The organism is Pseudomonas sp. LAM2023, from assembly GCF_016620375.1.
Classification (GTDB): Bacteria; Pseudomonadota; Gammaproteobacteria; order Pseudomonadales; family Pseudomonadaceae; genus Aquipseudomonas; species Aquipseudomonas anuradhapurensis.
The window spans coordinates 853,794-907,942 of record NZ_JAENHV010000009.1; the positions used below are offsets into that span (position 1 = coordinate 853,794).

General features: G+C 64.5%; 60 protein-coding genes and 1 riboswitch (2 of these 61 cut by a window edge). Of the genes, 39 read left to right on the forward strand and 21 right to left on the reverse strand.

Annotated features, from left to right (window positions below):
* The 8 genes in view from JKP78_RS03995 to JKP78_RS04030 are tightly spaced (at most 16 nt apart) and all read left to right on the forward strand, a layout consistent with a single transcriptional unit that may run on beyond the window.
* A protein-coding gene (locus tag JKP78_RS03995; protein WP_186684630.1) for a PepSY-associated TM helix domain-containing protein crosses the window boundary here: on the forward strand, positions 1-1,089 show its 3' portion. Its footprint begins 105 nt before the window's first position; only the last 1,089 of its 1,194 coding nucleotides appear in the window; its start codon lies off the left edge, out of view; the stop codon is at positions 1,087-1,089.
* Positions 1,086-1,625 (forward strand): thiamine pyrophosphate-binding protein, encoded by a 540-nt coding sequence (locus JKP78_RS04000; protein ID WP_186684628.1) that lies wholly within the window; start codon positions 1,086-1,088, stop codon positions 1,623-1,625. The genes JKP78_RS03995 and JKP78_RS04000 overlap by 4 nt, the downstream gene beginning before the upstream one ends.
* The gene (locus JKP78_RS04005; protein ID WP_170029355.1) at positions 1,622-1,942 is read left to right on the forward strand and encodes a hypothetical protein; all 321 of its coding nucleotides are present in this window, start codon (positions 1,622-1,624) and stop codon (positions 1,940-1,942) included. Before JKP78_RS04000 ends, JKP78_RS04005 begins: the two co-directional genes overlap by 4 nt.
* Complete coding sequence (locus tag JKP78_RS04010; RefSeq protein WP_200626100.1) at positions 1,939-2,508, forward strand: DUF6162 family protein; 570 nt, start codon at positions 1,939-1,941, stop codon at positions 2,506-2,508. Before JKP78_RS04005 ends, JKP78_RS04010 begins: the two co-directional genes overlap by 4 nt.
* 16 nt (positions 2,509-2,524) lie before the next feature.
* The gene (locus tag JKP78_RS04015) at positions 2,525-3,427 is read left to right on the forward strand and encodes a metal ABC transporter substrate-binding protein (protein ID WP_200626101.1); all 903 of its coding nucleotides are present in this window, start codon (positions 2,525-2,527) and stop codon (positions 3,425-3,427) included.
* Positions 3,424-4,170 (forward strand): metal ABC transporter ATP-binding protein, encoded by a 747-nt coding sequence (locus JKP78_RS04020; protein WP_200626102.1) that lies wholly within the window; start codon positions 3,424-3,426, stop codon positions 4,168-4,170. Before JKP78_RS04015 ends, JKP78_RS04020 begins: the two co-directional genes overlap by 4 nt.
* Positions 4,170-5,069 carry a metal ABC transporter permease gene (locus tag JKP78_RS04025; RefSeq protein WP_170029351.1) on the forward strand — a complete coding sequence of 300 codons (900 nt, stop codon included), beginning with the start codon at positions 4,170-4,172 and terminating at the stop codon, positions 5,067-5,069. The genes JKP78_RS04020 and JKP78_RS04025 overlap by 1 nt, the downstream gene beginning before the upstream one ends.
* A complete protein-coding gene (locus tag JKP78_RS04030) occupies positions 5,066-5,929 on the forward strand; it encodes a metal ABC transporter solute-binding protein, Zn/Mn family (protein WP_186684620.1) in 864 nt (287 codons plus the stop codon). Before JKP78_RS04025 ends, JKP78_RS04030 begins: the two co-directional genes overlap by 4 nt.
* 63 nt (positions 5,930-5,992) lie before the next feature.
* Here JKP78_RS04030 and JKP78_RS04035 read toward each other — a convergent pair whose 3' ends face one another.
* The 6 genes from JKP78_RS04035 to JKP78_RS04060 all read right to left on the reverse strand — a co-directional run bounded on the left by JKP78_RS04035 (position 5,993) and on the right by JKP78_RS04060 (position 10,193).
* Positions 5,993-7,045, reverse strand: coding sequence for a DUF1615 domain-containing protein (locus tag JKP78_RS04035; protein WP_200626103.1), 1,053 nt, complete (start codon positions 7,043-7,045; stop codon positions 5,993-5,995).
* 26 nt (positions 7,046-7,071) lie between these two features.
* Positions 7,072-7,623 (reverse strand): hydrolase, encoded by a 552-nt coding sequence (locus tag JKP78_RS04040; RefSeq protein ID WP_186684616.1) that lies wholly within the window; start codon positions 7,621-7,623, stop codon positions 7,072-7,074.
* Positions 7,624-7,680: 57 nt separating this feature from the next.
* Positions 7,681-8,400: a thioesterase II family protein gene (locus tag JKP78_RS04045; RefSeq protein WP_170029347.1), complete on the reverse strand. Its 720-nt coding sequence runs from the start codon at positions 8,398-8,400 to the stop codon at positions 7,681-7,683.
* Positions 8,397-8,618, reverse strand: coding sequence for an MbtH family protein (locus JKP78_RS04050; protein ID WP_003256222.1), 222 nt, complete (start codon positions 8,616-8,618; stop codon positions 8,397-8,399). The genes JKP78_RS04045 and JKP78_RS04050 overlap by 4 nt, the downstream gene beginning before the upstream one ends.
* A 251-nt stretch (positions 8,619-8,869) precedes the next feature.
* The gene (locus tag JKP78_RS04055; RefSeq protein ID WP_170029346.1) at positions 8,870-9,271 is read right to left on the reverse strand and encodes a hypothetical protein; all 402 of its coding nucleotides are present in this window, start codon (positions 9,269-9,271) and stop codon (positions 8,870-8,872) included.
* Positions 9,272-9,308: 37 nt separating this feature from the next.
* Positions 9,309-10,193: a LysR family transcriptional regulator gene (locus JKP78_RS04060; protein WP_186684614.1), complete on the reverse strand. Its 885-nt coding sequence runs from the start codon at positions 10,191-10,193 to the stop codon at positions 9,309-9,311.
* Positions 10,194-10,338: 145 nt separating this feature from the next.
* On the opposite strand from JKP78_RS04060, the gene JKP78_RS04065 reads away from it, so the two are divergent.
* Positions 10,339-11,358 carry an alpha/beta hydrolase gene (locus tag JKP78_RS04065; protein WP_200626104.1) on the forward strand — a complete coding sequence of 340 codons (1,020 nt, stop codon included), beginning with the start codon at positions 10,339-10,341 and terminating at the stop codon, positions 11,356-11,358.
* Positions 11,359-11,825: 467 nt separating this feature from the next.
* Here JKP78_RS04065 and JKP78_RS04070 read toward each other — a convergent pair whose 3' ends face one another.
* A complete protein-coding gene (locus JKP78_RS04070; RefSeq protein ID WP_325166769.1) occupies positions 11,826-12,287 on the reverse strand; it encodes a polymorphic toxin type 44 domain-containing protein in 462 nt (153 codons plus the stop codon).
* 415 nt (positions 12,288-12,702) lie between these two features.
* On the opposite strand from JKP78_RS04070, the gene JKP78_RS04075 reads away from it, so the two are divergent.
* Positions 12,703-13,419: a pirin family protein gene (locus tag JKP78_RS04075; protein ID WP_200626105.1), complete on the forward strand. Its 717-nt coding sequence runs from the start codon at positions 12,703-12,705 to the stop codon at positions 13,417-13,419.
* 53 nt (positions 13,420-13,472) lie between these two features.
* Here JKP78_RS04075 and JKP78_RS04080 read toward each other — a convergent pair whose 3' ends face one another.
* On the reverse strand, positions 13,473-13,766 hold the full coding sequence (locus JKP78_RS04080; protein WP_200626106.1) for a DUF1330 domain-containing protein: 294 nt from the start codon (positions 13,764-13,766) through the stop codon (positions 13,473-13,475).
* Positions 13,767-13,844: 78 nt separating this feature from the next.
* Here JKP78_RS04080 and ribBA point away from each other — a divergent pair, with 78 nt between their 5' ends.
* From ribBA to JKP78_RS04115, 7 genes are all read left to right on the forward strand, one after another.
* Complete coding sequence (gene ribBA, locus JKP78_RS04085; protein ID WP_186684608.1) at positions 13,845-14,966, forward strand: bifunctional 3,4-dihydroxy-2-butanone-4-phosphate synthase/GTP cyclohydrolase II; 1,122 nt, start codon at positions 13,845-13,847, stop codon at positions 14,964-14,966.
* A gap of 335 nt (positions 14,967-15,301) precedes the next feature.
* A complete protein-coding gene (locus JKP78_RS04090) occupies positions 15,302-16,327 on the forward strand; it encodes a polyamine ABC transporter substrate-binding protein (protein ID WP_186684607.1) in 1,026 nt (341 codons plus the stop codon).
* On the forward strand, positions 16,324-17,241 hold the full coding sequence (locus tag JKP78_RS04095) for an ABC transporter permease (protein WP_186684606.1): 918 nt from the start codon (positions 16,324-16,326) through the stop codon (positions 17,239-17,241). Before JKP78_RS04090 ends, JKP78_RS04095 begins: the two co-directional genes overlap by 4 nt.
* 6 nt (positions 17,242-17,247) lie before the next feature.
* Positions 17,248-18,057: an ABC transporter permease gene (locus JKP78_RS04100; RefSeq protein WP_186684605.1), complete on the forward strand. Its 810-nt coding sequence runs from the start codon at positions 17,248-17,250 to the stop codon at positions 18,055-18,057.
* A gap of 19 nt (positions 18,058-18,076) precedes the next feature.
* Positions 18,077-19,225 carry an ABC transporter ATP-binding protein gene (locus tag JKP78_RS04105; RefSeq protein ID WP_200626107.1) on the forward strand — a complete coding sequence of 383 codons (1,149 nt, stop codon included), beginning with the start codon at positions 18,077-18,079 and terminating at the stop codon, positions 19,223-19,225.
* A gap of 109 nt (positions 19,226-19,334) precedes the next feature.
* Positions 19,335-20,636 (forward strand): substrate-binding domain-containing protein, encoded by a 1,302-nt coding sequence (locus JKP78_RS04110; RefSeq protein ID WP_200626108.1) that lies wholly within the window; start codon positions 19,335-19,337, stop codon positions 20,634-20,636.
* Positions 20,637-20,823: 187 nt separating this feature from the next.
* Entirely contained in the window at positions 20,824-21,888 is a 1,065-nt protein-coding gene (locus tag JKP78_RS04115) for a TerC family protein (protein WP_200626109.1), read from the forward strand.
* A 46-nt stretch (positions 21,889-21,934) separates the two neighbouring features.
* Here the strand turns inward: JKP78_RS04115 and JKP78_RS04120 are convergent, their stop codons facing one another.
* Positions 21,935-22,303, reverse strand: coding sequence for a histone-like nucleoid-structuring protein, MvaT/MvaU family (locus tag JKP78_RS04120; RefSeq protein WP_170029334.1), 369 nt, complete (start codon positions 22,301-22,303; stop codon positions 21,935-21,937).
* A 169-nt stretch (positions 22,304-22,472) separates the two neighbouring features.
* Here JKP78_RS04120 and JKP78_RS04125 point away from each other — a divergent pair, with 169 nt between their 5' ends.
* Positions 22,473-23,267: an OBAP family protein gene (locus tag JKP78_RS04125; protein WP_442793961.1), complete on the forward strand. Its 795-nt coding sequence runs from the start codon at positions 22,473-22,475 to the stop codon at positions 23,265-23,267.
* Here the strand turns inward: JKP78_RS04125 and JKP78_RS04130 are convergent.
* Entirely contained in the window at positions 23,264-24,487 is a 1,224-nt protein-coding gene (locus JKP78_RS04130; protein WP_186684598.1) for an acyl-CoA dehydrogenase, read from the reverse strand. The genes JKP78_RS04125 and JKP78_RS04130 overlap by 4 nt on opposite strands.
* Positions 24,488-24,627: 140 nt before the next feature.
* On the opposite strand from JKP78_RS04130, the gene JKP78_RS04135 reads away from it, so the two are divergent.
* Together JKP78_RS04135 and JKP78_RS04140 are read left to right on the forward strand one after the other, a co-directional pair.
* On the forward strand, positions 24,628-25,554 hold the full coding sequence (locus JKP78_RS04135) for a LysR family transcriptional regulator (protein ID WP_200626110.1): 927 nt from the start codon (positions 24,628-24,630) through the stop codon (positions 25,552-25,554).
* Between the two features lie 194 nt (positions 25,555-25,748).
* On the forward strand, positions 25,749-26,903 hold the full coding sequence (locus JKP78_RS04140) for a cysteine desulfurase family protein (RefSeq protein WP_186684595.1): 1,155 nt from the start codon (positions 25,749-25,751) through the stop codon (positions 26,901-26,903).
* 7 nt (positions 26,904-26,910) lie between these two features.
* Here JKP78_RS04140 and JKP78_RS04145 read toward each other — a convergent pair whose 3' ends face one another.
* The 3 genes from JKP78_RS04145 to nfsB all read right to left on the reverse strand — a co-directional run bounded on the left by JKP78_RS04145 (position 26,911) and on the right by nfsB (position 28,577).
* On the reverse strand, positions 26,911-27,348 hold the full coding sequence (locus tag JKP78_RS04145; protein WP_186684593.1) for an RES family NAD+ phosphorylase: 438 nt from the start codon (positions 27,346-27,348) through the stop codon (positions 26,911-26,913).
* Positions 27,345-27,794 carry an antitoxin Xre/MbcA/ParS toxin-binding domain-containing protein gene (locus tag JKP78_RS04150; protein ID WP_186684591.1) on the reverse strand — a complete coding sequence of 150 codons (450 nt, stop codon included), beginning with the start codon at positions 27,792-27,794 and terminating at the stop codon, positions 27,345-27,347. Before JKP78_RS04150 ends, JKP78_RS04145 begins: the two co-directional genes overlap by 4 nt.
* Before the next feature lie 129 nt (positions 27,795-27,923).
* Positions 27,924-28,577: an oxygen-insensitive NAD(P)H nitroreductase gene (gene nfsB, locus JKP78_RS04155; RefSeq protein WP_200626111.1), complete on the reverse strand. Its 654-nt coding sequence runs from the start codon at positions 28,575-28,577 to the stop codon at positions 27,924-27,926.
* A 104-nt stretch (positions 28,578-28,681) separates the two neighbouring features.
* Here nfsB and JKP78_RS04160 point away from each other — a divergent pair, with 104 nt between their 5' ends.
* From JKP78_RS04160 to JKP78_RS04170, 3 genes are read left to right on the forward strand one after another with little or no spacing between them, the layout of a single operon-like run.
* Positions 28,682-29,605, forward strand: coding sequence for a LysR family transcriptional regulator (locus JKP78_RS04160; RefSeq protein ID WP_200626112.1), 924 nt, complete (start codon positions 28,682-28,684; stop codon positions 29,603-29,605).
* Between the two features lie 49 nt (positions 29,606-29,654).
* Positions 29,655-30,485, forward strand: a complete 831-nt coding sequence (locus tag JKP78_RS04165; RefSeq protein WP_186684584.1) for an AraC family transcriptional regulator — start codon at positions 29,655-29,657, stop codon at positions 30,483-30,485.
* Between the two features lie 50 nt (positions 30,486-30,535).
* Positions 30,536-31,120, forward strand: coding sequence for a LysE family translocator (locus JKP78_RS04170; protein ID WP_186684582.1), 585 nt, complete (start codon positions 30,536-30,538; stop codon positions 31,118-31,120).
* Positions 31,121-31,171: 51 nt separating this feature from the next.
* Here JKP78_RS04170 and JKP78_RS04175 read toward each other — a convergent pair whose 3' ends face one another.
* Positions 31,172-32,371, reverse strand: coding sequence for a sugar transporter (locus tag JKP78_RS04175; protein WP_200626113.1), 1,200 nt, complete (start codon positions 32,369-32,371; stop codon positions 31,172-31,174).
* Positions 32,372-32,577: 206 nt separating this feature from the next.
* Here JKP78_RS04175 and JKP78_RS04180 point away from each other — a divergent pair, with 206 nt between their 5' ends.
* Entirely contained in the window at positions 32,578-33,894 is a 1,317-nt protein-coding gene (locus tag JKP78_RS04180) for a hypothetical protein (protein WP_200626114.1), read from the forward strand.
* 60 nt (positions 33,895-33,954) lie between these two features.
* On the opposite strand, the gene calA is transcribed toward JKP78_RS04180, so the two are convergent.
* Entirely contained in the window at positions 33,955-35,007 is a 1,053-nt protein-coding gene (gene calA, locus JKP78_RS04185) for a vanillin reductase (protein WP_186684576.1), read from the reverse strand.
* 180 nt (positions 35,008-35,187) lie between these two features.
* Between calA and JKP78_RS04190 the strand changes: the two genes are divergently transcribed.
* Entirely contained in the window at positions 35,188-36,093 is a 906-nt protein-coding gene (locus JKP78_RS04190) for an AraC family transcriptional regulator (protein WP_186684574.1), read from the forward strand.
* Between the two features lie 35 nt (positions 36,094-36,128).
* Here JKP78_RS04190 and JKP78_RS04195 read toward each other — a convergent pair whose 3' ends face one another.
* A complete protein-coding gene (locus JKP78_RS04195) occupies positions 36,129-36,725 on the reverse strand; it encodes a TetR/AcrR family transcriptional regulator (RefSeq protein WP_170029320.1) in 597 nt (198 codons plus the stop codon).
* 92 nt (positions 36,726-36,817) lie between these two features.
* Between JKP78_RS04195 and JKP78_RS04200 the strand changes: the two genes are divergently transcribed.
* The gene (locus tag JKP78_RS04200; protein ID WP_186684572.1) at positions 36,818-37,414 is read left to right on the forward strand and encodes an NAD(P)H-dependent oxidoreductase; all 597 of its coding nucleotides are present in this window, start codon (positions 36,818-36,820) and stop codon (positions 37,412-37,414) included.
* 1 nt (position 37,415) lies between these two features.
* Here the strand turns inward: JKP78_RS04200 and thpR are convergent, their stop codons facing one another.
* Positions 37,416-37,961 (reverse strand): RNA 2',3'-cyclic phosphodiesterase, encoded by a 546-nt coding sequence (thpR, locus tag JKP78_RS04205; RefSeq protein WP_200626115.1) that lies wholly within the window; start codon positions 37,959-37,961, stop codon positions 37,416-37,418.
* 158 nt (positions 37,962-38,119) lie between these two features.
* Between thpR and lpxO the strand changes: the two genes are divergently transcribed.
* From lpxO to JKP78_RS04245, 8 genes are all read left to right on the forward strand, one after another.
* On the forward strand, positions 38,120-39,019 hold the full coding sequence (lpxO, locus tag JKP78_RS04210) for a lipid A hydroxylase LpxO (RefSeq protein ID WP_170029316.1): 900 nt from the start codon (positions 38,120-38,122) through the stop codon (positions 39,017-39,019).
* 133 nt (positions 39,020-39,152) lie between these two features.
* On the forward strand, positions 39,153-39,497 hold the full coding sequence (locus JKP78_RS04215) for a carboxymuconolactone decarboxylase family protein (protein WP_170029315.1): 345 nt from the start codon (positions 39,153-39,155) through the stop codon (positions 39,495-39,497).
* 78 nt (positions 39,498-39,575) lie between these two features.
* Entirely contained in the window at positions 39,576-40,145 is a 570-nt protein-coding gene (locus JKP78_RS04220) for a GNAT family N-acetyltransferase (protein ID WP_170029314.1), read from the forward strand.
* 197 nt (positions 40,146-40,342) lie between these two features.
* Positions 40,343-41,509: a DUF1624 domain-containing protein gene (locus JKP78_RS04225; RefSeq protein ID WP_200626116.1), complete on the forward strand. Its 1,167-nt coding sequence runs from the start codon at positions 40,343-40,345 to the stop codon at positions 41,507-41,509.
* Between the two features lie 28 nt (positions 41,510-41,537).
* Positions 41,538-41,733, forward strand: a riboswitch (cobalamin riboswitch).
* Between the two features lie 108 nt (positions 41,734-41,841).
* Positions 41,842-42,852, forward strand: a complete 1,011-nt coding sequence (locus tag JKP78_RS04230) for an ABC transporter substrate-binding protein (protein ID WP_200626117.1) — start codon at positions 41,842-41,844, stop codon at positions 42,850-42,852.
* A gap of 2 nt (positions 42,853-42,854) precedes the next feature.
* Entirely contained in the window at positions 42,855-43,868 is a 1,014-nt protein-coding gene (locus tag JKP78_RS04235; protein WP_200626118.1) for a FecCD family ABC transporter permease, read from the forward strand.
* Complete coding sequence (locus JKP78_RS04240) at positions 43,865-44,653, forward strand: ABC transporter ATP-binding protein (protein ID WP_200626119.1); 789 nt, start codon at positions 43,865-43,867, stop codon at positions 44,651-44,653. Before JKP78_RS04235 ends, JKP78_RS04240 begins: the two co-directional genes overlap by 4 nt.
* A 16-nt stretch (positions 44,654-44,669) precedes the next feature.
* A complete protein-coding gene (locus tag JKP78_RS04245) occupies positions 44,670-46,010 on the forward strand; it encodes an OprD family porin (protein WP_186684560.1) in 1,341 nt (446 codons plus the stop codon).
* Between the two features lie 47 nt (positions 46,011-46,057).
* Here JKP78_RS04245 and JKP78_RS04250 read toward each other — a convergent pair whose 3' ends face one another.
* Complete coding sequence (locus JKP78_RS04250) at positions 46,058-46,381, reverse strand: hypothetical protein (RefSeq protein WP_170029308.1); 324 nt, start codon at positions 46,379-46,381, stop codon at positions 46,058-46,060.
* 219 nt (positions 46,382-46,600) lie between these two features.
* Here JKP78_RS04250 and JKP78_RS04255 point away from each other — a divergent pair, with 219 nt between their 5' ends.
* From JKP78_RS04255 to JKP78_RS04275, 5 genes are all read left to right on the forward strand, one after another.
* Complete coding sequence (locus JKP78_RS04255) at positions 46,601-47,080, forward strand: hypothetical protein (RefSeq protein WP_170029307.1); 480 nt, start codon at positions 46,601-46,603, stop codon at positions 47,078-47,080.
* A gap of 79 nt (positions 47,081-47,159) precedes the next feature.
* Positions 47,160-48,731 carry a sensor domain-containing diguanylate cyclase gene (locus tag JKP78_RS04260; RefSeq protein WP_170029306.1) on the forward strand — a complete coding sequence of 524 codons (1,572 nt, stop codon included), beginning with the start codon at positions 47,160-47,162 and terminating at the stop codon, positions 48,729-48,731.
* A 91-nt stretch (positions 48,732-48,822) separates the two neighbouring features.
* Positions 48,823-49,233: a DUF2946 family protein gene (locus JKP78_RS04265; RefSeq protein ID WP_200626120.1), complete on the forward strand. Its 411-nt coding sequence runs from the start codon at positions 48,823-48,825 to the stop codon at positions 49,231-49,233.
* A gap of 68 nt (positions 49,234-49,301) precedes the next feature.
* Positions 49,302-51,452 (forward strand): TonB-dependent receptor, encoded by a 2,151-nt coding sequence (locus tag JKP78_RS04270; RefSeq protein ID WP_200626121.1) that lies wholly within the window; start codon positions 49,302-49,304, stop codon positions 51,450-51,452.
* A 150-nt stretch (positions 51,453-51,602) separates the two neighbouring features.
* Entirely contained in the window at positions 51,603-52,184 is a 582-nt protein-coding gene (locus JKP78_RS04275; RefSeq protein ID WP_234454464.1) for a hypothetical protein, read from the forward strand.
* A 184-nt stretch (positions 52,185-52,368) separates the two neighbouring features.
* Here the strand turns inward: JKP78_RS04275 and JKP78_RS04280 are convergent, their stop codons facing one another.
* The 3 genes in view from JKP78_RS04280 to JKP78_RS04290 are tightly spaced (each overlapping or abutting the next) and all read right to left on the reverse strand, a layout consistent with a single transcriptional unit that may run on beyond the window.
* The gene (locus tag JKP78_RS04280; RefSeq protein ID WP_170029302.1) at positions 52,369-53,103 is read right to left on the reverse strand and encodes an amino acid ABC transporter ATP-binding protein; all 735 of its coding nucleotides are present in this window, start codon (positions 53,101-53,103) and stop codon (positions 52,369-52,371) included.
* Positions 53,090-53,740 carry an amino acid ABC transporter permease gene (locus tag JKP78_RS04285; RefSeq protein ID WP_186685054.1) on the reverse strand — a complete coding sequence of 217 codons (651 nt, stop codon included), beginning with the start codon at positions 53,738-53,740 and terminating at the stop codon, positions 53,090-53,092. Before JKP78_RS04285 ends, JKP78_RS04280 begins: the two co-directional genes overlap by 14 nt.
* Positions 53,737-54,149, reverse strand: the 3' portion of a protein-coding gene (locus tag JKP78_RS04290; protein ID WP_186684550.1) for an amino acid ABC transporter permease. It continues 253 nt past the right edge of the window; the window shows 413 of its 666 coding nt (coding positions 254-666); its start codon lies off the right edge, out of view — the gene reads right to left on this strand; the stop codon is at positions 53,737-53,739. Before JKP78_RS04290 ends, JKP78_RS04285 begins: the two co-directional genes overlap by 4 nt.

Consider the following 54,149-nt stretch of genomic DNA (forward strand, 5'->3'; position numbering starts at 1 on the left):
ATGCTCGCCGTGGTCAGCCAGGAAATCGTCTGGCTGGCCAACCCGGACGTACGCGCCAACAAGCCCGATGGCGACGTCGAGCGCCTGAGCTTCCAGCAGTTGCTGGATGCGTTGCACAGGGCCGAGCCGGACATGGTGGTGGAGCGCCTGAGCCAACCCGACGGCTCGCACTTTGCCGTCAAGGCCGATGTCACCCTGGCGGACGGCAGCCGCCCGACGTTGTACGTAAACCCCTACACCGGCGCAATCCAGGGCAAGACGCCCGACTTCGACTTCGAGGCCTTCACCCGTGCCCTGCACGGCTGGTGGCTGGTGCCATTCACCAATGGCTTCAGCTGGGGCTGGTACCTGGTGTCGCTGCTCGGCCTGCCCATGCTGGCGTCGCTGGTCACCGGCCTGGTGGTGTACAAGAAATTCTGGAAAGGCTTCTTCAAGCCGCTGCGCATCGGCCATGGCTCGCGGATTTTCTGGGGCGACCTGCACCGCCTGGCCGGGGTCTGGTCGATCTGGTTCATTGCGGTCATCTCCATCACCGGTACCTGGTTTCTGATCCAGGCGATCCTGTTCGACAACCACATCACCATTTCCAGCCGCCCGGTGGTGCCGGTGATCGCCCGCGAGGACGTGCCGCAAAGCAAGGATGGCAGCCCGGCACCGCGCATCGACCTGGATGAAGCCGCGCGTATTGCCGGCCTGACGATCCCGGGGCTGGAGATCAGTTTCATCACCCTGCCAGCCACCGCCTACAGCCACGTCACCCTGGGCGGGCCGGGCTGGTACCCGCTGATGTTCCAGAGTGCTTCGGTGAACCCTTATACGCGCAAGGTCGACAGCCAGTTCCTGCTCAGCGACCGCTCGGCGCTGGAGTTCGTCACCGAATCCATGCGCCCGCTGCATACCGGCGATTTCGGCGGCCTGCCGATCAAGCTGGTGTGGTTCTTCTTCGGTTTGATCCTCACCCTGATGGTGTTCAGCGGCTTGCTGATCTGGACCAGGCGCACCGCCCAGGCCACCGCCGCCGCACTCAAGCGCAGCGAACGCGCGCCACGCCCGGCCCGCCCTGGCAGCACCGTGGAGGTACGCCCATGAGCAAGGCACACGCGCTGCCCGGCAGCCCGCTGAAGCAGCTGTGGCTGAAGTGGCGCTTTCACCTGAATGTCCTGCTGATTCTCATCCCGCTGGGCTTCATGCCGAAGTACTTCGCCGACGCCAAGCTGTTCCGTGGCGAAGCCGGCCTTGGCGCCAATGTGATCAGCGACATCCAGGTCGGCCCCTACCGCCTCGACCTGGCCGAACTGCGTGACGAGGCCCCCCGCGCCGACGGCCCGGCCGGGTACTTCAAGGTATTCAACGCCTCGTTGTGCAAGGCCTGTATCAAGGAGGTCAAGGCCGCCTACCTGCGCATCGGCAAACCGCGCAGCCTGCGCACCGCCGGCACCATTTTCTTTGGTGCGCCGTACCACATGGGCACGTCGCTGCCCATCCCGCCCCGCACCCGCGCAGACGCGCAGATCTGGATCACCCTGGAAGGCTGGGACGGCAGCCTGCACCAGGCGTCAGTCCCGCTGGCCCAAGCATCGCCCGCCACCGTGGCCTGGCTCGAGAACCAAGGAGGCAAGAAATGAGACACCTGTTGCGCATCCTCGCCCTGCCTGTGCTGGTGCTGGGCGCTGGCCCCGCCCTGGCACACAACCCGATGTGCGAATGCGAAGGACTGGCCGATGGCCAGGTCAAGTGCACCGGGGGCTTCTCTGACGGCAGCGCTGCCCCCGGGGTGACGCTGGATGTAATCGGCTACGACGAACAGGTACTGGTCGGCGGCAAGCTCGGTGAGGACTCGACGCTGACCTTCAAGCGCCCGGACGGCGAGTTCTATGTGCTGTTCGATGCTGGCCCCGGGCATGTGGTGGAAGTCGACCACGCCGACATCGTCCAGCCATGAGCCGCTGCCAAGTGATCCGCCCGGCCGGTGCCGGGCACGAAACCCTCTACGTGCTGCTGGTCAGCCTGCTGATCGTGGCGCTCGCCGCCAGCGTGGTGCTGGTGCGCGGTGAGCGCGAGGACGAACAGGCCATCGCCAGCCACCAGATCGATGCCCGGCGCGACCTCACCGCCGCCGAGCAAGGCCTGTACACCGACCTGCGGGTGGCCTTCGACGAAATCCGCCTGCTGCGTGAAGAAACCGCCGCCGTCCCCAGCGTGAGTGCCCTGGCCGAGGAAGGCCTGCCACCGTTCGTGGCCGACGCCGGTAGCCAGCGCCGCGGCAGCCATCAGTGGTCGTGGCTGCAGGCCGGTGCCTACCTGGGTCGCAGCCAGGCCCCGGAAGTAGCCGGCAGCCTGCTATTGATCGTGCCGAGCGACAGCGCTGGCGAGGCGGATGTCTGGCTACGCCGCGACACCATCGCTGTGCCGCCAGGCGACCTCAGCCAGGCCGCACTGATCGCGGCCGGCTGGCGGCAGGTGGTCAGCCATTACGACGCCGGGGTCACCCGCGAACACCGTCACTGAACCCAAGGACTCCTCCATGCTCCGCTCCGCCCTCGCCCTGCTCCTGGCCCTTGCCCTGCCGCTGTCGGCCCTGGCCGATAACGGCAAGCCGCTGCGCATCGGCATCACCCTGCACCCCTATTACAGCTATGTCGCCAATATCGTCGGCGACAAGGCCGAAGTGGTGCCGTTGATTCCGGCAGGGTTCAACCCCCATGCCTACGAGCCACGGGCGCAAGACATCAAGCGCATCGGCACGCTGGATGTGGTGGTGCTCAACGGCGTCGGCCATGACGATTTTGCCGAGCGCATGATCGCCGCCAGCGAGAAGCCCGCTATCCCGACCATCGAGGCCAACCAGAACGTACCGTTGCTGGCGGCCACCGGCATTGCCGCCCGTGGTGCCGGCAAGGTGGTCAACCCGCACACCTTCCTGTCGATCAGCACCAGCATCGCCCAGGTCAACAATATCGCTCGCGAGCTGGGCAAGCTCGACCCGGACAACGCCCGGCTGTACACGCAGAATGCCCGTGCCTACGCCAAGCGCTTGCGCACCCTGCGGGCCGAAGCCCTGGCCAAGGTCACCGAAGCGCCCGGCGCCAGTTTCCGGGTGGCGACCATCCATGCTGCCTACGACTACCTGGTGCGCGACTTCGGCCTGGAGGTGACGGCCGTGGTCGAGCCAGCCCATGGCATCGAGCCCAGCCCGGCCCAGTTGAAGAAAACCATCGACCAGCTGAAGGCCCTGGATGTGCGAGTGATCTTCTCGGAAATGGACTTCCCGTCGGCCTATGTCGACACCATCCAGCGTGAATCCGGCGTGCGCCTTTACCCGCTCACGCACATCTCCTATGGCGAATACACCCAGGACAAGTACGAAGTGGAAATGCAGCGCAACCTCGACACCGTTGTGCGCGCCATCCAGGAGAACCGCACATGACCGCCGCGGCCAACCTGCTGGCGGCCTGCGGGCCACGCATAGAGTTCGCCGGTATCGACCTGAGACTGGGCGGCACCCGTATCCTCGACCAGGTCAGCTTCAGCGTGGCCGCCGGCAGCGTGCACGCCATCGTCGGCCCCAACGGCGCTGGCAAGAGCTCGTTGATCAAGACCCTGCTCGGGCAGATGCCGCACCAGGGCCAGTTGACCTTGCACTGGCCCGCAGAACACCAGGTGATCGGTTACGTGCCACAGGCGCTGGAGTTCGACCGTGGCCTGCCAATGACCGTGGACGACTTCATGGCCGCGCTGTGCCAGCGCCGCCCGGCCTTCCTCGGCCTGTCGCGGCAAGTGCAGCCGGCCATCGACGCGGCCCTGGCGCGGGTCGGCATGCTCGACAAGCGCAAGCGGCGCATGGGCGCGCTGTCGGGTGGCGAACGCCAGCGCGTGCTGCTGGCGCAGGGCCTGGTCCCGACACCGCAGTTGCTGGTGCTGGACGAGCCGATGTCGGCCCTTGATGAAGCCGGTATCCAGGTGTTCGAACAGTTGCTGCGCAGCTGGCGCCAGGCCGGTACCACCGTGCTGTGGATCGAGCACGACCTGCAGGCCGTGCTGCGCCTGAGCGACCGGGTGACCGGCCTGAACCGCCAGGTGCTGTTCGATGCCCCGCCGGCCCAGGCGCTGACCCCGGAGCGCCTGCTGGGGCTGTTCTCCGTTCACCCGCGCAGCGAGGGGCGTGCCTGATGAGTGTTGAATCCTTGCGCCTGCTGGTCCAGGGCTGGGCCACGGCCGGCTACCTGCCCGAGGCACTGGCCTACGGTTTCGTGGTCAACGCCTTGCTGGCAGGCCTGATGATCGGCCCGGTACTGGGCGGCCTGGGTACCCTGGTGGTGGTCAAGCGCTTCGCGTTCTTCTCCGAGGCGGTCGGCCATGCCGCGCTGACCGGCGTGGCCATCGGCATTCTGCTGGGCGAACCCTACACAGGCCCGTACGGCAGCCTGTTCGGCTACTGCCTGCTGTTTGGCCTGCTGCTCAACTTCCTGCGCAACCGTACCGGGCTATCGCCGGACACGCTGATCGGCGTGTTCCTCTCGGTGTCGTTGGCACTCGGCGCCAGCCTGCTGCTGATGCTGGCGGGCAAAATCAATGTGCATATCCTGGAAAATGTCTTGTTCGGCTCGGTGCTGACCGTGAGCGGCCAGGACCTGCTGGTGCTGGGCATCGTCGCGCTGCTGGTGCTGGCCCTGGCCGTGCCCCTGTACAACCGCATCATGTTGGCCAGCTTCAACCCGCAGCTGGCGGCGGTGCGCGGGGTGGCGGTGAAGACCCTGGACTACTTGTTCGTGGTGCTGGTGACCTTGGTGACAGTAGCGGCGGTCAAGGTGATCGGGGCGATCCTGGTCGGGGCGCTGCTGGTGATCCCGGCCGCCGCTGCGCGCCTGGTAAGCCAGTCGCTCAAGGGCTTTTTCTTCCTCTCGGTGCTGATCGCCACCCTGAGTACGCTGCTCGGCATCCTGCTGCCGATCGTCTTCGACCTGCCGGTGCCGTCGGGTGCCGCGATCATCCTGGTGGCCGGCATCTGCTTTGCCCTGGCTGCGCTGGCCCGCGCCCTCGTCCCCCACCTGCAAGGAAACCCGGCATGAACCTTAAACGCCTGACCCTGGCGCTGGCCCTGGCCGGCTTGCCATCGCTGTGTTTCGCCACCCAGGTGCTGACCAGCCTGCCGGTCACTCACAGCCTGGCCAGTGCCCTGCTCGACGGCACTGCGGTACAGCTCACCCGCGCGGCGCCGGCCAACCTGCCGGCCAGCCGTCAGCCCGCGTATTTCAGCGGACGTGGTGGCGCCAACCTGGATAAGGCCGCGCAGCAGGCCGATGCAGTGATCGGCCTGCGTTCGATCTGGCGTGACGACCCGCTGTACCCGATGGCCCGGCGCAGCAATATCCGTATTGTCGAAATCGACGCCGCACGGCCGCTGGACGGCGCGCTGCCAGGCATTGCCGTCACCGGTGACGATGCCTATGGCGCCTACCCCTGGCTGAACCCGAGCAACCTTGGGCGCATGGCCGACGTAATGGCCAACGACCTGGGACGGCTGGCGCCGGAAGCCAAGACGACGATCCAGGGCAACCTGGCCAGGCTCAAGCGCCAGTTGCTGGAACTTGCCGCCAGCAGCCAGACGCGCCTGGCCAAGGCCGACAACCTGACCGTGGTGAACCTGTCGGAGCGCCTGGGCTACCTGGCCAGTGGGCTGAACCTGGATGTGCTGGAGCAACCGCTGCCGGCCGCATGGGATGCCGCCGCGCTGCAGGCGCTGGAGCAGAACCTGAAGACCCAGGAGGTGGCAGTGGTGCTGGACCACCGCCAGCCGGAGCCGGCGGTGATCGAGGTGATCAGGGCCGCCGGGGCGAAGCTGGTGGTGGTGGAGAGCGACCCTGAAGATGCCTTTGCCGGACTGGAGGCCAGTGTCGACCAGGTGGTGGGCGCACTGAGCGGAGGCTGAAGTGACCTGTGCCGGCCTGTTCGCGAGTAGAACTGCGCACAGGCTGGCACAGGCGAGCCCCTGCTAACGCTTCATGCAGCGCTGATAGCGCTCATCTACCCGTCCGGCAAACCACGCCGTGGTCAGCTTGCGGGTGATCTTCGGGCTCTTCAGCTCGATCCCCGGCAACACCGCCCGTGGCAGCGGTTTGCCCGCCACAGCATCGGCCAGGGCGAATACACCGCTGTACAGGTCGCTGTCCTCGAATGCCAGGCGGTCGCCCTGCTCAAGCTGGCGGCGAATCTGCGGGTTGCGCAACCCGAGTCGGGTACCAAGCTTGCGCGCCGCTTGTTCGGTGGCCCCCGGCATGATCGAGCCCGGTACAACCAGGTCCCCGTCGAACGCCAGTGTCACCCCGCTCGCCTTGCTCAGTGCTGCCTGGAAGGCCGCGTTGCGGCTGGCGTACCAGCCCGCATTGAAATCGGCAAAGCGATACAGCTGGCGTTCGTAGTTCGCCGGGTAACCCAGCAAGTGGGCGATGCCGAAATACATGCCGCCACGCCGGGTGAACACCTCCTGGCGGATGCTGCCGGTGTAGCTGTAGGGGTAATCGCGCGCATGCTGTTCGGCAAAGTCGATGCTGACCTGCATCGGCCCGCCGGTATGCACCGGGTTCAACCCATCGAGCAAGGTCTTGCCCAGCGGCACGCGGGCGATGACCTCATCGTACAGTTCGCTCAGCTGCTTCTCGCTGCGCACCGCCTGCAACCGCTGCTGGTAGCTCTTGCCATTGGCCGAAGGGGTCTTCAGCGCCCCATCGACCAGCAGCCTGGGAATATGCAGGCGTGCGGCACGGCGGTCGATTTCCTCGCGGGCAATGCGCCCCAGGTTGGGCACCTGCGGGTCGGCGTTGAAGGTCGACTCCTGCTCGGTCACGGCCAGCACCGCGCACAGGTTGCTCTTGCTCGGGGCAATGCGCTGGGTTTCGAATGCCTGCTGAATGTCCCTGGCCCAGCCCTCGCGGTCCCTGGCCTGGGCGGGCAACAACCGCAGCAGTTGCGCGCGGACCTTGGCCGGGTCTGCTTCGGGTGCTTGCTCACGGCGCCCGGCGCAACCTTGCAGCAGCGCCAGGGCCATCAGCCCGATCGCCAGTATCCGGCCGTTCAGGGCTGTTCACCGACCAGGTAGGTCTTGCTGATGTGGCGGAACAGCGGGTGCCCGGCACTGCCCATCAGCTCGAACAACACCATCTCGCGGGTCACCACCTGAGCGCCCGCCGCACGCATGCGCGCCAGGCCGGCGGCCTTGCTCGCCGGGGTGCGGCTGTCGCAGGCGTCCTCGACCACGTACACCTGCTTGCCCAGCGCCAGCAGGCCGAGCACGGTCTGCAGCACGCAGACGTGGGTTTCCATGCCACAGACGATCACTTGCTCACGCGCCAGCAGGCTGGCTGGCAGACAGCCGGCGGCCACGCAGGAAAAGTGGCTTTTCTCCACCACCTCGGCGGCGGGCGCCACGGCCAGCAGCTCGGCCAGGGTATGCCCCAGGCCCTTGGGATACTGTTCGGAAATCACCGTCGGCAGCTCCAGCTCGGCAGTTGCGGCCAGCAACCAGCGGGCCCGTGCGCGGGTGCCTGCAGGGTCGCTCATGGCGCCGATGAGCTTCTCCTGGATGTCGACGACCAGCAGCGTCGCCTTGTGTGGATCGATCAGCATTGCCTGCCCCTTGCCTGGAAAAAGGCCTAGCCTCCCCCAGGCAAGCGGTGACGTCAATCAGGCGGAAAGCCGGAGCGGTTCGAGCGATGCGACCAGCGCAGTGAGCACCTGGTCTTCCTGTTCGTGAATGAAGAAGTGCCCCCCCGGGAACATCTGCAGTGAGAATGGCCCATGGGTTTCCTGGCGCCAGGCCTGCAGTTGCTCGTCGCTGGCGCGGTCGTCCACGCCACCCAATACGTGCAGCGGGCACTGCAAAGCCGCGCGCTGGCGGTAGGCGTAGGTGCCGCAGAGCAGGAAATCGGCGCGCAGGATGGGCAAGGTCAGGCTCATCAGCTCGGCGTTGGCCAGCACTTCCTCGGGCGTGCCCTGCAGTTCGCGCAATTCGCTGATCAGCTCGGCGTCGCCCTTGGGTTCGCGCCAATTGTTGCGCTCGTAGTCCTCGCGACGGGTCGGCGCAGCGGTTCCACACGCGAACAGGGCCAGCGGCGGCGGGCAACCCAGCGCTTGCAGCTCATGGCTCAGCTCGAAGGCCAGCAGCGCGCCCAGGCTGTGGCCAAGCAGCGCATAAGGGGCACTGGCCGCCAGGCGTTGCTCGGCAGCCAGTTGCCGGGCCAGGGCCTGCAGGTCGGTGTGCAGTGGCTCGGCCATGCGCGCACCGCGCCCGGGCAGTTCGACCGGGCGCACCTGCAGCCACGCTGGCAGCTTGCGCCGCCAGCGGCTGTAGACCATGGCGCTGGCGCCGGAGTACGGCAGGCACAGCAGGTTCAGCGCGGTCACTGGGCAGCGGCTTCGGCCATTTTCTGGCGCAGGCTCAGCGGGCGCATGTCGGTCCAGACTTCGTCGATGTAGGCCAGGCAGTCTTTCTTCAGGCCGCTCTTGCCAACGGCGCGCCAGCCGTTGGGGATGGCCTTGTAGTCGGGCCAGATCGAGTACTGCTCTTCGTGGTTGACCACTACCTGGAACTGGATATCGTCGCGGTCGAAAACGGAAGTCATTGCCTGTCTCCTTGAGTGATGAATGCCACTGCGCGCGTGGCGCAGGGGAGCTTTGTAGTAGACGTGGCACGCGGTGAAAAAATTAGCGGCTGGCACGTGTAGGAGCGGCCTTGCGTCGCGATCGGGCGCGCAGCGGCCGCATTCCAGGTGATCCTGACCTGCCAGAAGACTGTCGGTTGCAGATATAGCGGCCGCTGCGCGCCCGATCGCGACGCAAGGCCGCTCCTACAAGATCCGCGCTTGGCTGGCCTTCAGGTTTCCCGCAGCAAATCATGGCTATCGAGCAAACGGAAGGCAACCTGCGGGTTGCGCTCCAGCCCTCGGCGGATCGCCGCCGGAATCGACTGCCGGGTCTTGCGGCACAGCCCAGGCTGATCATCCAGTTCGATGACGATGCCGCGCATGGTCCGCACTTCGTTGTACCCGGGGGCAATGTGCACGCGGATGCCGAGGTTTTCGTACATTCGTTGCTGCAGGCGTTGCAGGTCTTCCAGGTCCTTGAGGTTTTCCAGGCGTTCGAGCAGGCGCTTTTCCTCCTGCCGGGTCAGCAGGAGGATGCGCTGGGCAGCCTGCGGGTGGTCGACCAGCTGTTCGCGGCCGCAATCGCAGGCGCCAGGGGGGCAAGGCTGGCGCAAAGGGGGTGCTGTGCTCATGCCAGCAAGCATAGCCCGTAGCAGGCTCTGCAGGTTGTCACAGCTGCACCAACCGCTCGCGCAGGAAGGCCACAAAGCCTTGCACCGGCCGCGCCACCTGCCGGTGCTGTGGGTAGACCGCCGACAGCTGCAACGCCGGCGGGCGCCACTCATCCAGCACGGTCACCAGCCGCCCATCGGCCAACGCCTGCGCAACGATAAAGGTTGGCAGGTAAGTCACACCCATCCCGGCAATCGCGGCATCCCTGAGCAACTCGCCGTTGTTCGCCCGCATGCGCCCGGTCACCTGCAGCGCCTGGGCCTTGCCACCCTGGTGGAACTGCCATTGCACCTGCCGCGCATGCCCGTAAGGCAGGCAGTCGTGCCCGGCCAGCTCGCCCGGGCGGCTTGGTACGCCCCGCGCTTGCAGGTACGCCGGGCTTGCGCAGTAAATTCGCTCGACACTCGCAATACGCCGCGCAATCAGGCTGGAGTCCTCCAGCACGCCAATCCGCAGCGCCAGGTCATAGCCCTCGCCGATCAGGTCCACGGCGCGGTCGCTCAAGTCCACCTCCACATCGACCTGCGGGTGCAGTTGCAGGAACTCGGTCAGCAGGCAGCCCAGGTGGGCCATGGCGAACGACAGCGGCGCGCTCAGGCGCAAGGTGCCGCGCAAGGCCTGGGCCTGGCCGCTGATGTCATGCTCCACCTGCTGCACCTCGCCCAGCAGGCGCAGCGCCGACTGGTAGTAGTGCTGGCCCAGCGGGGTGGCATCCAGACGCCGCGTGGAGCGGTTGAGCAGGCGCACACCCAGGCGCTCTTCAAGCTGCATCAGGCGCCGGCTGACCGATTGCTTGGACATGCCCAGGCGCTCGGCAGCGGCAGTGAAACTGCCGGCTTCCATCACTTGGGCAAAGATGCGCATGTCTTCGTAAGGGTTCATTGTCTCGCTCTTGGTGACAGTCAAACGCTTTATAGCGGCTTTTTCCCATCAGTGCATCTCCCTAATCTACGCACAGGTCGCAACGATGGCCGCCAGGCCAGGCAAGACGCCCATTACCAACACTTGCATAGAAAAGGATTCGCTCATGAACATTGTCCGCAAAACCCTCGCCGCTTCCCTACTCGCGCTGTCCGTTTCCAGCGCTTTCGCTGCCGGCAGCCCGGGTGTCGAAAGCCACACCCAGGCGTTCCTCGACGCGTTGCAACAAGGTGGCGGCAAGCCACTGGAACAGCTCAGCCCGAAAGACGCCCGTGCCGTGCTGACCGGCGCCCAGGCTTCGGTCAAGGTCGACCTCTCCGGCATCGAGGTGAAGCAACGCACCATCCAGGCCGATGGCCAGTCGATCACGCTGCAAGTGGTACGCCCGGCCAATGTGCAGGGTGAGCTGCCGGTGTTCATGTTCTTCCACGGCGGCGGCTGGGTGCTCGGCGACTTCCCGACCCACCAGCGGCTGATCCGCGACCTGGTGGTCGGCTCCGGTGCAGTGGCCGTGTATGTCGACTACACCCCGTCGCCGGAAGCGCATTATCCAACGGCCATCAACCAGGCCTACGCTGCGACCCGCTGGGTGGCCGAGCATGGCAAGGAAATCGGCGTGGACGGCAAGCGCCTGGCCGTGGCCGGCAACAGCGTCGGCGGCAACATGGCGGCGGTGGTTGCGCTCAAGGCCAAAGAAGCCGGTACCCCGGCGCTGCGCTTCCAGCTGCTGCTGTGGCCGGTCACCGATGCCAGCTTCGAGACTGCTTCCTACAAGCAGTTTGCCGAGGGGCACTTCCTGACCACCGGGATGATGAAATGGTTCTGGGACAACTACACCACCGATGCCAAGGCACGGGAGCAGATCTACGCCTCGCCGCTGCGTGCCAGCAGCGAGCAGCTGAAAGGCTTGCCGCCGGCACTGGTGCAGACGGCCGAGTTCGATGTGCTGCGCGATGAAGGTGAGGCGTATGCCCGCAAGTTGAATGCGGCAGGTGTGACGGTGACGTCGGTGCGCTACAACGGGATGATTCATGACTATGGGTTGTTGAACCCGTTGAGCGAGGTGCCGGCGGTGAAGGCGGCGATGAGACAGGCGGGCACTGAACTTAAAGTGCATCTGCAGTGAGCCGATGACTAGAAGACCCGCCTAGGCGGGTCTTTTGCTTCTATGGGGGAAATGGCCCGCAGGCTTCAATGAAATTTCCATCGGTGCGGCTATCGATGGCGCCGTCCGCCCCGATGTAGATATCAATACTTGGCCACCTGGGCTTGGCCCGAATGCAGTGCCATTTGCCCCGGTTGCTCCAATCGAGTTGCATGAAGAATTAGTCATTCGGGAAGATATGCCCGACACCGCCGGTGGTTTCACCTGGGTAGATTTCGCCTTTTGAAATATCGTGCTGGACATTCAAAATGTAGCCGAGACGACCCTCGCCTTTTTCAGAAAAATGAAAACTTACTCGGGGGTGCAGCAACATACCAAAATATAATGGGTGTAAGCATTATCACCAGCACCCAGCGCCAGATGTGCCGTTTCGGTTTATTTGCAGACGTGATCACGTATGCCACCTCCCCAGCTTGAACGTGGCAATGCTAATACCCGGCCATGAGTATCTTTGCAGTAATTCCACCGCTTGGATGCATCTCGTGCAGTTTGACGCCAATGCTGATAGCGACACGATCACCTATGTCATCCCATGCCCGCAGCCCCTCTATATCAGCGGAACGGTGAGGCCCGCTATGTTCATCCCACTTTCTAACTTTCCGAATGGAGTCAGATGAAATCTGCTCAAGCCCAGCACCATCCAGAAGAACACTTTCTGAAAAACCACCCGCCCGCCCTACATAACCGTAGTGAATGTTTGACCAAATGTCGTAATAGAAGTCAACTTCACCTTGCTTCTGCCAAACCCCGCCGAACCGTTCTGCAATCGCCAGCTTATGATCCCATGGCCTGTCCTGACGGTTTGCTCCCGCTGGGCAGCCGCAGGCTACCAAAGCCCCATCAACCACTGCCGGACGACCATGGATGACGAAATTGCTCGCACCTTCCACCAGCGTTCCTATTCACCACAGGTAGGACATGGGGTGGTCTTGTCCTGCAACCTCAGCGCTTCACGCCCATCGCCTTTGAATCCGCGGCCACTGGCCAGGCATACGGCTCCTGGAGTGGTCCGGTCTCCATCCCAGGCCTGGTTCCTGCCGTTGATCCTGAAACGTGCCATGTGAAACTCCTTGAGTGAAAGCCGGGAGGCTAGCACCCGCTAGAGCATGAAAATCACGCAGGAACAGACCAAGAACGGTCCTACAAAGTACATCGAGATGCCCTACACGCCGCTACATCAATAGTCACTTTAAAAGAGACAATTTTTCACTATTACGCTGGTTTTTACCTCCTGAGCTGACAGTTAAGCTTCTCCCATCTACTAGCCAACCCGATCACGGTGCCGGCTTTTCCAGGAGAATGACCATGCTTACCGTACGCAACGCCAAAGACCGCGGCCTGGCCTTCCATGGCTGGCTGAAATCCTTCCACACCTTCTCCTTCGGCCACTACCGCAACCAGGATGAGCAAGGTTTCTCCGACCTGCTGGTGATCAACGACGACCGCGTCATCGCCGGCAAGGGCTTCGGCGAGCACCCGCACCGTGACATGGAGATTTTCTCCTACGTGCTCGAAGGCGCGCTGGAGCACAAGGACACCCTGGGCACCGGCTCGGTCATCCGCCCGGGCGACGTGCAACTGATGAGCGCCGGCCATGGCGTGGCGCACAGCGAGTTCAACCACAGCCAGGTGCAGCCGGTGCACTTTCTGCAGATCTGGATCGTGCCGAACGTGCAAGGCGCCACGCCGCGTTACCAGCAGCAGCACTTCAGCGCCGAGGAAAAGCGCGGCAAGCTGCGCCTGATCATATCGCCGGAGGGTGCCGAAGGATCTTTGCAGGTGCGCCAGGGGGTGTATGCCGGGTTGTTCGACGGTGACGAGCGCGCCACGCTGACCTTGCCGGAACATCGCCATGCCTATGTGCACGTGGCCCGGGGCAGCATCGCGCTGAATGGCCAGGTGCTCGGTGAAGGCGATGGGGTACGGGTAAGGCAGGAACAGGTGCTGGAGCTGAGTCATGGGGTGGATGCCGAGGTACTGGTGTTTGACCTGCGGCCGCACGAGCTGCCGGGCATGCCTTGACGCAGGTCCGCCCTCTTCGCGGGTTGAACCGCGAAGAGGGCATCAGGCAACCCTCAAGGTTCGAACCCTTCGACGATGATCACTTCGGCTTTCGCCACCCCATGGCGATGGCTGCACGCCTCCTGGTACAGCGCCGACCGGTAACACGCCAGCGCCTGCTCGTACGAATCGAATTCGATCACCACGCTACGCTGAGGGGTAGGCCGACCTTCCAGCGCCTCGCTGCGCCCGCCACGGGCCAGAAAGCGGCCGCCGAACGCCTGGAAGGCGGCCGGGGCGCGCTGGGTGTACTGCTGGTATTGCTCGGGGTCGGTCACGTCCACATGGGCGATCCAGTAGGCCTTCATGCGCTGCTCTCCTGTTACGGCGATATTTATGTATGATGGTATACCATAATAATCACCCTATCACCGTGAGCGTGCAACATGGCATTCAACACCATCGAGGAACTTCTCGAGGATTACCGGCAGGGCAAGATGGTCCTGCTGGTGGATGACGAGGACCGGGAAAACGAAGGCGACCTGCTGATCGCCGCCGAGCGTTGCGACGCCCAGGCCGTCAACTTCATGGCCCGCGAAGCGCGTGGCCTGATCTGCCTGACCCTGACCGAAGAACACTGTCAGCGCCTGGGCCTGGAACAGATGGTACCGGCCAACGGCAGCGCGTTCAGCACCGCTTTCACCGTGTCGATCGAAGCGGCCAGCGGCGTGACCACCGGCATTTCCGCCGCTGATCGGGCGCGCACCGTGGCCGCCGCCATGGCCCCCGGCGCCCGCCCCGAGGACCTGGTGCAACCGGGGCACATCTTCCCCCTGCGCGCCCGCGAAGGCGGCGTGCTGACCCGCGCCGGCCACACCGAAGCCGGCTGCGACCTGGCGCGCCTGGCCGGTTTCACCCCGGCTTCGGTGATCGTCGAAGTGCTCAACGACGACGGCACCATGGCCCGCCGCCCCGACCTGGAAGTATTCGCCGCCCGGCATGGCATCAAGATCGGCACCATCGCCGACCTGATCCACTACCGCCTGAGTACCGAACAGACCATCAAGCGTATCGGCGAACGCGAACTGCCGACCGTGCATGGCAGCTTCCGCCTGGTCACCTATGAGGACCGCATCGAAGGGGGTGTGCACATGGCCATGGTCATGGGCAACATCCGCCGCGAACAGCCGACCCTGGTGCGGGTACATGTGATCGACCCGCTGCGCGATCTGGTCGGTGCCGAATACGCCGGGCCGCCCAACTGGACGCTGTGGGCGGCGCTGCAGAAGGTGGCCGAGGAAGGCGCGGGTGTGGTGGTGATCCTGGCCAACCATGAGTCTTCCCAGGCCCTGCTCGAACGCGTACCGCAGCTCACCCACCCGGTGCGGCCTTACCAGCGAGGGCAATCGAAGGTGTACTCCGAGGTCGGCACCGGGGCGCAGATTCTGCAGGACCTCGGTGTCGGCAAGCTGCGTCATCTGGGCCCTCCACTGAAGTATGCCGGGCTGGCTGGGTACGAGTTGGAGGTGGTGCAGAGCATCCCCTTCGAGCCTGAGCTGGTGGGCTGATACGGAGCCTTGTAGGAGCGGCCTTGTGTCGCGAAAGGGCTGCGAAGCAGCCCCAAGCAATTTGTGCATCTGCGCTGAAACCCGGGGGCTGCTTCGCAGCCCTTTCGCGACACAAGGCCGCCCCTACACGGGATGGAGTGATGGCCGGTAGCCCCATAACGCTTGCCAAAAGTTTGGAATACCATAATATGATATCCCGTAGACCTTAAATCTGTCGGCCGGCTCCTACAATTACAAACGGCCTTCAGACACCTTGTTTTAGCGGCTCCCCGAACACGATTGGCGGGCGCACCACAAGCCCCGCCTCGAATAACAAAAGCAACGAGGGCGTAACCATGCTGTTGAGCAAACGTGTAACCGCAGTGCTGTCCGCCAGCCTGCTGACCCTGGCCTGCCAGGCCACCCAGGCTGCCGACAGCCTGAACTTCGTCAGCTGGGGCGGTACCACCCAGGACGCCCAAAAGGAAGCGTGGGCCGTACCTTTCAGCAAGGCCACCGGCATCAAGGTGGTCCAGGACGGCCCCACCGACTACGGCAAGCTCAAGGCCATGGTCGAGAGTGGCAACGTGCAGTGGGACGTGGTCGACGTCGAAGCCGACTTCGCCTTGCGGGCTGCCAGCGAAGGCCTGCTCGAACCCCTCGATTTCTCCCAGATCAAGCGCGACAAGATCGACCCGCGCTTTGTCTCAGACCACGGCGTCGGTTCGTTCTTCTTCTCCTTCGTGCTCGGCTACAACGAAGGCAAGCTCGGCGCCAACAAACCACTGGACTGGACCGCGCTGTTCGACACCAAGACCTACCCCGGCAAACGCGCCCTGTACAAATGGCCCAGCCCTGGTGTGCTGGAACTGGCCCTGCTGGCCGACGGCGTAGCCCCCGACAAGCTCTACCCGCTGGACCTGGACCGCGCTTTCAAGAAGCTCGACACCATCAAGCAAGACATCGTCTGGTGGGGGGGTGGCGCCCAGTCGCAGCAGCTGCTCGCCTCGGGTGAAGCTTCGCTCGGCCAGTTCTGGAATGGCCGCGTCTACGCCCTGCAGCAGGACGGTGCGCCGGTGGGCGTGAGCTGGAAGCAGAACCTGGTCATGGCCGACTTCCTCGTGGTGCCCAAAGGTGCCAAGAACAAGGATGCGGCCATGAAGTTCCTGGCCAACGCCAGCAGCGCCGAAGGCCAGGCCGAGTTCGCCAACAAGACCGCCTACGCGCCGGTGAACGTCGACAGCGTGGCCAAGCTGGACAAGGACCTTGCACAGAACCTGCCCACCGCCTACGCCCAGGACCAGGTCACCCTCGATTTCGCCTACTGGGCCAAGAACGGCCAGGCCATCGCAGCCCGCTGGAATGAGTGGTTGGTCAAATGAAAGTCGCCATCAACGCCCTGCATAGCGCGCAAGGTGCCCCCACGGGCACCGGCGCACCGGGCGCGGCCGCGCGCCGCGTCAGCCTGAGCCAGCGCTGGAAAGGCAGCCGCAACCTGTTGCCGGCCCTGCTTTTCCTTGGCCTGTTCTTCTTCGCCCCACTGGCCGGCCTGTTGCTACGCGGGATGCTGGAGCCGACGCCGGGCCTGGGCAATTACGAGCAGCTGTTCGCCAACTCGGCCTATGCGCGGGTGCTGTTCAACACCTTCTCGGTGGCCGGCGTGGTCACCCTGATCAGCGTGCTGCTGGGTTTCCCGCTGGCCTGGGCAATCACACTGGTGCCCAAGGGCTGGGGCCGCTGGCTGCTGAACATCGTACTGCTGTCGATGTGGACCAGCCTGCTGGCACGCACCTATTCCTGGCTGGTGCTGCTGCAGAGTTCGGGGGTGATCAACAAGGCGTTGATGGCCATGGGTATCATCGATACGCCGCTGGAAATGGTGCATAACCTGACCGGCGTGGTGATCGGCATGAGCTACATCATGATCCCGTTCATCGTGCTGCCACTGCAGGCCACCATGCACGCGATCGATCCGATGGTGCTGCAGGCCGGCTCGATCTGCGGCGCCAGCCCGTGGACCAATTTCTGGAAGGTGTTCCTGCCACTGTGCCGCTCGGGGCTGTTCTCCGGGGCGCTGATGGTGTTCGTGATGTCGCTCGGTTACTACGTCACCCCTGCCTTGCTGGGCGGTGCGCAGAACATGATGCTGCCCGAATTCATCATCCAGCAGGTGCAGTCCTTCCTCAACTGGGGCCTGGCCAGCGCCGCCGCCGCACTGCTGGTGGTCATCACCCTGGTGCTCTTCTACCTGTACCTGAAGCTGCAGCCGGAATCCCCGGTTGGCAACGCGAGGTAAACCGCCATGCTCCTGTCTCCTAATGCCATGGGCCGCCCGCTACGTACCGGCCTGTACCTGACCACTGGCGTGATCGCGGCCTTTCTGCTGCTGCCGGTGGTGTTCATCGTGCTGCTGTCGTTCGGCTCGTCGCAATGGCTGGTGTTCCCGCCGCCGGGCTGGACTTTCAAATGGTATGGCCAGTTCTTTTCCAACCCGGAATGGATGGATGCCGCCCTGGCCAGCCTGAAGGTGGCCCTGCTGACCACTGCGGCTGCGGTGCTGCTGGGCCTGCCCACCGCGTTCGCCCTGGTGCGTGGCCGTTTCCCTGGCCGCGAACTGCTGTACGGGCTGTTCACCATGCCGATGATTGTGCCGCTGGTGATCATCGCAGTAGCGGTGTATGCGCTGTTCCTCAAGCTTGGTTACACCGGCACGCTGTTCGCTTTCGTGGTCAGCCACGTCATCGTTGCCCTGCCCTTCACCATCATTTCGATCATCAACTCGCTGAAGCTGTTCGACCAGTCGATCGAGGATGCCGCGGTGATCTGCGGCGCCTCGCGCCTGCAGGCGATTTTCAAGGTGACCTTCCCGGCGATTCGCCCGGGCATGATCGCCGGCGGCCTGTTCGCCTTCCTGGTGTCGTGGGATGAAGTGGTGCTGAGCGTGATGATGGCCAGCCCCGACCTGCAGACCCTGCCGGTGAAGATGTGGACCACCTTGCGCCAGGACCTCAGCCCGGTCATTGCCGTGGCCTCGACCCTGCTGATCGGCCTGTCGCTGCTTGTCATGTTCATTGCCGCCGCGTTGCGCCGGCGCACCGAAGTCAACGCCTGAGCGCGCGGAGAAAACAATAATGAGTGCAGTGATGAAAGAAAACGTGCCAGGCAAGACCCTGGTCAGCCTGCGCGGCCTGAACAAGCATTACGGCGACTTCACCGCCGTCGATAATCTCGACCTGGACATCCAGGATGGCGAGTTCCTCACCTTTCTTGGCTCCAGCGGTTCGGGCAAATCCACCACCCTGTCGATGCTGGCCGGTTTCGAAACGCCCAGCAGCGGCGAAATCCTGGTCGACGGCCAGTCGCTGGTCAACGTGCCACCGCACAAGCGCGACATCGGCATGGTGTTCCAGCGCTATTCGCTGTTCCCGCACCTGAACGTGCGCGACAACATCGGCTTTCCGCTGGCCATTCGCAAGCTGAGCGCCGCCGAGACCAGCAAACGCGTCGACGCCATGCTCAAGCTGGTGCAACTGGAGCAGTTCGCCCACCGCAAGCCGGCGCAGATGTCGGGCGGCCAGCAGCAACGCGTGGCGATTGCCCGGGCGCTGGTGTACGAGCCACGCATCCTGCTGATGGACGAACCCCTGGGCGCGCTGGACAAGAAGCTGCGCGAAGACCTGCAGGACGAACTGCGCCAGCTGCACCGGCGCCTGGGCATCACCATCGTCTACGTCACCCACGACCAGGAAGAAGCCATGCGCCTGTCGCAGCGCATCGCCATCTTCAGCCAGGGCAAGATCGTCGGCCTGGGCACCGGTTACGACCTGTACCAGAACCCGCCGAATGCCTTCGTCGCCTCGTTCCTCGGCAACTCCAACTTCCTGCGGATCAAGGCCAGCAGCAACGGCGCAGGCAGCTTCGAAGGGCAGCCGGTGGCGATTCGCCTGACGCCGGGCCTGGCCGCCGCCCAGGAGGCGCTGATCATGGTGCGCCCGGAAAAGGCCCTGGCCCTCACCGCCGAACAGGCCGTACGCGAGCCGCTGCCGGCGGGCTGGAACGAGGTCAGTGCCAAAGTTGGCGAGGTGTTGTTCCTAGGCGAGAGCCAGACTTGCCATGTGGTCACTGCGGGCGGCACCGAGCTGACCGTGAAGGCACTGTCGGCTGCCGGCATGCCGATGCGGCCGGGCGATACCGTGAAGGTGCGCTGGGCGGTGGCAGATGCCTGCATCTACACCGAATGGGCCGAGAGCGATTTGAGCAAGTCCGCCGGGGCGCATTGAAATAACCGGGGCCGCTACGCGGCCCATCGTATCGCCCGGCAACAGTCACATTATCATCACGCTACTGTCGTAATCTGCCGGCCAACTCTATGCCACAGGGCTAACCGGCATGCCCCGCCTGCTTGTCTTGCTGCTTTCCCTGCTGCCGCTGACGGCCCACGCCGAGCACCTGCGGGTGCAAGGATCCAACACCATTGGCGCAGCGCTGCTGCCGGCGTTGGTCCAGGCGCAATTGCGCGCCCGGCAAGCCACTGCGATCGAACAGCACCCCGGGCAACTGCCCAATGAAACCGTGATCACCGCGCGCGACGCCCAAGGGCAGCCGATACGCGTCGATATCGCCGCCCACGGTTCCACTACCGGCTTCACCGCCCTGGGGCGTGGCGAGGCCGACCTGGCCGCCGCTTCGCGGCCGATCAACGACAGCGAAGCGGGCCAGCTGCGCGCACTCGGCGACCTGCGCAGTGCCGCCGCCGAGCAGGTGATCGGCCTCGATGGCGTCGCGGTCATCGTCCACCCCGACAACCCGCTACCCCAACTCACTACAGCGCAATTGGCACAGGTCTTCTCCGGCCAGATCCAGCGCTGGGAGCAACTGGGCATTGCCGGTGGCACCATCCATCTTTACGCCCGTGACGACCGCTCCGGCACCTACGAAACCTTCAAGGCGCTGGTGCTGGAGCCGCAGCATCGGACGCTGTCGGCCACGGCCAGGCGCTTCGAGTCCAGCGACGAGCTGGCCGCGCAAATCAGCGCCGACCGACAGGCCATCGGCTTCAGCAGCCTGCCGGCCGTGCACCGCGCCAAGGTACTGGCGGTGGCTGAAGGCGATGCCCCGGCCATGCTCCCCGAGCGCGCGCTGGTGGCCAGCGAAGACTACCCACTGTCGCGGCGCCTGTACTTCTACCTGCCGGCTAAGCCGAAACCGCAGGCCAAGGCCCTGGCGGACTTCGCCCAGAGCCCGGCCGGGCAGGCAATCGTCGCCCAGCTAGGTTTCGTCTCGCAGCAGATCAATGCCCAACCTGTGGTGCCGCTGGCCGACATGCCGCCGCGCTATCGCGCCCTGGCCCAGCAAGCGCAGCGGCTGAGCGTGAACTTTCGCTTCCAGGAGGGCAGCGCCAGCCTCGACAGCAAGGCATTGCGCGATGTGCAGCGAGTGGCCGAGTACCTGCGCCAGGCCGGCAAGCTGAACGGCAACGCGGTGCTGGTGGGGTTTGGCGACCCCAAGGAAACGCCCGGCCGCGCGGCCTTGCTGTCGCGGCTGCGGGCCCAGGCGGTGCGCCGCGAGCTGGCACGCGATGGCGTCGAGATACTGGAGGTGATGGGGATGGGCGATGAACTACCGGTGGCGGGCAACGAACTGGAGCAAGGCCGCCTGCGCAACCGCCGGGTCGAGGTGTGGGTGAACTGACCTGGAAGCTGCACGCCAGGTCGCCGCCACACAGGTCCCGGCAAAAAAATGTAACAGCTCCCCATTCGGCATCCCCGGCAATCAGGTCTAGGCTCAAGAGCATGTGATACCGGGCCCCTCTGACGGCTGCCAGGCCGCCATGTCGGATCACTGTTGCCATGCAACGTCGACATTCAAGGAGGGGCTCATGACAGCTCTACACACATTCCTCACCACCCCGTTCCTCGGCACCAGCGCCTGGTTGTGGCTGCTGTTCATGGCCATCGTCATCGGCCTGCTGGTGCTCGACCTTGGCGTATTGCACCGCCACGACCGGGAAATCGAAATGCGCGAAAGCCTGTTGCTGTATTCAGGCTATTTCAGTGTTGGCGTGCTGTTCGGCATCGGGGTCTGGTACTACCTGGGGGCGCAACCGGCGCTGGAGTTCTATACCGGCTTCCTGGTCGAACAGTCGCTGTCGATGGACAACGTGTTCGTCATGGCGATGATCTTCAGCTACTTCGCCATCCCCCGCCGCTACCAGCACCGCGTGCTGTTCTGGGGCATCCTCGGCGTGGTCGTGCTGCGGGCGATCATGATTGGTGTGGGCGCGGCGCTGGTGCAGAACTTTGCCTGGGTGTTGTACATCTTCGGCGCCTTCCTGCTGTTTACCGGGGTGAAGATGGCGCTGTCGAAGGAAGACCACCGGCCGGACCTGGCCAACAACCCGATCCTGAAGTTCGTGCGGCGGCACATGCGGGTCACCGAGCAGATTCACGGCGCGCATTTCTTCGTACGCCAGGCCCCGCCCGGCCAGCACAAGCCGCTGCGCCATGCCACCCCACTGTTCCTGGCGCTGGTGCTGATCGAACTGGCCGACCTGGTGTTCGCCGTCGACAGCGTGCCGGCGATCTTCGCGATTACCCAGGACCCGTTCATCGTCTATACCTCGAACATCTTCGCCATCCTGGGGTTGCGCTCGCTGTATTTCGCCCTGGCGGCGCTGATGCACCGCTTCGTTTACCTCAAGTACGCGCTGGCGATGGTGCTGATCTTCATTGGCTGCAAGATTTTCTACCACGGCATGGTGGGCAAGGTGCCGGCGTTGCTGTCGTTGGGGGTGACGTTCGGGCTGTTGCTGGGTGGCGTGGTGGTTTCACTGGTCAAGACGCGCGGGGGAAAACCGGAAACCAGGGATGCTGCATGCCAACAGCCAGTGAAGGTTGATTCTACAGCCAACCAAAAAGAGGACGACCCGCAAATGCGGGTCTGATTTCTAGCTAGTCAGACTTAAGCAATAACTCTCCTGCCTGGGCACACTAACGAACCAGCCAGCTCTCGACTTCTTCAGCGCCATGTTCAGCTTTCCACGCCTTCATCTTCGCGTGGTTGCCGCCCTTGGTTTCAATCATTTCACCCGTATGCGGGTTCTTGTACTGTTTCACCTGGCGCGCGCGACGCCTGGCTTTCGGCGCAATGGCGGGCTGAGCCGGGCGGCGACCGCCTTGCGGGTCCAGCAGGCTGATGATGTCGCGCAGGCTGAACTCATACTTGGCCAACAAGTTGCGCAGTTTGGTTTCAAACTCGATTTCTCTTTGCAGCTCGGGGCTGCCTTTCATGGCTTCCAGTTCGGCAAGTTGAGCAGCCAGTTTCTGTTCCAGCTGGCGGAATTCTGCGAGACGGGACATGGGGGTACCTTCCTCAGGACGGCCTGGGTTGCGAGGTTGACAACGAATTAGTGCAGCCGGGCGAGAACTAAGTTCCAGGCCATTGCGCCAGCAGTACCGCCCGTCCCGTACATTCAATGTTATGCACCAACCGACGGTCTTCTGCCCACACCCCATGGAGACCGATTACATGAAGTTCACCACATGCTGCCTGAGCCTTTCAGTCGCCTGTCTCGCCCTTTGGGGCTGCTCGACACCCCGAACAGTATCGCCTGTCGACGCACCCGGCAGCCCCGAGTCCGCAACCACCCAACTACTGGAGGCAGGCGCAGCGCTGTTGCAGGACAAGCCCCCCATCGAAGCGCTGAATGCCTATCTGGATGGCTTCCACTTCTATAATGGCCACCCCGAGATCCAGATGGAAGCCCACCATTACTGCTCGCTGCTGAACGAAGATGTGATTCAGTGCGTGATCTACGACGGCAATACCCGTAGCGCCAAGATCATGGGCATCGAGTACATCATCGACCGGAAACTGTTCACCCACTTGCCGGCAAAGGAAAAAGCCATGTGGCACAGCCACGGCTATGAAGTATCGTCCGGCCAGTTGGTCGCGCCGGGCATCCCCGCACCGGCAGAACATGCGCTGATGCAGCGCCTGGCGCATACCTATGGAAAAACCTGGCATACCTGGCACACCGACCAGGACAAGACGCTGCCGCTCGGGGTCCCGCAATTGATGATGGGCTTTACCGCCGATGGCCAGGCCAACCCGGCCATGGTCGAGCAACGCAACCGGCGCCTGGGCATCGATACGGTCAAAAGCAGGGCGCAACGGGCCGACATCGCGATACCGGCAACAGACCCGCAGGCCAACGGCTGGCAACGGGGCGATGTGATTCAGCTCGTCGACCCGACCGGCGCCCACCTCCACCGCCCAACCAAGGCGACACCGGAAAACACCAACAGCCGCTCCAGCCGTTAACCATGCCCCTTGCGCGCCGGCATGTATTTACCGATTTCATACTTGCCAATCGCCGCCCGGTGCACCTCGTCCGGCCCGTCGGCCAGGCGCAGGGTACGCTGCATGGCATACATGTAGGCCAGCGGGAAGTCGCCGCTCACTCCTGCCCCGCCATGGATCTGGATCGCCCGGTCGATCACTTTCAACGCTACGTTCGGGGCGACGACCTTGATCTGCGCAATCTCGCTGCGAGCCACCTTGTTGCCGACCGTGTCCATCATGTACGCCGCTTTCAGCGTCAGCAGCCGGGCCATGTCGATTTCCATGCGCGAGTCGGCAATCTTGTCGACGTTGCCACCCAGTCGCGCCAGTGGCTGGCCGAAAGCGGTGCGCTCTACCGCGCGTTTGCACATCAGTTCCAGTGCTCGTTCGGCCATGCCGATCGAGCGCATGCAGTGGTGGATACGGCCCGGACCAAGCCGCCCCTGGGCAATCTCGAAACCGCGGCCTTCGCCGAGGATGACGTTCTCGTACGGCACCCGCACGTTTTCGAAGAGCACTTCGGCGTGGCCGTGGGGCGCGTCATCATAGCCGAACACCGGCAGCGGCCGAATGATCTTCACCCCGGGCGCATCGGTGGGCACCAGCACCATCGAATGCTGCTGGTGGCGTGGCCCCTGCGGGTCGGACAGGCCCATGAAGATCATTACCTTGCAGCGGGGATCGCAGGCGCCCGAAGTCCACCACTTGCGGCCATTGATCACCCATTCGTCACCGTCACGCACAGCCGTGGCCGCCATGTTGGTAGCGTCCGAGGACGCTACGTCCGGTTCGGTCATGGCGAATGCCGAACGGATCTCGCCGCGCAACAGCGGCTCCAGCCACTGGCGCTTCTGCGCATCGCTGCCATAACGCACCAGCACTTCCATGTTGCCGGTGTCCGGTGCCGAACAGTTGAACGGCTCCGGCCCGAGCAGCGAGCGGCCCATGATCTCTGCCAGCGGGGCATATTCCAGGTTGCTCAACCCGGCGCCGTATTCCGATTCAGGCAGAAACAGGTTCCACAGCCCCTCGGCGCGGGCCCTGGCCTTGAGCTCTTCCATGATTGCGGTGGGCTGCCAGCGGTCGCCCTCGGCGACCTGCCGCTCGAACACCGCCTCGGCGGGGTAGACATGGGCGTCCATGAACGCGCTGACGCGCTCGCGCAGAGCCTGGACCTTGGGCGAATAGGCGAAATCCATCGGGGCTACCTTCACGGTTCGAAGTACATGGAGCAGAGCCTAGAGCAGCATGCCACCATCCACCTAGTCTATTTTCCGCGTGTATAAACATTCATAACCGATATATGATCGGCCGATAATTCCAACAAAGAGCGGCACCCATGAACCTCAGCAAGGTCGACCTCAACCTGTTCATCGTGTTCGATGCCATCTACACCGAAGCCAACCTGACCCGCGCCGGGCAGATTGTCGGCATCACCCAGCCGGCGGTGTCCAATGCCCTTTCGCGGCTGCGCGAAACCTTCAACGACCCGTTGTTCGTGCGCACCGCGCAAGGCATGGTGCCCACGCCCATGGCGCAGAACATCATCGGCCCGGTGCGCAACGCCCTGGCGCTGCTGCGTACTTCGGTGCAGGAAAGCCGCATCTTCAACCCGCAACAGGCCAACAAGACCTTCCGCATCAGCATGACCGACCTGACTGAGGCGGTCATCCTGCCGCCGCTGTTCCAGCGCCTGCGCCGCCTGGCACCGGCGGTGCTGATCGAAAGTTTCCTGTGCAAGCGCCGCGACACCACCAAGGAACTGGCCGCCGGGCGCCTGGACTTCGCCATCGACGCGCCCTTGAATACCGACCCGCAAGTACGCCACATCAAACTGATGCAGGATCGCTATGTCTGCGCCCTGCGCCAGGGCCATCCATTGGCAGACAGCAAACTGACCCTGGAAAGCTACCTGGGCATGACCCATATCCATATCTCCAGCCGCCGCAACGGCCTGGGCTATGTCGACCTGGCCCTGGGCAAGATGGGCGTGCAGCGCAAGGTTGCCTTGCGCTCGCAGCATTACCTGATGGCCTCGCAGGTGCTGCAGCAGACCGACATGGCAATGACCGTTCCCGAGCGCTTCGCCCGCCGCCATCAGTTGCGCTACCAGCCCCTGCCGGTGGAAGTACCGGCGCTGGAGACCCACCTGTACTGGCATGAAAGCACCGACCAGGACCCGGCCAACCGCTGGATGCGCGAACAGATCACCGAGTTGTGCGAGCGCGTCGTCGCCGAGGAAGAGAAGGCGCTGGCACCGGCCTGAAGGGGTAGCCAATTGGTTTAGGGTGAAATCCGAAGCAGCCAAGAGAAAAATTTCCTACAAACTCATCAGCAGCTAGAATTATCTGTTTGAAGATTTGGAAAAACGGCCACAAGAAGCGAAAACCATCGCGTACGTGGCGGGTACGCTTGCGCCATCGATCGCCGATTTCACGGCAGCACACACGGACCCGCCCAATGCCTAGCGCCCCGCTCTACTTCGACTACGCCGCCACCACTCCGGTCGACGACCGGGTCATCGAAACCATGCTCGCCTGCCTCGGCAGCCAGGCCAACTTTGGCAACCCGGCATCCACTGGCCATGCCTTCGGCCAGGCCGCCCGCCAGGCTGTCGAGCAGGCCCGTCAGCAAGTGGCCGAACGCGTCGGCGCGCAGGCTGACGCATTGGTCTGGACATCAGGCGCGACCGAGTCCAACAACCTGGCGCTCAAGGGCATCGCCCAAGGCCTCGGCCAGCCCGGGCACCTGATCACCAGCCAGTTGGAACACAAGGCCGTGCTCGACACCGTGGCCGAACTGGAGCGCCAGGGCTGGGCGGTTACCCGCCTGGGAGCAGATGCCGCCGGCCTGATCCAGCCTGCAGCCGTGCAGGCGGCGTTGCGCGCCGACACGCGCCTGGTGTCGCTGATGGCGGTCAACAACGAGCTCGGTACGCTCACTGACGTTGCCGCGATTGGCCAACAGGTGCGCGCCCACGGTGCCCTGCTGCACGTGGATGCGGCGCAGGCGGTAGGCAAACTGGCCATCGACCTGAACCTGATGGCCGTGGACCTGATGTCGTTTTCGGCGCACAAGGTCTATGGCCCCAAGGGTATCGGTGCACTCTACGTCGGGCCGCGCGCACGCCCGCTGATGTGCGCGCAGATGCACGGTGGCGGGCATGAACAGGGCTTGCGCTCTGGCACCCTGGCGACCCACCAGATTGTCGGCATGGGCAGCGCTTTTGCCTTGGCCGGCCAGCCCGGCGATAGCGAGTACCAGCGCCTCGAGCAGCTGGCCGGGCGCCTGCGCGAAGGCCTGTTGGCGCTGCCTGGGGTCACCCTCAATGGCTGCGCCCGCCAGCGTATTCCGCATACGCTGAACCTGTGCATCGACAACCCGCGTTTCAACAGTGCAGCACTGGCCAGTGAGCTGGCATTGTCGACCACCTCCGCCTGCAATTCGGCAAGCAATGCGGCCTCGCACGTACTGCTGGCACTGGGGCTGGACGAACGTCGGGCACGCAACAGCGTGCGCCTGAGCATCGGCCGTTTCAGCAACGCGGCTGAAGTGGAGAAAGCGATCGAAGTGTTTGCCAGGGTGCTGGCGGCGGCAGCGGCGGCTCTCTGGTAAGCCCGCCCTAGAACAGCCGGCTGTCCGGCGTGAAGTCCTCGACGTCGAGCCTGGCACTGTGCGCCTGCGGATGCCGCGGGTTGAACAGGTAATTGATGGTTCTGGGCATGATCGCGCTGGGCACCGGCAGCAGCAATGCCGAACAGTCATCGAGGAAGCGGTTGCCCAGGCCGCGGGTAAGTTCGGTCTGCGTTGACCAACCGGGCTGCAAGGCTGGCAGTTGCGCTTGCGATACCGTGTCGGGCAACTCGATGCGCAGCAAACGCATGGTGGTGGGGAAATCCTCGGGGTCGATCTCCAGGTGCACCAGCACCTCGAGCATGGCACCGGCCGGGCTGGTGGCGGCATAGACCACCGGCCGCCCGGCCTGGTGCCAGCGGCCGCTGACACGCAGACCGCCGGTTCCGCTCAGGTCGGCATAGGCGCTGATTCGCCAGAGGATCACAAGCCAAAGCCTTCGGCGATCTGCAGCAGCATTTCCTCGACCTGGGTAGTACCTTGCTGGGTAGTGAGCATCTGCATCGGCGTCAACCCCGCGAAGCGCTCCTTGGGCTTGGACAGCCAGCGCTTGGCTTTGGCCGCGTCGCCGAACACGGCTTCGGCCATGGCGGTGATATGCGCCGAGCGGAACAGCCGGTCACTTTCCTCGACGGTCAGTGGCTGGTCACGTTCGATGCGCGACTTCAGGGTGCGCAGGGGAATGATCTGGTCACGCTCCACTGGCGTGAATACCCCGAGCTCGGTCAGCTTTACCAGCCAGGTGGCGGCAAACCCATGGGTGATGCGCGTGTGGATCTCGAAATCACTGGCAAGCTCGGGGATTTCCAGCAGCGCATGCAGGCGCACCCGGTACTCGTGGTAACCGTTGTCGCGAAGCACTTCGGCAAGCATGGCAAGCTCCTTTCCGGCGTTTGCCGACAAGTATGCGGTATTTGCCGAATACTTGCCAACCCGGTTGCCGAGCGGTCGAGCGCGGGAGCTTGATAAATGGCAGGGGGCCGCAGAGCGGCCCCGGCGATGTCACAGGAAAGTGAACACCTGCGAAGCTGGCAAGCGCGACTTGTTCAGCCCGGCATTGAAATCCGTCTCGCTGCGATACCCCAGGCTGAGGAGCACCACGCTGGTGAAGCCACGCTCGCGCAGGCCCAGTTCGGCATCGAGGATCTTGCTGTCGAAGCCCTCGATCGGTGTCGCGTCCAGGCCATGGGCCGCAGCCCCCAGCATGGCCGTACCGAACGCCAGGTAGGTCTGCTTTTCCATCCAGTGCTGCAAATCTTTCTGGTCAAAACGGTGCAGGTCGACGTAGTGCCGACGGCTCTGGTTCTGCGCGGCGCGCGCCTGCTCATCGCGGAAGCGCCCATCCGCTGCCTCCTGCTCGAGCACTGCGTTCAGGTGGGCCTCGCTCATCTCGGTGCGCGTGCAGAACACAATCACGTGTGACGCATCGAGGATCTTCGGCGAGTTGTAGGCAAAGCGTTCGGCAGTGCTCTTGGCCAGGCGCGCCTTGCCTTCAGCACTGTCGGCGACGATGAAATGCCACGGCTGCGAGTTGACCGAAGACGGGCTGTGGCGCAGTTGCTCGAGCAAGGCGTCGACAGTGGCCTGGGGAATGCGACGCGAGGCGTCATAGGCTTTGGTGGTGTAGCGGCGCTTGGCCAGCGAGACGGTATCCATGCAACAACTCCTGGAATCAACAAGGGATTTGCGGGCCATCCTATCTTCCCTGCAGAAAAGAAAAACCGGCACAATGCAACAACACTTTAACGCATGGAGTGAAAATGCTGCGCATCGCCGACCTCGAACTGTTCGTCCGCAGCAGCGTACTGGGCAGTTTCACCGCCGCCGCCCACGAGGCCGACTTGTTGCCCGGCCAGGTAGCTGCCGCGATCAAGCGCCTGGAGCGCGACCTCGATGTGCGCCTGTTCGCCCGCACCACCCGCAGCCTGCGCCTGACTGCCGAAGGCGAGCTGTATCTGCCGACCGCAGTGACCGTGCTGGAAAGCCTGCGCCAGGGCCGCGAAGACCTGCATGGCAACTCCAGCATGCTGCGTGGCGTGCTGCAGGTGTCGGCACCTTCAGACCTGGGCCGCAACCTGCTGCTGCCGTGGCTGAGCGCCTTTCGCCGCGAGCATCCGGCGCTGCACCTGCGCTTGTTCCTGTCCGACCAGATCGCCGACCTCAACCGCGACCCGGTGGACGTGGCTATCCGCTACGGCCTCAACCAGGACGCCAACTACATTGCCCTGCCCCTGGCCGACTGGAACCGCCGGGTGCTGGTCGCCTCGCCCGACTACCTCGCCCGCCACGGCCGCCCACTCACGCCTGAAGCCCTGCAACAGCACGCCTGCCTGCTGTACATGCAGCACAATCGGGTCTACGACAAATGGCGGGTGGGCAACCGTACCGTGCAAGTGCGCGGACCGCTGGTCAGCGACGATGCCGACGTGATCCGCCGCCTGGCCTTGCAAGGCGAAGGCATCGTCTACAAGTCGTGGCTGGATGTGAGCGCCAACGTGGTCGCCGGCGAACTGGAAATCATCCTGCCCGAGCACCTCGGTGAGGCTGCCCCGGTCACCCTGGTATGCCCGCACCGCAAGCAACTCACGCCCGCGATCAGGCAATTGCATGTGTGGCTGCGCGAACGCTTCGAGGCCCTGCGCACACGGGTGCTGAGCAACGGTTGCACAATCGTTCCAGACTGAGCCAGGCCTTTACGCTAAGGTGGGAATTTTCCACCCGGGCACGCCGCCAATGAGCAACTGGATCGACCTCAAGCAGGACGCCGATACCGGCATCGAGTCGGTCCGCGCGCATTTCGTCGGGCATGCCTACGACCCGCACTGGCACGACAGCTTCCTGGTCGGCGTGACCGAACAGGGGGTGCAGCAGTTCAACTGCCGCCGGGTACGCCATCGCAGTACACCGGGGCAGGTGTTCCTGCTCGAGCCCGGCGACATCCATGACGGCCTGGCACCGACCGCGGAAGGCTTCACCTATTCGACGCTGTACCTGCAGCCCGCCTGGCTCGACCAGCAACTGCGGGCGCTGTTCGAGCACGTGCCAGGCGACAGCCTGCCCAGCTTTGCCGATACCCTGTGCCAGGACGAACGCCTGGCCCGCGCCACCGCCCTCGCCTTCCGGGCCGTGCACCAGCAGGACTGGCGGATTGTGCGCCAGACCGCCATGGACGACCTGCTGGCTTGCCTGACTCGCCACCTGCATTGGCGCCGGCGCATCAACCCCGACCCGCGCCTGCCGCTGACCGCCCAGCGAGCGCGGGATTACCTGCACGCCCACCTGGCATGCGACATTGGCCTCGAAGACCTGGCCCAGGCCTGTGGCATCGACCGCTTCCGCCTGACCCGCGCGTTCAAGGCCGCATATGGCCTGGCGCCGCACGCCTACCTGATCCAGCTGCGCCTGGCTCGCGCGCGGCGCCTGCTCGCCGAGGGCCAGACACCCACCGAGGTGGCCATGGCCCTGGGCTTTGCCGACCAGAGCCACCTGGGGCGCTGGTTCCGCCGTGCCTACCAGCTGACCCCAGCCGACTACCGCAAGCGCTGCTCAAACCTTCCAGACTGAACGGCGGCAACCAGCCAGCATGGTGCTTCGTTCATCCGGAGCCATTGATCATGTCGCAGTCGCTGTTGCCTTTCATCCTGTTTGCCCTGGTGTCCAGCATCAGCCCCGGGCCAACCAACCTGTTGATCCTTGCGCATGGCGCCCGCGCTGGCCTGCGCGCGAGCCTGGCGCCGATCGTGGCGGCCTGTGGCGCAGCCGCCGCGATCGTGCTGATGGTCGGCCTGGGGCTGGGTGAGCTGCTGCTGCGCCACCCCCTGGCTCAGCAGTTGATGAGTGGCGCCGGTGTGCTGTGGTTGAGCTGGCTGGCGTGGAAGATGCTGCGCAGTGCGGGCGCCCCGCTGCAGGCAGCCACGGGGCAAGGTTTCAGTGCGCTCAGCGCGGCCGCGTTGCAGGTGGTGAACCCCAAGGTGTGGCTGATGGCCGTGGCCGTGGTCGGGGTGTTTGCCGCACCGTCGCTGCCGGTGTGGCAACTGGCGCTGGTGTTCCTGCTGATCGCCCTGCCGTGCATGGCAGCCTGGGCGCTGCTGGGGGCAGGCAGCGCGCTCTGGCTGCAGGCGCCGCAGCGGTTGCGGCTGTTCAACCAGGTGCTGGCAATGGTGCTGCTGGTGTCTGCGTGGGCTGCCGTGCTGGCCTGAACTGTCTGCGCAGGTCTGCGGGGTATCCGAGGAGCGCGTGCCTGCGTCAGCTCAGTGTGCCAGTGCCCCGCGGAACCGCGGTGCACTGGCAACCGCCAGCAGCAACCCGAGCACCGCCACGCTTCCGCCCACCAGGCCGATGTACGCCACGTCCAGCTGGCTGCTGACGATACTGCCGAGCAATGCGCCACCGCCGATGCCGATGTTGTAGATACCCGAGAACAACGCCATGGCCACGTCGGTTGCATCGGAGGCCAGCTTCAGGGTCTTGGACTGCAGCGACAGGCTGAAGCTGAGGATTGCCACACCCCAGAACATGCTCAGCACAGCGAACGCATAGAAATTGCCTGACAGCGGCAACAGCAGCAGCAGGCACGCCGCCAGCAGGCCGATCGAGCCGACCAGGAAGCCATGCGGGAAGCGCTCGCTGTAGCGGCTGAACAGCAACGAGCCGAATACCCCGGCGCCACCGAACAGCAGCAACAGCAAGGTGGTGCGTTCACCGCCAATCTGCGCCACATGCAAGGCGAACGGTTCGATGTAGCTGTAGGCCGTGAACTGCGCGGTAATCACCAACGTCACCAGCACATAGGTGATCACCAGCGCCGGGCGCTTGAACAGGATCGGCAGGCTGCGCAGCGAGCCGGAGTTCTGGCTGGGCAGCAGCGGCAGCGACTTCATCAGGCACAACATGGTCGCCAGCGCCACACCGGCAATGCTCAGGAAAGTCACCCGCCAGCCCAGTGCCTCACCCACCACGCGGCCCAGCGGGATGCCCAGGACCATGGCCAGGGTTGTGCCCGTGGCCAACAGGCCCAGCGCCTTGGCCTGCTGGCCCGGCGGCGCCACACGCACCGCCAGCGAGGCGGTGATGGCCCAGAACACCGCATGCGCCAGGGCAATGCCGATCCGGCTGACCAGCAACATGGCAAAGCTCTGTGCCAGCCACGACAGCAGGTGGCTGACAATGAACACCAGGAACACCAGCAGCAACAGGCGCCGCCGCTCGATGTTGCGGGTCAGCAGCATCATCGGCAACGAGGCCAGCGCCACCACCCAGGCGTAGATCGTCAGCATCAGGCCGACCTGGGCGGTGCTCATGGCGAAGCTGCGGCCAATGTCGCTGAGCAGCGCCACCGGGACGAACTCGGTGGTATTGAAGATGAACGCAGCCAGGGCCAGGGCAATCACGCTCAGCCAGCTGCCGCTGCCGGCCGTAGGGGGCATTTGGGTGGGTATGGGTCCATTCATGGGTTGCAACCGGTTCTCCGCAGACAAGGCAACAGACCGCGCGCCGGCCACCCGGTTGCACTGGGTGTCGACGTACGCTTTGTTATTGGAAGGAATGCCCGGCATGGTACGCGTCACACCCGGGCCTCACAACCGCGCATCGGGCAGAAGGAGTACCATGCGCGCTTTGTGTGAAACCTGTATGCAACTTGGAGCCCGACCCGCGCATGGACAAGCAGCCTCCCCAGCAACAGTGGCACCAGGCGGTCACCGCCTACGCCCAGGCCGTCAACGACTACGTCGCGCGGGGCCGCGCGCACGGCTGGGACCACCTCGAAGCACCGCAGGCCGCTGCCACCGAGCACTTGCTGGAGGCCTGGCTGGCAGCCCTGCAGGCGGCCAACCGCCCCGGCGTTGATGACCAGCAGCGCCAGGCCTTCCGCGAGGCCTGGCCGCCTGCGCACCATCCCTTGCTGCCGTTGCTCGATACCCACGGCCAGAGTATCAGCAGTGTCCTGCTGCTGGATGACGGCAGCCTGCTGGCGCGCATCGGCATGCCCTATGAAAAAGGCCAGGTCGTACATATCGACAACCTCGGGGTAACGCCGGTGATCGGGGTCGAGCATTTCGGCCGCTGCCCTGGGCGTCGCTACTTCGCGCTGGCCAATGCCGAAGGCATACGCGTGACCGATGGCTGGGGCGGCCCCCAGGTACAGCGGTTGGCCTGGCCGACGGGACTGGAAGGGTTGCCGGCAGGTTACCCGTTCGAGCCGTTCGAGTTGCCACCCACTCCTTCCGCACTGATCCCCTTCCCGGATGGCCAGCGGGTACTGCTGGTAAGTGCCGAAGGTATCTTCCTGCTCACCTGCCAGGGTGCGACCCGGCTGCTGCCGCAGCAGGCACGAGTGCTCGATGAACTGGCCGAAGGCACCGACCCGGACGACATCAGCCTGGGGCTGAGCATGGAGCACGGTGCGGTGTCGGCGGACGGCCGCTTGATTGCGGTCGGTGAACAGGGCAGCCGCCACCTGGTACTGGACGACCAGCTCAGGCCCGTTGCCGCAATCGGGCCGGCCAGCGAATACCCGCACTTTGCCCTGTTCAACCGCACGGGGGACCAGTTGATACTCAACGCCTGCCATTTCTACAGCGGGGCCACGTTGGCAGTCAGGGTGGCCGACCTGCCGGGGCTGGATACCGATTATTACAGCCAGGACCCGCGTACCCCACAGGTGCAGGAGGGCGCACGGGTGTATGCCGCCGTGGCGCGTGACGGCGAATACATCGTCGGCGATGCCTATGGTTACCTGCGGGCGTTTGGTGAAGACGGCGTGGAGCATTGGCAGCATTACCTGGGCTCGACCATCAGCGCGATGGATGTCAGTGCCGATGGGCGGACGCTGGTGGCGGCCAGCCATGCCGGGTTCGTTTCGCTGATTGCGCTGGACAGCCAGCGGCCAGCCTGGCAGATCGGCACCGGGGACCATGGTGAAGTGCGGCGCTGGTTGTTCTGGAAGGGCTGGGACAGGCCGATGGCCTGGTAACCGTGCGCGTAGCCCCGCGCCCGCGGTGCATGGACCAGCGGGAGCGGGATTGCCCGAGCATCAGCCCTGAAGTGTGGCCATGTCGATGACGAAGCGGTACTTCACATCGCCGGCGATCATCCGCTCGTAGGCCTGGTTGATGTTGCGAATATCCAGCAGTTCGATATCACAGCGAATGTCGTTCTCAGCACAGAAATCCAGCACTTCCTGGGTTTCGGCAATCCCGCCGATCAGCGACCCCGCCAGCACCCGACGCTTCAACACCAGATTGGCCGCATGCAGCGCGGGGTCGATCGGTTCGATCAGGCCCACCAGAATATGCACGCCATCGAACTTCAGTGTTTCCAGGTAGGGGTTGAGGTCATGCTGGACCGGGATGGTGTCGAGCAGGAAATCGAACCGCCCGGCAGCCGCGCGCATCTGCTCGGCATCGGTAGACACGATCACATGGTCGGCGCCCTGGCGACGCGCCTCGTCGGCCTTGGCCTGCGAACGGGTGAACAGCGTGACCTCGGCGCCCAGGGCCTTGGCCAGCTTGATGCCCATGTGGCCGAGGCCTCCCATGCCGAGAATGCCAACCTTGTGGCCAGGGCCGACGCCATGGTGCTTCAGTGGCGAGTAGGTGGTGATCCCGGCACACAGGATCGGCGCAGCGCTGGGCAGGTCCATGCCGGCCGGGATGCGCAGCACGAAATGCTCGTTGACCACGATGCTGCTGGAGTACCCGCCCATGGTATTGCTGCCGTCGACCCGGTCCGGAGTGGCGTAGGTCATGGTCGGGCCTTCAAGGCAGTACTGTTCCAGGTCCTTGGCACAGGCGTCGCAATGGCGACAGGCGTCGACCATGCAGCCAACGCCAACCAGGTCACCGACCTTGTGCGCAGTCACTTTGTCCCCGACTGCGGTGACCCGGCCGATGATCTCGTGACCAGGCATCAGCGGGTACACGGCAATGCCCCATTCGTTGCGTGCCTGGTGGATGTCGGAGTGACACACGCCGCAATACAGGATCTCGATGGCGACGTCGTCCGGGCGCGGGCTGCGGCGCTCGAAGGTGATGGGGGCCAGGGGGCTGGTTGGCGTCTGGGCGGCATAGCCGATGGCAGTGTACATACAGGGCCTCGCTGTGGAGTGAAACGATTCAGGCGGCGCATTTTGCGCGCCATGTACCGCCCCGCCCACCGCAGATCCTCCGACATTCATGCCTGATTCTCCGAAGATGCCCTGCCGCAGCTGGCGCCCAGCCTCTAATCTGCGATGATCAAACTGTCTGATTCTCTGCCCTGGTCCACCATGCAACTGACCCGCCACGTCGACGCCAACGCGCCGCTTTGCGCGCTGATCCGCAGCCTCGCCACACGTCCAGGCTTCGTGCCCACACACCTGCCCCAGGTACAAGTACTGAGCTGGGACCATTACGTGGCCAGCAGCCCGCAGATCTACGAACCCAGCCTGATGATCCTGGCTCAGGGCAGCAAACTGGCACGCCTAGGGCTTCGAACCTTGGAGTACGGCGCCGGGCATTACCTGGTGCAGGCATTGTCGGTGCCGTTCATGTGCGAAACCTTCGCCACCCCCGAAGCGCCCTTGTTGGGCGTGGCAGTACACATCGACCGCGGCGTGCTCGGGGAGCTGGTACAAAGCATGGACCTGGCCGCGGATGCAGCGGTGCAGGCACAAACGCCGCAATCGATGACTTCGGCGGCGCTCGATGCACCGATGCGCGAATGCGTGGAACGCCTGTTGCACTGCCTGCAGGACCCGCTGGATGCCAAGGTGCTGGGGCCAGCGCGGGTACGCGAGGTGCTGTATACCGCCTTGCGTGGCCCACAGGCGGGCGTATTGCGGGCATTGGTCGAGCAACAGGGACATTTTGCCCGCATTGGCGCCGCCCTCGCCCACCTGCGCGAGCACTACGCCGAGCCACTGAGCGTGGAGGCGCTGGCTGCGCGCGCCAACATGAGCGTTTCCACCTTCCACGAACATTTCAAGCGCTGCACTGACATGGCGCCGATGCAATACCTCAAGCGCCTGCGCTTGCTCAAGGCACAGCAGATGCTGATTGGCGAAGGCCTGGGGGTGGCCCAGGCTGCCCACCGGGTGGGGTACCAGAGCACCTCGCAGTTCAGCCGCGAATACAAGCGCCAGTTCAACCGCAGCCCCGGCGACGAATTACCCTATCAAAGCTTGCCGGTTTGAGCTGATGGGCTTTGCAGCCGGGCAATCTCGAACCTTCACTGGCGCTCGACCATCGCCATGATGGCGGCCTGCAGTTCGGCCTTGGCCGCCTCAGCTTCCAGCTCTCCCGCCGCAGCCGCCTGTGACAAGGCATCCGCTGCCCCCACCAACAGGCGCATGCCAGCAGCCCCGACGGTACCGCTGGGGGAAAAGCCGGCCAGCGCCTCCCGGCATTTGTCCAGGAAGGGCTGCTCATAGGCCCGCTTGAGCGCTTCCATCTCCGGCGACCCGGCCAACGCGGCCGAGACACCGGGTATTTCCAGCCCCTGGCTCATCACGCAGTCGACGTAGGCCTCGGCTATCACCCTGGCGCGGCTGGCCAGGCTGGCGTCACAGCGCGCCAGGGCCTGTTCCAGCATTCGAGACTGGCGGGCATCGTATTCCTGATACAGCGCCACCAGCAGCCCGGTACGGGTTTCGAAATGGTCATAGACCACCGGCTTGGTCACTCCCGCCTGCTCGGCCAGACGGCCCAGGCTGAGGGCATCGGTGCCCTCCTCGCGCACCAGCTGCCAAGCCATGTCGAGCAGCTGGCGACGGCGCTCGTCACGGCTCAGGCGCTTGCGCGAGCGGGTTGGATCATCGCTTGACATCACTAACCTACCAAAAGTAACTTACTGGACGTAACTTACCTTGAGTATATAGCGCTGAAGGTAACCCTGCATCCTCATCCAGGAGATTCACCATGCACGCCCTGATCGTTGTCGGCCACCACGACCCTCACTCATTGACCCACGCCCTGGCCCGGCAGGTCGCCAATGGCCTGGCCGAAGCCGGCCACAGCAGCGAAATCGCCGACCTCGCCAGTGAAGGTTTCGACCCCCGGTTCGGCCTGGCCGACCATGCCGTGCACCGCCGCCTGGCTGCCCCGCCGGCGGATGTGCGCAAGGAGCAGGCACGCATCGAACGCGCCGATGCCCTGGTGCTGGTGTACCCGATTTACTGGTGGTCGCTGCCAGCCTTGCTCAAGGGCTGGGTTGAGCGGGTGTTCAGCAACGGTTGGGCGTTCGACTATGACGGCAGCACCACCGTGAAGAAATTGCGCGGCATGAAGGTGCACCTGGTCGGCGTCGCCGGCGCCGACCGCGGTACCTTTGAACGGCATGGCTATGGCGAAGCGATGCGCGTGCAGATCGAGCACGGCATCTTCGACTATTGCGGCGCCGAGGTGCTCAGCTCCACCCTGCTGGAAGACAGCGAAGGTATGAACCCGGCCCCGCATTTGGGCACGGCACGCGCACTGGGTGAGCGCTTGTTCGCAGATTGCGAAGTGACGGCCTGAATCAGTTCGACAGCGGCCACTGCGCCAATGGCCAGTAGGCCCCCTTGCGTGACTCGTAAAGGGTGAAATGGCGGGCAGCGAGGTAAAAATCCGGCGCGCTGCTGGCCTCTGGCGGCTGGCCACGAAAATCCCTGGCCAGTGTCAGGTGCGGGCGATAGTCGCGGCTGGCCGCTTCCACCCCGAGCGGCAGCAGCGCTTGCTGCAGGCCATACACCAGTTGCAACAGCGTCGCGGGGCTCTGCTGCGCCTCCAGTACCAGCGCGCCGGCCCGCGGCCACACCTGCAAGCGATCGAGTCGCAGGCGAGGTGGCGTGGCCGGTAGTGCCAGCTGATCGGCCGCTGCGCAGATTGCCGGCACCTGGGCGGTGTCCACGTCGCCGAGAAACAGCAGCGTCACATGGAAGTTGGCGGCTGGCACCGGCTTGCCGCTGCGCAGGATCAGACTGCTTCGCCACTGGGCCAGCGCCCGGCGCTGGGTATCACTTACCGGCAAGGCGAAGAACAACCGCTTGAAGGGGGTACCAGTGCTTCGTACATCCTGAATCATGGGAACTCCCTAGCATGAAACGTTTGCGCAAGACTGTAGGGTATTACACCTAAGTCGCCCCGGTGTTTCGTAACAATAGTTACAAACTATCCCCATGATTGTTTATGCTGGCGGGCTAATGCCATGGCGCATGGCCATTTTTCGACAAGTAAACGTCCATGAAAATTGCACTCGTACTCCTCTTCGCCCTCTCGATCGCCTATGTTCACCTGCGCGGTCGGGTTCGCCACAAGCTGACCCGCCAGCTGGGTGATCACTCCAGCTTCCTGGCCCCGGTCAACAGCTTCCTGTACCTGTTTTCCAGGCACCCGGCCAAACCTTACCTGCCGGTGGAAGCCTTCCCGGAACTGCAGACGCTGCAGGACCACTGGCAGGAGATCCGCGAAGAGGCGCGCCAGCTGCTGCATGTGGGCGAGATCAAGAAGTCCGACAATTACGATGACGTCGGTTTCAATTCCTTCTTCAAGACCGGCTGGAAGCGCTTCTACCTGAAGTGGTACGGCGAAAGCCACCCGTCGGCGATGACCCTGTGCCCGCGCACCACCGAGCTGCTCAAGGGCATCGGCACGGTCAAGGCCGCGATGTTCGCCACCCTGCCACCGGGCGCCAAGCTGGTACGTCATCGTGACCCGTATGCCGGCTCGTACCGCTACCACCTGGGCCTCGACACGCCCAACGATGACGGCTGCTACATCGACGTGGACGGCGAAAAGTACTCGTGGCGCGATGGTGAAGGTGTGGTGTTCGACGAGACCTACATCCACTACGCGGCCAACACTACCGAGCACAACCGCATCATCCTGTTCTGCGACATCGAACGCCCGCTCAAGTACCGCTGGGCAACTGCGTTCAACCGCTGGTTCAGCCGCAACGTCATGGCCGCCGCCGCCGCGCCCAACGATGCGGGCGACAAGACCGGTGGCATCAACCGGCTGTTCACCCGTATCTACAAGATCCGCGAACGGGGCAAGGCGCTGAAAAAGCGCAACCGCACCCGCTACTACCTGGAAAAGTGGGCGTTCGTCGCTGCACTGGTGCTGGTGTTCATCTACATCTGAGCGGCCCGCTGGCAATTGCACAAGCGGCCGGGTCTGGCCGCTTCAACGCTGGCCAGCACCAAAGTACAAGTCCCACTTGCCGCGCTTCGACTAGCCTGAAAGCTCCACTCGCAACCTTACCAAGGTGAAGACAATGAGCATGATGGACTGGGACGCCTACCGTAAGCAGTTGATGGCCGGCATCGGCGATCTCAAGCAACTCTCCCCCGACACCGTTGCCGGCTACATGACCGCCAGCGGCGCCGGCGCCAAGACCAACCACCTGGATGCCAAGACCCGCGAGCTGATTTCCCTCGCCGTGGCCGTGACCACCCGCTGCGACGGCTGCATTGCCGTGCACTCGCAGCAAGCCGTAAAGCACGGTGCCAGCCGCGAGGAAATCGCCGAGGCCCTCGGCGTGGCCGTGGCGATGAATGCCGGTGCTGCACTGGTCTACTCGGCACGGGCCATGGATGCGGTGGGCAAGGCGACCGACTGAGCGCAATCGGCGTCGCCGCCCTTGCGCGACGGCGCCGCGCCCACCAGACTGGGCGGCCCAGCCCTTGCAGGAACCCGCATGATCCATATCCGCCCCATGATGGCCGACGACTTCGAACGTTTCTGGCCTACCTTCCAGGCTGTCGTCCAGGCCCGCGAAACCTACGCCTTCGACCCGGCGCTGAGTTTTGAACAGGCGCGCCAACTGTGGCTGGAAATGCCGTTGCGTACGCTGGTCGCCGAGGACGACGGCGAATTGCTCGGTTCGTACTACCTCAAGCCCAACGCCGCCGGGCCTGGGGCGCACGTGGGCAATTGCGGCTACATGGTCTGCGAACGCGCCCGTGGCCGGGGTGTGGCGCGGTTGATGTGTGAACACTCGCAGAAACTGGCGCGCCAGGAGGGCTTTCTGGCCCTGCAGTTCAACTCGGTGGTCGCCACCAACGAGGTGGCCGTGGCGTTGTGGCACAAGCTCGGCTTCGAAACCGTCGGGCGTCTACCCAAGGCCTATCGCCATGCCAGCCTGGGGCTGGTGGACTGCCTGGTGATGTACAAGTGGCTGGCGGATGAACCGGTGCTGGAGAAACCGCCGTTGCTGATCGGGCGCAAGAATATCGAGGCTCGGGTTTCACGGCGGCGCGGGCGCTAGGCGCGCCTTCCAGAACTGGGCTTTTCGCGGGCACGCCCGCTCCCGCAACTATCGCGCGGCTCGCCAGGCCGGCGCTGTAGCTGTGGGAGCGGGCGTGCCCGCGAAGCGGCCGGCACAGGCAAAAAACGCTACCAACCGGGAATTTTTAGTTATAAGATAACGTTTCATTTGACATTCATTCCTAGCAGCGACCCGCCATGACCAGCGCCAGTGCCACCCCCACCCTGCTCACCCAGCGCCTGCAGAGCATCGATGCCCTGCGCGGCCTGGTGATCCTGTTCATGCTTCTTGACCACGTACGCGAAACCTTTTTCCTGCATCGCCAGGTCAGCGACCCGATGGCCATCGACGCCACCGAGCCCGCGCTGTTCTTCAGCCGCACCCTGGCCCACCTGTGCGCCCCGGTGTTCGTCCTGCTGACCGGCCTGTCGGCCTGGCTGTACGGCGAAAAGCATCAGGGCCGCGGCGACGTCTCGGCATTCCTGTTCAAACGCGGGCTGTTCCTGGTGGTGCTGGAGTTCACCCTGGTCAACTTCGCCTGGACCTTCCAGCTGCCGCCCAGCGTCATCTACCTACAGGTAATCTGGGCCATTGGGATCAGCATGATGGTCTTGTCGCTGCTGGTCTGGCTGCCACGTGGCGCACTGATCGCCCTGGGTGCAACCCTCATCGCCGGCCATAACCTGCTCGACACTGTGCACTTCGAAGTCGGATCGGCGCTGCATGTGCCTTGGGCGATCCTGCATGATCGCGGCTGGCTGGAACTCTCCGACAACCTGCGCCTGCGCACCTCCTACCCGGTTCTGCCTTGGCTCGGCGTGATCGCCCTGGGCTATGGCCTGGGCCCGTGGTTCGCCCGCCACAGTGATGACACTCGGCGCCAGCAACGCTTGCTGCTGGCCGGCCTGGCCGCCTTGCTGGGTTTTGTCGCGCTGCGCCTGTTCAACGGCTACGGCGAGGCCCCGTGGAGCGTCTACCCCGCCCTTACGCAAACCCTGATGAGCTTCTTCAACATCACCAAGTACCCACCGTCGCTGCTGTTCCTGGCACTGACCCTGGGCTGTGGCCTGCTGTTGCTGCGCGCCTTCGAACGCGCCGGGCAGGCGCGCTGGATCAATGGCCTGGCGGTGTTCGGCGCGGCACCGATGTTCTTCTACTTGTTGCACCTGTATGTGCTGAAGCTGCTGTACCTGGCCAGCGTGGCGCTGTATGGCCGCAACCAGGGTGACTACTTCGGTTTCGACGGCATCACCGCCGTGTGGCTGGGGGCACTGCTGTTGGCGTTTTCGCTGTACCTGCCAGTGCGCTGGTTCGCCCGGCTGAAGGCGCGGCGGCGCGACCTGGCCTGGCTGAAGTACTTGTGAAAAGCGTTTTCAGCCGGCGGCGCGATGGTCTACCATGCCGGCCGCCGGTTTCCATCACGGAATCAATAGGGAATCCCAGGCCCAAGCAAACGGGCCAAACGGAACTGCCCCCGCAACTGTAGGTGCCGAGCCTGCTCCAACGATGCCACTGGGTCTACCCCGGGAAGGCCGGAGCCAGGCCATGACGCACCAGTCAGGAGACCTGCCGGCCTACATTCACCAACCGGCGGGGTGTCCGGGATTGGCCATCTGTGTTGCCCTGCTGCCGCAGGGCTCGGCGATGCCTGTCCGTGTGTTCCTCACCAGAACTGTCCGATAGGAGATCGCCCAGCATGCTGCCCCGTTTTGCCACCCTGCTCGCCGGCCTCGGCCTCACCGGCCTGGCGCAGGCCGCAGCTACCCATTACCCGCTGACGATTGACAACTGCGGCAAGCCGCAGACCTTCGCCCAGGCACCGGAACGCGCCGTCACCATTGGCCAGGCCAGTACCGAGATGCTCTACGCACTGGGGCTGGGCGACAGGCTGGCAGGCACTTCACTGTGGTTCAACAACGTGCTGCCCGAGTACCAGGCACAGGATGCCAAGGTACCGCGCCTGGCCAACAACGAGCCCAGCTTCGAGGCAATGGTCGGCAAGCGCCCGCAACTGGTTGCGGTGCAGTTCGAATGGATGGTCGGTGCCCAGGGCGCGGTGGCCACCCGCGAACAGTTCGACGAGCTGCAGATCCCCACCTACCTGCTGCCGTCGGATTGCGAAGGCAAGGACAACCTGGTCGGCGCCGACGGTACCCGCCTGCAGGCGTTCCAGGTCGACAGTATCTACAAAAGCATCAGCCAGCTGGCCGAGATCTTCGACGTGCAGGCGCGCGGCAGCGCCCTCAACGCCGAGCTCAAGGGCCGCCTGGACAGCGCCAAGGCACAGCTGGTCGGCAAGGACTTGGCCAGCACCTCGGCGCTGTTCTGGTTTTCCAGCGCCGACCTGGGCATCGCGCCCTATGTAGCGGGCCGCCAGGGCGTTGCCGATTTCATGCTGCGCACCCTCGGCGTGCGCAACGTCGTCACGTCCACCGAAGAATGGCCCACCGTCGGCTGGGAAACCCTGGCCAAGGCCAACCCCACCTGGCTGATCATTGCCCGCATGGACCGCCGCCGCTACCCTGCCGACGATTACCAGAAGAAGCTGGCGTTTCTGCGCAGCGACCCGGTAACCCGCAACATGGAAGCGGTGAAGCACAACCGCATCATCGTCCTCGATGCCGATGCCATGCAGGCCGGCATCCGCCTGTTCAGCGGCCTGCAGACCTTGTCGGCCGCCTTCGCCAGCGGCAACCCAGGCCAGTGATCATGCGCTTGTCATTGTTCATCACGGTGGCCCTGGCGGCACTGCTGGTAGCCGTGCTGGCCGGTACCGCCATTGGCGAGAGCAACCTGGCACCTGCTGTGGTCGCCCAGGTTCTGGCCAACCAGCTGTGGCAGGCCGGTTACCCGGTCGACCCGATCGACGCCGGGATCGTCTGGAACTATCGCCTCACCCGCACCCTGGTTGCCGCAGCCTGCGGCGCCGGCCTGGCCACCTGCGGCGTGATCCTCCAGGCGCTGTTGCGCAACCCATTGGCCGAACCGTACCTGCTGGGGTTGTCTGCTGGCGCCTCGACCGGGGCAGTACTGGTCGGCCTGCTGGGCTTCGGCAGCCTGGCGTTGAGCATGTCCGGCGGTGCTTTCATCGGTGCCCTGGCGGCGTTCGCCCTGGTGCTGGTCCTGGCTCGCGCGGCCGGCAGCGGCGCCAACAACGCCCAGGTGATCCTCGCCGGCATCGCCGGTTCGCAACTGTTCAACGCCCTCACCGCCTTGCTCATTACCATGTCGGCCACTGCCGAGCAGGCGCGCGGCATCCTGTTCTGGCTCCTGGGCAACCTCAGTGGCGTACGCTGGCCTTCGGTGTGGCTGGCCGTGCCCGTGGCGGTGTTCGGCTTGCTGATGTGCCTGTGGCACCGGCGCACGCTGGATGCGTTCACCTTCGGTGCCGACTCGGCGGCATCGCTGGGCATACCGGTGCGGCGTACCCAGTTGCTGCTGATCAGCTGCGCAGCGCTGGTTACCGCGGTCATGGTGTCGATCGTCGGCGCCATCGGCTTCGTCGGGCTGGTGATCCCCCATGCGCTGCGCCTGCTGCTCGGCCCGGGGCACAGCCGCCTGCTGCCCGCCAGCGCGTTGGGTGGCGCATTGTTCCTGATTGCCGCGGACATCCTGTCGCGCACCCTGATCCCTGGCCAGGTCATCCCCGTGGGGGTGGTCACCGCACTGATCGGCGCACCGGTGTTCGCGTTGATCCTGGTCAGCCGTCGGGGGCGCCCATGACCGCCATGACCGCGGTGAACCTCTCGCCGCTGAGTTGCCAGGGGCTGGGCCTGCAGTTGGCTGGCAATGCCGTGTTGCACGAGATAGACCTGCACCTCATCGCCGGCGAGACGCTGGGCATCGTCGGCCCCAACGGCTCCGGCAAGTCCTCATTGCTGAAAGTGCTGGCCGGGCTGCGCAAGCCAGCCAGCGGCAGCGTGCAGTTGCTCGGCGAAGCGCTGGCGCGGTTGCCCCGTCGGCGTATCGCCCAGGCCCTGGCGCTGGTCGAACAGCAGGCCGACACCCTCGATGCGATCAGCGTGTTCGACGCCGTTGCCCTGGGCCGCACCCCCTGGCTGTCGGCACTGGCGCCGTTCTCGCCGGAAGACCACGCGATCGTCGAGCAGGCCCTGGCTGACCTCGATGCGCTGCACCTGCGTACGCGCCTGTGGGGTTCGCTGTCCGGTGGCGAGCGCCAGCGCGTGCATATCGCCCGTGCCCTGGCACAGCGGCCACAGGTATTGCTGCTGGACGAGCCGACCAACCACCTGGATATCCAGCACCAGCTGAGCCTGCTGCAACAGGTGCAAGCCTTGCCGGTGACCACTCTGGTGGCGCTGCATGACCTCAACCAGGCGCTCACCTGCGACCGCCTGGCAGTGCTCGACAAGGGCCGCCTGGTTGCCCTCGGCAAGCCAGCCGAGGTGCTGACCCCGGAACGCCTGCTGAGCACCTTCGGCGTGCACGCCCATTACCTCATCGACCCCTTCGACGGTGCACGCATCCTGCGTTTTCGCACCCCCTGAACAGGAAGTTCCACCCATGTCGCGCCCTCTTGCCCTGCTGCTCGCCAGCGCCCTGCTAGCCCCGACCGCGCTGGCCGAATCCGCGCAATCGCAGAGCAACGGCTGGGTTGAGGATGGCAGCTGGAGCCTGCTCAACCGCAGCGTATTCGACCAGCGCGACTACAAGCACGGTGGGCGCAACAGCGCAGCGCGCAATGCCTACAAGCCGCGCAATGAACGTAACGGCAAGGCTGAGGAGTGGGCCTATGGCCTGATGGCGACCTTGCAGTCCGGTTTCACCCAGGGGCTGATCGGCGTCGGGGTCGACGCCCACGCCTACCTGGGCGTGCAGCTCGACAGTGGTGGTGGGCGCGCGGGCAAGGCGCGCCTGCTCGCGGTCGATAACGCCGGGCACCCCAAGAGCGATTACAGCCGTGCCGGCGCAGCACTGAAACTGAGAATGTCCGATACCGTGCTGTCCTACGGCGAGCAAAGGGTCAAGACCCCGGTGTTCAGCGCCTCCGACAGCCGCCTGCTACCCGAGACCGTCAGCGGCCTGTTGCTCACCAGTAGTGAACTCGACAGCCTCAAGCTGGTGGCCGGGCACTTCACCGAGGACACCGACCGCAATGCCTCCAGCCACGACCAGGGCTTCGTGGTGAACTACTCCAACGGCCGCCAGGGCAACAGCTTCGACCTGGCTGGCGTGGTGTGGGACCCGGGTGCCGCTTTCCGCGGCAGCCTGTACAGCTCACGCTACGAGGACAGCTGGAACCAGCATTACCTGGGCAGCACCTTCAGCCACGCCCTGGATGAACGCCGCAGCCTCAGCCTGGATCTCAACCTGTACCGCACCACCGACACCGGCAAGGCGCTGTCCGGGCGCATCGACAACACCACCTGGAGCCTGGTCTCGCGCTACGACCAGGGGCCGCACGGTTTCAGCCTGGGCTGGCAGCAGGTGCATGGCGACACGCCATTCGATTACGTGACGCGCGGGGCGATCTACCTGGCCAACGCGGTGCAGATGTCGGACTTCAACGCGCCCAACGAGAAGTCGTGGCAGGCACGTTATGACCTGAACATGGGCGCCTATGGCGTGCCGGGTCTGAACCTGACGGCGTTGTATGTGCGCGGTTTCGATATCGATGGCACGCATGTCGACCCGGCGGGCGGTTATGCCTACCTGGGCTATGGCAAGGGTGGCAAGCATTGGGAGCGCGACCTGGAAGCGCGTTATGTGGTGCAGAGTGGCAAGGCCAAAGGCACCGCGTTTTCGCTAAGGCACAACCTGCATCGAGGCAATACCGCCCAGGCGGAACTGGACGGGGACCAGATCCGCTTGGCCGTGGAATGGCCGTTGTCGGGTGCGCTCTGATCGACCGCATCAACCGAATCGGGGCTGCCAGGCAGCCCCGGGAGCGCTCAGGCGACCGAACTGCCGACAGGCTGCAAGCCCCACTGCGCCCGCTCCTGCGCATTCATCGCCGCTACCACCTCGGCGAACGTACGCTCAAGCTCGGCACTGACATTGCCAAATGCCTGGTAGTTGGTCAGCAGGTAGCGCTTCACCGTCCTGGGCCAACGCCGCTCCTTGTGCGCTGCATTGATGATGCTCTTGGCGTCGTGGTAAGTCGCACCACGCCACAGGTCCATCAACCGGTTCTCGAAATCACCGAAGGTCCACAGGTCTCTGCGGTCTTCGAACTCGTCCAGCAGTTTGAGTTTGTACAGGGCCAGGTGTGGCATGCCGAGTCTCCCTTGGTGCAGTGAACAATCCGTGCACCCGGAAGGTAAGCAAGGCGGGCAGGTTTGGAAATGAACGCGTGGATCATCAACCCAGGGCCTTTGTAGGCGTTTTCTGAACCGCAACGCAGCAACAACGGCAGACGAAGGCAAAGGATGGGTCGTCGTGGCCCGGCTGACGTCGGTATAATCCCCGCTATCATTGCCCGACCAGGCCACGCCATGCCTCGCTTCCTCACGTTGCTGTTGCCCCTGCTGCTGACTGCCGCCCTCACCGCCTGCGACCAGAAGCCCTCGCGTGAACAACAGATTCTGGCCCAGCTGCCCCTGCAGGATGCCTATACGCACAACATCGAGCGCATGGCCGTGCTGCTCGGCCGCAGGCACCCACAGCTGTCACAGGCGGCCATCGAGGATGTGCTACGCAAGCACCTGACCGTCGAAGACCAGCGCCAGGACCTGTTCCGGCTGTACAGCGAAAAGAACTTCAGCGATGCCGAGTTCGCCACCATCGTCGAGGCCACCCATGACCCGGCCAAGGCCCGCGCCCTGGAAGACACCGAAGCCGGCAAGCGCCTGGGCGAGAAGCTCACTGCACTGATGCGCGAAACGGCCCGCGACGTCAACGTCCAGGCTCTGGCCGAGCAGCGCATGCAGCAGGTGGAAGACGAACTCGATGCGCTGGAAAAGGCAGGCTCGTGAATACGGTTTCCCATCGCGTGCATAACGCGTAAGGTTATTCCTATTTCGTAGATGCTTATTCCATTATTCGAGGTCAGGATTGCCAAACAGCAAGCACGGATTGCGCCTGGATCTACGCACCCTCATCCTGGTGCTCTGCGCCCTTACCGCCTTGGTCATGCTGTGCGCCAGCTATTTTGCCAGCTACCGGGTGCAGCGCCAGTTGCTGATCGACCACGCCCTGGAAGCCAACCGGGTGTATGCGACGAAGCTGGCCAGCATTACCGAAACCTTCATCAGCAATGCCCAGCAGCAGCTGTCGTTCAGTGCCGGCGTGCAAGCGCGGCAGTTGGGTGACGCCCAGGCGCTGCAGGCTGAAACAGAACGTGTGCTGAGCCAGAGCATGGCCTTCAACTCCACCTTCGTGCTCGATGCCAACGGCGTGCTGCTGGCCATTTCTCCTGCGCCGCTGCGGCATCTGGTCGGTAGCCGCATGCATTCGCCCGGTGTCCAGGAAGCATTGCAGGCGCGTAGCCCACTGGTGTCGACGCCCTACATGTCGGCGGCCAACAACCTGGTGGTGGCCTTGTCGCACCCGATTCTCGACAGCAACGGTCGCTACCTGGGGTACGTGGGGGGTAGCCTGTACCTGCGTGAGCGCAACATCCTCAACAGCCTGCTGGGCGAACATTTCTACAAGGACGGTTCGTACCTGTACGTGGTCGACCGCAACCGTCGCCTGCTCTATCACCCCGATGGCCAACGGGTGGGCAAAGTGGTTGAAGGCAATGCCTTGATCGACCAGCTGGCGACCCTCGGCAATGGCACCCGCCAGCTGACCAACAGCCACGGTGTGGCCATGGTTGCCGGTTTCGCCACCGTGCCCAGCGCCGGCTGGGGGGTGGTGGCGCAGCAGCCACTGGCGCAGACCGTAGCGCCGTTGAACCGGCTGATCCTGAACGTGGTGGGTATCTCGGTACCCTTGGCCCTGGTAGGCAGCCTGCTGCTGTGGTGGCTGGCCATGATCATTGCCCGGCCACTGTGGCAACTGGCCGCCGGCGCGCGCTCGATGGACCGCGCCGGCACCGCCGAGCGCCTGCATCGGGTATCGGCCTGGTACTTCGAGGCAGCGCAGCTCAAACGCGCACTGCTGTTCGGCCTCAACTTGCTGCATGAGCGCATCGGCCGGCTCAACCGTGACGCCCAGACCGACCCGCTGACCGGCCTGGGCAACCGCCGCAGCCTGGAGTTCAGCTTGTCACTGCTGGAGGCCGAAGGGCGGCCGTTTGCCGCCATCGTGCTGGATATCGACCATTTCAAGCGGGTCAATGACAACCATGGCCACGAAGTTGGCGACCAGGTCCTGCGCCGGCTGGCGGAGTTGATGCGCCGCTGCTGCCGGGAAGGTGACCTGCTGTGCCGTACCGGCGGCGAGGAGTTTCTGATGCTGTTGCCCGGGGCCAGCCCGGACGTGGCGGCGGTAGTGGCCGAGCGGCTACGGGTGACGGTGCAGGATACCCCGGTCGAGCCAGTAGGTGCGGTGACGATTTCGCTGGGAGTGGCGCACTGGGAAGGCGAGGCTGGTGGCGAGCCAGGGTATGTGCTGAGTGCCGCCGACCGGGCGCTTTACCGGGCCAAGCAGGAGGGACGCAACCGGGTTGTCATTGCCTGACATCTTGCATTGATCAAGGTTGCAGGACAGCGCTCAGGCATCGCACGCAAAAGCGCTACCCGACCGTTCATCCGGGTGGTAGATTCGCGCCATGAAAACCACCCGCCACATTCGCCTGCTGACTGCCTGGACGCTCTACGCCAGCGTCCTGTTCAGCCTGGCCTTGTGCGGCCTGCACCATGGCCAGATGGGCGGCCTGCGCCTGGCGGGCCTGCAAGGCAGTTTCTGTGCGCTCGACGGCGAGCACGGCATGGCCATCGACCTCGAGGGCACTGGCGGCGACCAGCACATGGCCCAGCTCGACTGCCCGGTGTGCTCCTCGTTCGGCCTGGCCGTGCCGCTCAACAGTGGCGGCTGGTCGTTCACCCCGGCCCAGGTCGTGGCCACTTCGCCCATGGTGATACGCAGCTGGGCGCAACCGCCGCCACGTCACCTACGCCCAGCCCTCACCCCTCGCGCGCCCCCCGTTGTTTTCCCCGCAGCAGCTATTCATTTCGCCTGACCTCAACCGGGCGCGCCTGCCGGCGCGCCCGCGGTCAGCCATGACCTTTGCGTGGAAAACCTGCCAACATGCTTCGCCATACTTCCCTGCTGCTCTTCATGGGCACCTGCAGCCTTGCCTGGGCGGACACCGCCCCCCTGGAACTCAGCGTCACCACCATCGACGGTGACCGCGACGCCGCCAGCGGCGTGCAACTGGACGAGCCGATCCGCACCGGCTCTCGCCTCGGCCTCACCGCCCGGGAAACGCCCGCCTCGGTCAGTGTCTCGGACCGCCGCCTGATCGAAGAACGCGGTGCCCGGGACAGCCAGGAGGTGCTCAACGCCATGACCGGGGTGAACGCCTCGGCCAACCCCGGCTTTGGCGGCTTCGTCGCCTACCGTGGCTTTACCCAGAACCAGGTCACCCAGTTGTACAACGGCATCAACCTCGGCTACAGCAGCGCCACCCGCCCGGTAGATGCCTGGGTGCTCGATCGCGTCGAACTGATCGGCGGGCCGTCGTCGTTCCTGCATGGCGCAGGTGCGGTGGGTGGCTCGATCAACTACCTCACCAAGCTGGCCAGCCGCGACCAGCACACCGTCGACGGGCGGATCCGCTACGGCAGCTTCGACGACAGCGAGATAGCCTTCGGCATCAACCAGGCATTGGCCAACAACCCCGCCGATGCCCGCCATTTCCTGCGCCTGGACTTCAGCCGCGGGCACGGCAACGGCTACATCGACCGCAATGAACGGCACACCGACAGCCTGGCATTCTCGCTGCTCAGCGACCTCGCGCCCAACCTCACCCACACCCTGGCCCTGGAGTACCAGGAAGATCGCGAAGACAGCCCTTACTGGGGCTCGCCGATCCTGCCCGGGCGCAGCACGATGAAAATCGACAACAGCCGCCGCTTCGAGAACTACAACGTCGGCGATGGTCGCTATGAGCAGCGAGTACGCTGGCTGCGTTCGATCCTCGATTACCAGCTCAGCGACAGCACCAGCGTGCAGAACACGCTGTACCACTACAACGCCCAGCGCGACTACCGCAACCTCGAACGCTACCGCTACACCGACGATGGCAAGGTCCGGCGCAGCAGCCCCTACCTGCAACGCCACGACCACAACCTGTTGGGCAACCGCATCGAGCTGCGCCACGACAACCAGCTGTTCGGCTTGACCAGCCAGTGGTCGCTGGGGCTCGAATACTCAACCATGCACCAGACGCTCTACCCCACCTCGAGCAGCTGGAGCGACGTGGTCGATGCCGAGTACTTCGCCCCCGGCAGCTTCGATGACATCCCCGGGGTCAACGCCGGCCTGACCAAGCAGCGCCGCCACGAGGTCAGCAACCGCGCCGTGTTTGCCGAAAACCGCCTGCAACTCACCGAGCGCCTGGCCCTGCTGAGCGCATTGCGCTACGACTACCTGGACATGCAGGTGACCAACTACGGCCCGGTAACGCCAACCTCGCCGGCCTACTTCGAACGGCGCTGGGAGCCGCTGTCAGGGCGTATCGGCCTGACCTACGCACTGACCCCCTCTGCCAGCGTGTATGCGCAGTACAGCACGTCCGCCGACTTGCCGGCCGGTTCGCTGGCGGCAGCGACTTACTCCAACGTTGGCCTGTTCGACCTGTCCAAGGGAGAGCAGTGGGAAGTGGGCAGCAAGTTCGACTTCCTCGCCGGGCGCGGCGCGACCACGCTGGCGCTGTACCAGATCGTGCGCAAGGACTTTGCCGTGCGGGATGCCAACGACGCCAACCTTACGGTCCAGGCCGGCCAGCAGACTTCGCGGGGCATCGAGTTGTCCGGGCGCCTGCAGGTCACCCCCAAGTTGCTGGCCGAAGCCAACTACGCCTACGTCGATGCCCAGTACGATGAATTCAACGAGGCGGTCAACGGCGTGTCGGTGTCGCGCAAGGGCAATGCACCGGTGAACGTGCCGGCCAGCGTCGCCAACCTGTGGCTGACCTACAGCCTTTCACCGGCATGGTCGGTAGGCGCGGACGGGCGTTACGTGGGCTCGGTGTATGCCGACAATGCCAACAGCCTGAAGGCCCCGGCCTACACCCTGTTCGGCGCATTCGCCCGTTACCGGCTGGATGCAACCACCAGCCTGACCGGACGGGTACGCAACCTGACCGATGAGGTCTATGCCAAGCAGGCTTACAACAGCCAGTACTACATGGGGCCACCACGTACCTTCGAGCTGGCGCTGGACCTGCGTTTCTGATGTACAAGGCGGTGTCGGCCTGGCGCCGATACCGCCGAACAAGACACTTCCTACACACAACCACAGAGAATCCCAAACCGTCCTGACGGATAATGCGAGTCTTCATTCACGCGGCAAGACGCTCGCTCCTGCCTCATCAAGGAAGTCCCTGTGTTCAGAACGCTGTTTCCCGTACTTGTGGCCGCCACACTCATCGCGTTGCCAGGTTGCCAGCATCAGCGCTCCTCCGAGGCGGAAAAACTGGCTCGCCGGGCATTCGTCCGCGACATGCAGCAAGCGTTGAAGCTGGGCATCGCCACCGCTGATACGGGCCCGCAAATCGGCGTGGTCATGCTGAAGGTCGAACTCGACTCATCCTCTGCACCGGTCAGTTGCAAAGCCAGCAGGGCGCCGCTGCGGTACGAAAACCAACTGCCTGCCGAACTGATCCGCACCGACTTCAAGTCACTGGCCAGCGTGGTGGAGGCGCAATGCTGGAACACCATCTATCCCGTGGTGCCCCAGGCGCTGCGCGAGGACAACGGTACTGCGCAAATCCGTGCGCCGCTGTTGGTGGTGCTGCCGGCGTCCGCCCAAGCACCTGGCACTGCACGGCGCCGGAGCAACGCGCAGCGTGAGTTCTTCTGGCAGCAGCTGTTCGGCAACCTGCCGGTCGACAGCATTGGCCGGGCCTCGGTGTATTACCAGGCGAATGCCCAGGGCAAGGTGCAAGGCTGCCTGGTGCAGATCTAACCTCACCCGCTACGGCCGGACGATTTCCGCCTCGATGGCAAACTGCAGGCCCGCCTGAACAGCCGTTGCATGACACTGGAGCTGGCCAACCTGCCGGGCTTCAAGGCCGAAGATGGTGGCTTGGCCAAGGGCTACAGCGAGATGGAATATGCCCCCTGGAAAGTCGGCGTGCGATGAAACGCAGCTAGGCCGACGCCACTGCCCCGATGAAGTTGGCCAGCTCCGCTGTTTGCGGCGCGGCGAACACCTCACGCGGATTGCCCATTTCATGCACCTTGCCCTGGTGCATGAACACCAGCTTGTCGCCCACTTCACGGGCGAAGCGCATCTCATGGGTGACCATGATCAGGGTCATGCCTTCGCTGGCCAGTTGGCGCACCACGCCGAGCACTTCATTGACCAGCTCGGGGTCGAGCGCCGAGGTGATCTCGTCGCACAGCAGCACTTTCGGTGACATGGCCAGGGCGCGGGCGATCGCCACGCGCTGTTGCTGGCCACCGGAGAGCCGGTCGGGGTAGGCATCGAACTTCTCCGCCAGCCCCACCCGCGCCAGCATCTGCTCGGCCAGGCGGCGCGCTTCGGCGCGGCTGGCCTTCTTCACCACCTGCGGCGCCAACATCACGTTCTCGCCCACGCTCAGGTGTGGGAACAAGTTGAACTGCTGGAACACCATGCCCACCTTCTGGCGCAAGGCGCGCAGGTCGGCGCGGCTGGCGTCGAGGTATTCCCCGTCCACCTCGATCACCCCGTCGCTGATCGACTCCAGGCCATTGAGAGTACGCAGCAGGGTACTCTTGCCCGAGCCGCTGCGGCCGATGATGGCCACCACCTCACCCTCTTCGATGCTGAGGTCGACGCCCTTGAGCACGTGGTTGTCGCCGTAGTACTTGTGCAAAGCAGACACTCTAAGCAGGGGCATGCAGCCTCCTTTCCAGGTAACGGGCGCTCAGCGAGAGCGGGTAGCAGAGAATGAAATAGCCCAGCGCGACCAGGCCGTAGACCATGAAGGGTTCGAATGTGGCATTGGCCAGCATGCCGCCGGTCTTGGTCAGCTCGGTGAAACCGATGATCGAAGTGACCGCCGTGCCCTTGACCACCTGCACCGAAAAGCCCACGGTCGGCGCCACGGCGATACGCAACGCCTGCGGCAGGATGACGTGGCGCAGCTGCTCCAGCCGGCTCAGCGCCAGGCTGCCGGAGGCCTCCCACTGGCCACGCGGGATCGCATCGACACAACCGCGCCAGATTTCGGCGAGAAAGGCACTGGTGAACAGCGTCAGGGCAATGGCCGCAGCCATCCATGCCGACACATCCAGGCCGAACAGAGCGATCCCGAAAAACACCATGAACAGCTGCATCAACAGCGGCGTGCCCTGGAACAGCTCGATATAGCCGCGCGCCAGGCCGCGCCACAGCCGCTGCCCGGACAGCCGTGCGACCAGCACCAGCAAGCCGGCAGCACCACCGCAGAGGAACGCCACCAGCGACAGCAGCAAGGTCCATTGCAGGCCAATCAGCAAGTTGCGCAGAATGTCCCAGAAGGTGAAATCCATCAGCGTCTCCCCATCAGCAGGCGCTGCCCCAGCCACGCCAGCAACTGGCGCAGGAGGATGGCCATGAGCAGGTACAGCGCGGTGGTCAGCAGGTAGGTCTCGAATGCGCGGAAGTTGCGCGACTGGATGAAGTTGGCGGCAAATGACAGCTCTTCGGTGGCGATCTGCGAGCACACTGCCGAGCCCAGCATGACGATCACGATCTGGCTCGACAGCGCCGGCCAGACCTTGGCCAGCGCAGGTTGCAGCACCACGTGGCGGAACGCTTCGAAGCGGCTCATGGCCAAGGCCGCGGCGGCTTCCAGCTGGCCCTTGGGAATGGCCTGGATGCCCGCTCGGATGATCTCGGTGGAATAGGCCCCAAGGTTGATCACCATGGCCAGCACCGCCGCCTGCCACTCGCTCAGGCGCA

Coding starts and splice junctions, on each gene's coding strand:
- JKP78_RS04215 (WP_170029315.1), top strand. CDS start 39,153: ATGAGCATGATGGACTGGGACGCCTACCGTAAGCAGTTGATGGCCGGC.
- JKP78_RS04180 (WP_200626114.1), top strand. CDS start 32,578: ATGGACAAGCAGCCTCCCCAGCAACAGTGGCACCAGGCGGTCACCGCC.
- JKP78_RS04150 (WP_186684591.1), bottom strand. CDS start 27,794: ATGCTTGCCGAAGTGCTTCGCGACAACGGTTACCACGAGTACCGGGTG.
- JKP78_RS04060 (WP_186684614.1), bottom strand. CDS start 10,193: ATGAACCCTTACGAAGACATGCGCATCTTTGCCCAAGTGATGGAAGCC.
- JKP78_RS04010 (WP_200626100.1), top strand. CDS start 1,939: ATGAGCCGCTGCCAAGTGATCCGCCCGGCCGGTGCCGGGCACGAAACC.
- JKP78_RS04230 (WP_200626117.1), top strand. CDS start 41,842: ATGCTGCCCCGTTTTGCCACCCTGCTCGCCGGCCTCGGCCTCACCGGC.
- JKP78_RS04240 (WP_200626119.1), top strand. CDS start 43,865: ATGACCGCCATGACCGCGGTGAACCTCTCGCCGCTGAGTTGCCAGGGG.
- nfsB (WP_200626111.1), bottom strand. CDS start 28,577: ATGGATACCGTCTCGCTGGCCAAGCGCCGCTACACCACCAAAGCCTAT.
- JKP78_RS04120 (WP_170029334.1), bottom strand. CDS start 22,303: ATGTCCCGTCTCGCAGAATTCCGCCAGCTGGAACAGAAACTGGCTGCT.
- JKP78_RS04250 (WP_170029308.1), bottom strand. CDS start 46,381: ATGCCACACCTGGCCCTGTACAAACTCAAACTGCTGGACGAGTTCGAA.
- calA (WP_186684576.1), bottom strand. CDS start 35,007: ATGTACACTGCCATCGGCTATGCCGCCCAGACGCCAACCAGCCCCCTG.
- JKP78_RS04035 (WP_200626103.1), bottom strand. CDS start 7,045: ATGGCCCTGGCGCTGCTGCAAGGTTGCGCCGGGCGCCGTGAGCAAGCA.
- lpxO (WP_170029316.1), top strand. CDS start 38,120: ATGAAAATTGCACTCGTACTCCTCTTCGCCCTCTCGATCGCCTATGTT.
- JKP78_RS04075 (WP_200626105.1), top strand. CDS start 12,703: ATGCTTACCGTACGCAACGCCAAAGACCGCGGCCTGGCCTTCCATGGC.
- JKP78_RS04175 (WP_200626113.1), bottom strand. CDS start 32,371: ATGAATGGACCCATACCCACCCAAATGCCCCCTACGGCCGGCAGCGGC.
- JKP78_RS04140 (WP_186684595.1), top strand. CDS start 25,749: ATGCCTAGCGCCCCGCTCTACTTCGACTACGCCGCCACCACTCCGGTC.
- JKP78_RS04080 (WP_200626106.1), bottom strand. CDS start 13,766: ATGAAGGCCTACTGGATCGCCCATGTGGACGTGACCGACCCCGAGCAA.
- JKP78_RS04000 (WP_186684628.1), top strand. CDS start 1,086: ATGAGCAAGGCACACGCGCTGCCCGGCAGCCCGCTGAAGCAGCTGTGG.
- JKP78_RS04130 (WP_186684598.1), bottom strand. CDS start 24,487: ATGGATTTCGCCTATTCGCCCAAGGTCCAGGCTCTGCGCGAGCGCGTC.
- JKP78_RS04220 (WP_170029314.1), top strand. CDS start 39,576: ATGATCCATATCCGCCCCATGATGGCCGACGACTTCGAACGTTTCTGG.
- JKP78_RS04030 (WP_186684620.1), top strand. CDS start 5,066: ATGAACCTTAAACGCCTGACCCTGGCGCTGGCCCTGGCCGGCTTGCCA.
- JKP78_RS04065 (WP_200626104.1), top strand. CDS start 10,339: ATGAACATTGTCCGCAAAACCCTCGCCGCTTCCCTACTCGCGCTGTCC.
- JKP78_RS04015 (WP_200626101.1), top strand. CDS start 2,525: ATGCTCCGCTCCGCCCTCGCCCTGCTCCTGGCCCTTGCCCTGCCGCTG.
- JKP78_RS04245 (WP_186684560.1), top strand. CDS start 44,670: ATGTCGCGCCCTCTTGCCCTGCTGCTCGCCAGCGCCCTGCTAGCCCCG.
- JKP78_RS04255 (WP_170029307.1), top strand. CDS start 46,601: ATGCCTCGCTTCCTCACGTTGCTGTTGCCCCTGCTGCTGACTGCCGCC.
- JKP78_RS04200 (WP_186684572.1), top strand. CDS start 36,818: ATGCACGCCCTGATCGTTGTCGGCCACCACGACCCTCACTCATTGACC.
- JKP78_RS04110 (WP_200626108.1), top strand. CDS start 19,335: ATGCCCCGCCTGCTTGTCTTGCTGCTTTCCCTGCTGCCGCTGACGGCC.
- JKP78_RS04125 (WP_442793961.1), top strand. CDS start 22,473: ATGAAGTTCACCACATGCTGCCTGAGCCTTTCAGTCGCCTGTCTCGCC.
- JKP78_RS04235 (WP_200626118.1), top strand. CDS start 42,855: ATGCGCTTGTCATTGTTCATCACGGTGGCCCTGGCGGCACTGCTGGTA.
- JKP78_RS04040 (WP_186684616.1), bottom strand. CDS start 7,623: ATGCTGATCGATCCACACAAGGCGACGCTGCTGGTCGTCGACATCCAG.
- JKP78_RS04115 (WP_200626109.1), top strand. CDS start 20,824: ATGACAGCTCTACACACATTCCTCACCACCCCGTTCCTCGGCACCAGC.
- ribBA (WP_186684608.1), top strand. CDS start 13,845: ATGGCATTCAACACCATCGAGGAACTTCTCGAGGATTACCGGCAGGGC.
- JKP78_RS04005 (WP_170029355.1), top strand. CDS start 1,622: ATGAGACACCTGTTGCGCATCCTCGCCCTGCCTGTGCTGGTGCTGGGC.
- thpR (WP_200626115.1), bottom strand. CDS start 37,961: ATGATTCAGGATGTACGAAGCACTGGTACCCCCTTCAAGCGGTTGTTC.
- JKP78_RS04225 (WP_200626116.1), top strand. CDS start 40,343: ATGACCAGCGCCAGTGCCACCCCCACCCTGCTCACCCAGCGCCTGCAG.
- JKP78_RS04165 (WP_186684584.1), top strand. CDS start 29,655: ATGAGCAACTGGATCGACCTCAAGCAGGACGCCGATACCGGCATCGAG.
- JKP78_RS04280 (WP_170029302.1), bottom strand. CDS start 53,103: ATGCCCCTGCTTAGAGTGTCTGCTTTGCACAAGTACTACGGCGACAAC.
- JKP78_RS04160 (WP_200626112.1), top strand. CDS start 28,682: ATGCTGCGCATCGCCGACCTCGAACTGTTCGTCCGCAGCAGCGTACTG.
- JKP78_RS04105 (WP_200626107.1), top strand. CDS start 18,077: ATGAGTGCAGTGATGAAAGAAAACGTGCCAGGCAAGACCCTGGTCAGC.
- JKP78_RS04020 (WP_200626102.1), top strand. CDS start 3,424: ATGACCGCCGCGGCCAACCTGCTGGCGGCCTGCGGGCCACGCATAGAG.
- JKP78_RS04265 (WP_200626120.1), top strand. CDS start 48,823: ATGAAAACCACCCGCCACATTCGCCTGCTGACTGCCTGGACGCTCTAC.
- JKP78_RS04055 (WP_170029346.1), bottom strand. CDS start 9,271: ATGAGCACAGCACCCCCTTTGCGCCAGCCTTGCCCCCCTGGCGCCTGC.
- JKP78_RS04095 (WP_186684606.1), top strand. CDS start 16,324: ATGAAAGTCGCCATCAACGCCCTGCATAGCGCGCAAGGTGCCCCCACG.
- JKP78_RS04090 (WP_186684607.1), top strand. CDS start 15,302: ATGCTGTTGAGCAAACGTGTAACCGCAGTGCTGTCCGCCAGCCTGCTG.
- JKP78_RS04100 (WP_186684605.1), top strand. CDS start 17,248: ATGCTCCTGTCTCCTAATGCCATGGGCCGCCCGCTACGTACCGGCCTG.
- JKP78_RS04135 (WP_200626110.1), top strand. CDS start 24,628: ATGAACCTCAGCAAGGTCGACCTCAACCTGTTCATCGTGTTCGATGCC.
- JKP78_RS04025 (WP_170029351.1), top strand. CDS start 4,170: ATGAGTGTTGAATCCTTGCGCCTGCTGGTCCAGGGCTGGGCCACGGCC.
- JKP78_RS04190 (WP_186684574.1), top strand. CDS start 35,188: ATGCAACTGACCCGCCACGTCGACGCCAACGCGCCGCTTTGCGCGCTG.
- JKP78_RS04195 (WP_170029320.1), bottom strand. CDS start 36,725: ATGTCAAGCGATGATCCAACCCGCTCGCGCAAGCGCCTGAGCCGTGAC.
- JKP78_RS04050 (WP_003256222.1), bottom strand. CDS start 8,618: ATGACTTCCGTTTTCGACCGCGACGATATCCAGTTCCAGGTAGTGGTC.
- JKP78_RS04270 (WP_200626121.1), top strand. CDS start 49,302: ATGCTTCGCCATACTTCCCTGCTGCTCTTCATGGGCACCTGCAGCCTT.
- JKP78_RS04170 (WP_186684582.1), top strand. CDS start 30,536: ATGTCGCAGTCGCTGTTGCCTTTCATCCTGTTTGCCCTGGTGTCCAGC.